The 57,671-nt window shown below is 57.7% G+C and carries 48 protein-coding genes and 3 tRNA genes (2 of these 51 cut by a window edge); 36 read left to right on the plus strand and 15 right to left on the minus strand.

Going from position 1 to position 57,671, the window contains the following annotated elements; translation table 11 throughout:
• The 4 genes from ACZ5RI_RS08515 to ACZ5RI_RS08530 all read left to right on the plus strand — a co-directional run.
• Positions 1-441: the 3' end of an ATP-binding protein gene (locus ACZ5RI_RS08515; RefSeq protein ID WP_464515575.1), read on the plus strand. 1,329 nt of this gene lie to the left of the window's left edge; only the last 441 of its 1,770 coding nucleotides appear in the window; the start codon falls outside the window, past its left edge; it ends in the stop codon at positions 439-441.
• 340 nt (positions 442-781) lie between these two features.
• Positions 782-1,174 (plus strand): hypothetical protein, encoded by a 393-nt coding sequence (locus tag ACZ5RI_RS08520; RefSeq protein ID WP_464511117.1) that lies wholly within the window; start codon positions 782-784, stop codon positions 1,172-1,174.
• A 134-nt stretch (positions 1,175-1,308) separates the two neighbouring features.
• A complete protein-coding gene (locus tag ACZ5RI_RS08525; RefSeq protein ID WP_464511121.1) occupies positions 1,309-2,037 on the plus strand; it encodes a hypothetical protein in 729 nt (242 codons plus the stop codon).
• Positions 2,038-2,270: 233 nt separating this feature from the next.
• Complete coding sequence (locus ACZ5RI_RS08530) at positions 2,271-5,174, plus strand: TonB-dependent receptor (protein WP_464511126.1); 2,904 nt, start codon at positions 2,271-2,273, stop codon at positions 5,172-5,174.
• Between the two features lie 66 nt (positions 5,175-5,240).
• On the opposite strand, the gene ACZ5RI_RS08535 is transcribed toward ACZ5RI_RS08530, so the two are convergent.
• A complete protein-coding gene (locus ACZ5RI_RS08535; protein WP_464511130.1) occupies positions 5,241-5,417 on the minus strand; it encodes a hypothetical protein in 177 nt (58 codons plus the stop codon).
• Positions 5,418-5,715: 298 nt separating this feature from the next.
• Here ACZ5RI_RS08535 and ACZ5RI_RS08540 point away from each other — a divergent pair, with 298 nt between their 5' ends.
• From ACZ5RI_RS08540 to ACZ5RI_RS08565, 6 genes are all read left to right on the plus strand, one after another.
• A complete protein-coding gene (locus ACZ5RI_RS08540; RefSeq protein WP_464511134.1) occupies positions 5,716-7,050 on the plus strand; it encodes a neutral/alkaline non-lysosomal ceramidase N-terminal domain-containing protein in 1,335 nt (444 codons plus the stop codon).
• 89 nt (positions 7,051-7,139) lie between these two features.
• The gene (locus ACZ5RI_RS08545; protein ID WP_464511139.1) at positions 7,140-7,652 is read left to right on the plus strand and encodes a GNAT family N-acetyltransferase; all 513 of its coding nucleotides are present in this window, start codon (positions 7,140-7,142) and stop codon (positions 7,650-7,652) included.
• Between the two features lie 131 nt (positions 7,653-7,783).
• Entirely contained in the window at positions 7,784-9,913 is a 2,130-nt protein-coding gene (yccS, locus tag ACZ5RI_RS08550; RefSeq protein ID WP_464511143.1) for a YccS family putative transporter, read from the plus strand.
• Between the two features lie 135 nt (positions 9,914-10,048).
• Entirely contained in the window at positions 10,049-10,897 is an 849-nt protein-coding gene (locus tag ACZ5RI_RS08555; protein ID WP_464511148.1) for a sulfotransferase domain-containing protein, read from the plus strand.
• Between the two features lie 176 nt (positions 10,898-11,073).
• The gene (locus tag ACZ5RI_RS08560) at positions 11,074-11,946 is read left to right on the plus strand and encodes a hypothetical protein (RefSeq protein ID WP_464511153.1); all 873 of its coding nucleotides are present in this window, start codon (positions 11,074-11,076) and stop codon (positions 11,944-11,946) included.
• A 184-nt stretch (positions 11,947-12,130) separates the two neighbouring features.
• The gene (locus ACZ5RI_RS08565) at positions 12,131-12,982 is read left to right on the plus strand and encodes a hypothetical protein (RefSeq protein WP_464511155.1); all 852 of its coding nucleotides are present in this window, start codon (positions 12,131-12,133) and stop codon (positions 12,980-12,982) included.
• A 16-nt stretch (positions 12,983-12,998) separates the two neighbouring features.
• On the opposite strand, the gene rlmB is transcribed toward ACZ5RI_RS08565, so the two are convergent.
• Positions 12,999-13,835, minus strand: a complete 837-nt coding sequence (rlmB, locus tag ACZ5RI_RS08570) for a 23S rRNA (guanosine(2251)-2'-O)-methyltransferase RlmB (protein WP_464511159.1) — start codon at positions 13,833-13,835, stop codon at positions 12,999-13,001.
• A gap of 233 nt (positions 13,836-14,068) precedes the next feature.
• Between rlmB and ACZ5RI_RS08575 the strand changes: the two genes are divergently transcribed.
• From ACZ5RI_RS08575 to rpoC, 12 genes are all read left to right on the plus strand, one after another.
• Positions 14,069-14,153: transfer RNA gene (locus ACZ5RI_RS08575), tRNA-Tyr, on the plus strand.
• Positions 14,154-14,263: 110 nt separating this feature from the next.
• Positions 14,264-14,337 (plus strand) — tRNA-Gly (locus ACZ5RI_RS08580).
• 136 nt (positions 14,338-14,473) lie between these two features.
• Entirely contained in the window at positions 14,474-15,664 is a 1,191-nt protein-coding gene (tuf, locus tag ACZ5RI_RS08585; protein WP_464511164.1) for an elongation factor Tu, read from the plus strand.
• 49 nt (positions 15,665-15,713) lie between these two features.
• Positions 15,714-15,789 (plus strand) — tRNA-Trp (locus tag ACZ5RI_RS08590).
• A gap of 21 nt (positions 15,790-15,810) precedes the next feature.
• Positions 15,811-16,068: a preprotein translocase subunit SecE gene (gene secE / locus ACZ5RI_RS08595; protein ID WP_464511168.1), complete on the plus strand. Its 258-nt coding sequence runs from the start codon at positions 15,811-15,813 to the stop codon at positions 16,066-16,068.
• Positions 16,069-16,072: 4 nt separating this feature from the next.
• On the plus strand, positions 16,073-16,618 hold the full coding sequence (gene nusG / locus ACZ5RI_RS08600; RefSeq protein ID WP_464511172.1) for a transcription termination/antitermination protein NusG: 546 nt from the start codon (positions 16,073-16,075) through the stop codon (positions 16,616-16,618).
• Between the two features lie 93 nt (positions 16,619-16,711).
• Positions 16,712-17,140 (plus strand): 50S ribosomal protein L11, encoded by a 429-nt coding sequence (gene rplK, locus ACZ5RI_RS08605; protein ID WP_464511178.1) that lies wholly within the window; start codon positions 16,712-16,714, stop codon positions 17,138-17,140.
• 5 nt (positions 17,141-17,145) lie between these two features.
• A complete protein-coding gene (gene rplA / locus ACZ5RI_RS08610; RefSeq protein ID WP_464511182.1) occupies positions 17,146-17,856 on the plus strand; it encodes a 50S ribosomal protein L1 in 711 nt (236 codons plus the stop codon).
• A gap of 287 nt (positions 17,857-18,143) precedes the next feature.
• Positions 18,144-18,659: a 50S ribosomal protein L10 gene (gene rplJ, locus ACZ5RI_RS08615; protein WP_464511186.1), complete on the plus strand. Its 516-nt coding sequence runs from the start codon at positions 18,144-18,146 to the stop codon at positions 18,657-18,659.
• 57 nt (positions 18,660-18,716) lie between these two features.
• The gene (rplL, locus tag ACZ5RI_RS08620; protein ID WP_464511189.1) at positions 18,717-19,088 is read left to right on the plus strand and encodes a 50S ribosomal protein L7/L12; all 372 of its coding nucleotides are present in this window, start codon (positions 18,717-18,719) and stop codon (positions 19,086-19,088) included.
• 218 nt (positions 19,089-19,306) lie between these two features.
• Complete coding sequence (gene rpoB / locus ACZ5RI_RS08625; protein WP_464511193.1) at positions 19,307-23,389, plus strand: DNA-directed RNA polymerase subunit beta; 4,083 nt, start codon at positions 19,307-19,309, stop codon at positions 23,387-23,389.
• 128 nt (positions 23,390-23,517) lie between these two features.
• A complete protein-coding gene (gene rpoC / locus ACZ5RI_RS08630; protein WP_464511198.1) occupies positions 23,518-27,747 on the plus strand; it encodes a DNA-directed RNA polymerase subunit beta' in 4,230 nt (1,409 codons plus the stop codon).
• A gap of 78 nt (positions 27,748-27,825) precedes the next feature.
• Here rpoC and xth read toward each other — a convergent pair whose 3' ends face one another.
• On the minus strand, positions 27,826-28,608 hold the full coding sequence (gene xth, locus ACZ5RI_RS08635) for an exodeoxyribonuclease III (protein WP_464511204.1): 783 nt from the start codon (positions 28,606-28,608) through the stop codon (positions 27,826-27,828).
• A 149-nt stretch (positions 28,609-28,757) separates the two neighbouring features.
• Between xth and ACZ5RI_RS08640 the strand changes: the two genes are divergently transcribed.
• From ACZ5RI_RS08640 to ACZ5RI_RS08685, 10 genes are all read left to right on the plus strand, one after another.
• Positions 28,758-28,994 carry a hypothetical protein gene (locus tag ACZ5RI_RS08640; RefSeq protein WP_464511210.1) on the plus strand — a complete coding sequence of 79 codons (237 nt, stop codon included), beginning with the start codon at positions 28,758-28,760 and terminating at the stop codon, positions 28,992-28,994.
• Positions 28,987-30,222 (plus strand): deoxyguanosinetriphosphate triphosphohydrolase, encoded by a 1,236-nt coding sequence (locus tag ACZ5RI_RS08645; RefSeq protein ID WP_464511213.1) that lies wholly within the window; start codon positions 28,987-28,989, stop codon positions 30,220-30,222. The genes ACZ5RI_RS08640 and ACZ5RI_RS08645 overlap by 8 nt, the downstream gene beginning before the upstream one ends.
• An 80-nt stretch (positions 30,223-30,302) precedes the next feature.
• Complete coding sequence (locus ACZ5RI_RS08650; RefSeq protein WP_464511216.1) at positions 30,303-31,250, plus strand: SPOR domain-containing protein; 948 nt, start codon at positions 30,303-30,305, stop codon at positions 31,248-31,250.
• A gap of 13 nt (positions 31,251-31,263) precedes the next feature.
• On the plus strand, positions 31,264-32,295 hold the full coding sequence (gene nagZ, locus ACZ5RI_RS08655) for a beta-N-acetylhexosaminidase (protein WP_464511223.1): 1,032 nt from the start codon (positions 31,264-31,266) through the stop codon (positions 32,293-32,295).
• On the plus strand, positions 32,292-33,101 hold the full coding sequence (locus ACZ5RI_RS08660; RefSeq protein ID WP_464511228.1) for a segregation and condensation protein A: 810 nt from the start codon (positions 32,292-32,294) through the stop codon (positions 33,099-33,101). Before nagZ ends, ACZ5RI_RS08660 begins: the two co-directional genes overlap by 4 nt.
• Positions 33,098-33,922: an SMC-Scp complex subunit ScpB gene (gene scpB, locus ACZ5RI_RS08665; protein ID WP_464511231.1), complete on the plus strand. Its 825-nt coding sequence runs from the start codon at positions 33,098-33,100 to the stop codon at positions 33,920-33,922. Before ACZ5RI_RS08660 ends, scpB begins: the two co-directional genes overlap by 4 nt.
• 77 nt (positions 33,923-33,999) lie before the next feature.
• Complete coding sequence (locus tag ACZ5RI_RS08670; protein WP_464511234.1) at positions 34,000-34,521, plus strand: DUF6491 family protein; 522 nt, start codon at positions 34,000-34,002, stop codon at positions 34,519-34,521.
• A gap of 260 nt (positions 34,522-34,781) precedes the next feature.
• Complete coding sequence (locus ACZ5RI_RS08675) at positions 34,782-36,137, plus strand: MFS transporter (RefSeq protein ID WP_464511240.1); 1,356 nt, start codon at positions 34,782-34,784, stop codon at positions 36,135-36,137.
• Positions 36,138-36,277: 140 nt separating this feature from the next.
• Positions 36,278-38,470 carry a glycoside hydrolase family 52 protein gene (locus ACZ5RI_RS08680; RefSeq protein ID WP_464511245.1) on the plus strand — a complete coding sequence of 731 codons (2,193 nt, stop codon included), beginning with the start codon at positions 36,278-36,280 and terminating at the stop codon, positions 38,468-38,470.
• A gap of 98 nt (positions 38,471-38,568) precedes the next feature.
• Positions 38,569-39,684: an endo-1,4-beta-xylanase gene (locus ACZ5RI_RS08685; RefSeq protein WP_464511249.1), complete on the plus strand. Its 1,116-nt coding sequence runs from the start codon at positions 38,569-38,571 to the stop codon at positions 39,682-39,684.
• Between the two features lie 70 nt (positions 39,685-39,754).
• Here the strand turns inward: ACZ5RI_RS08685 and rnd are convergent, their stop codons facing one another.
• The 3 genes from rnd to ACZ5RI_RS08700 form a co-directional block, all read right to left on the minus strand.
• Positions 39,755-40,915, minus strand: a complete 1,161-nt coding sequence (gene rnd / locus ACZ5RI_RS08690) for a ribonuclease D (RefSeq protein WP_464511252.1) — start codon at positions 40,913-40,915, stop codon at positions 39,755-39,757.
• A gap of 132 nt (positions 40,916-41,047) precedes the next feature.
• Positions 41,048-41,872, minus strand: a complete 825-nt coding sequence (locus ACZ5RI_RS08695) for an endonuclease/exonuclease/phosphatase family protein (protein ID WP_464511255.1) — start codon at positions 41,870-41,872, stop codon at positions 41,048-41,050.
• 77 nt (positions 41,873-41,949) lie between these two features.
• The gene (locus ACZ5RI_RS08700) at positions 41,950-43,785 is read right to left on the minus strand and encodes an alkaline phosphatase family protein (RefSeq protein ID WP_464511258.1); all 1,836 of its coding nucleotides are present in this window, start codon (positions 43,783-43,785) and stop codon (positions 41,950-41,952) included.
• A 145-nt stretch (positions 43,786-43,930) separates the two neighbouring features.
• Here ACZ5RI_RS08700 and aspS point away from each other — a divergent pair, with 145 nt between their 5' ends.
• Both aspS and ACZ5RI_RS08710 read left to right on the plus strand, forming a co-directional pair.
• On the plus strand, positions 43,931-45,736 hold the full coding sequence (aspS, locus tag ACZ5RI_RS08705; protein ID WP_464511261.1) for an aspartate--tRNA ligase: 1,806 nt from the start codon (positions 43,931-43,933) through the stop codon (positions 45,734-45,736).
• On the plus strand, positions 45,733-46,149 hold the full coding sequence (locus ACZ5RI_RS08710) for a hypothetical protein (protein ID WP_464511265.1): 417 nt from the start codon (positions 45,733-45,735) through the stop codon (positions 46,147-46,149). Before aspS ends, ACZ5RI_RS08710 begins: the two co-directional genes overlap by 4 nt.
• Here the strand turns inward: ACZ5RI_RS08710 and ACZ5RI_RS08715 are convergent.
• The 7 genes from ACZ5RI_RS08715 to ACZ5RI_RS08745 all read right to left on the minus strand — a co-directional run bounded on the left by ACZ5RI_RS08715 (position 46,146) and on the right by ACZ5RI_RS08745 (position 53,972).
• Positions 46,146-46,931 carry a sulfate/molybdate ABC transporter ATP-binding protein gene (locus tag ACZ5RI_RS08715; RefSeq protein ID WP_464511269.1) on the minus strand — a complete coding sequence of 262 codons (786 nt, stop codon included), beginning with the start codon at positions 46,929-46,931 and terminating at the stop codon, positions 46,146-46,148. The genes ACZ5RI_RS08710 and ACZ5RI_RS08715 overlap by 4 nt on opposite strands.
• Positions 46,897-47,745, minus strand: a complete 849-nt coding sequence (cysW, locus tag ACZ5RI_RS08720; protein WP_464511273.1) for a sulfate ABC transporter permease subunit CysW — start codon at positions 47,743-47,745, stop codon at positions 46,897-46,899. Before cysW ends, ACZ5RI_RS08715 begins: the two co-directional genes overlap by 35 nt.
• Positions 47,742-48,584: a sulfate ABC transporter permease subunit CysT gene (gene cysT, locus ACZ5RI_RS08725; protein ID WP_464511276.1), complete on the minus strand. Its 843-nt coding sequence runs from the start codon at positions 48,582-48,584 to the stop codon at positions 47,742-47,744. The genes cysW and cysT overlap by 4 nt, the downstream gene beginning before the upstream one ends.
• Entirely contained in the window at positions 48,581-49,531 is a 951-nt protein-coding gene (locus tag ACZ5RI_RS08730; protein ID WP_464515576.1) for a sulfate ABC transporter substrate-binding protein, read from the minus strand. Before ACZ5RI_RS08730 ends, cysT begins: the two co-directional genes overlap by 4 nt.
• Before the next feature lie 184 nt (positions 49,532-49,715).
• Positions 49,716-51,344: a porin gene (locus ACZ5RI_RS08735; RefSeq protein ID WP_464511280.1), complete on the minus strand. Its 1,629-nt coding sequence runs from the start codon at positions 51,342-51,344 to the stop codon at positions 49,716-49,718.
• A gap of 448 nt (positions 51,345-51,792) precedes the next feature.
• Positions 51,793-53,403: an OprO/OprP family phosphate-selective porin gene (locus ACZ5RI_RS08740; protein WP_464511285.1), complete on the minus strand. Its 1,611-nt coding sequence runs from the start codon at positions 53,401-53,403 to the stop codon at positions 51,793-51,795.
• A gap of 119 nt (positions 53,404-53,522) precedes the next feature.
• On the minus strand, positions 53,523-53,972 hold the full coding sequence (locus ACZ5RI_RS08745) for an RrF2 family transcriptional regulator (protein WP_464511289.1): 450 nt from the start codon (positions 53,970-53,972) through the stop codon (positions 53,523-53,525).
• A 186-nt stretch (positions 53,973-54,158) separates the two neighbouring features.
• Here ACZ5RI_RS08745 and ACZ5RI_RS08750 point away from each other — a divergent pair, with 186 nt between their 5' ends.
• Complete coding sequence (locus tag ACZ5RI_RS08750; RefSeq protein WP_464511294.1) at positions 54,159-54,755, plus strand: ATP-dependent Clp protease proteolytic subunit; 597 nt, start codon at positions 54,159-54,161, stop codon at positions 54,753-54,755.
• A 90-nt stretch (positions 54,756-54,845) separates the two neighbouring features.
• Here ACZ5RI_RS08750 and ACZ5RI_RS08755 read toward each other — a convergent pair whose 3' ends face one another.
• Both ACZ5RI_RS08755 and ACZ5RI_RS08760 read right to left on the minus strand, forming a co-directional pair.
• Positions 54,846-56,303: a sensor histidine kinase gene (locus ACZ5RI_RS08755; protein ID WP_464511298.1), complete on the minus strand. Its 1,458-nt coding sequence runs from the start codon at positions 56,301-56,303 to the stop codon at positions 54,846-54,848.
• On the minus strand, positions 56,300-57,025 hold the full coding sequence (locus ACZ5RI_RS08760) for a response regulator (RefSeq protein WP_464511303.1): 726 nt from the start codon (positions 57,023-57,025) through the stop codon (positions 56,300-56,302). The genes ACZ5RI_RS08755 and ACZ5RI_RS08760 overlap by 4 nt, the downstream gene beginning before the upstream one ends.
• A 324-nt stretch (positions 57,026-57,349) precedes the next feature.
• Here ACZ5RI_RS08760 and ACZ5RI_RS08765 point away from each other — a divergent pair, with 324 nt between their 5' ends.
• On the plus strand, positions 57,350-57,671 hold the 5' portion of the coding sequence (locus ACZ5RI_RS08765) for a cold-shock protein (RefSeq protein ID WP_464511307.1). Its footprint extends 251 nt past the window's final position; only the first 322 of its 573 coding nucleotides appear in the window; the start codon lies at positions 57,350-57,352; its stop codon lies off the right edge, out of view.

Here is a 57,671-nt window from a genome sequence, read left to right on the forward strand (position 1 = left end):
ATCGGTATGCGCTGTAATTTCGTCATCGCCCATGATGGCGAAAGCGGTCTTGCGGCGATTCATGATGCGAATGATGCGGGTGGCCAGATTGATCTTATCCTGCTTGACCTCAACATGCCGGGCATGAGCGGCTTCGAGATGCTTGAGGAAATGGGCAAGGATGAAGCCCTGCGGCGGATCCCCGTGGTGATCTGCAGCAACTCTGATTACGAAAGAGACCGGCGGCACGCCCTCTCGCTCGGGGTGCTTGGCTATCTGTCGAAACCGGCCAGTTTTGCGCACTTAAAACCAATACTGGAAACCATTCCTTCGCTGAAATTGCATCTGGACGAAAAGAACGTTCCGGTGCTGATGCGGGCTTCCAGCCCGGACCCTGTGCCTGATGTGGACCCAAAGCTCTATAACCCGGCACGGGGATACGAGGGCGGTCTCTTCCAATAAAGCCAACATCCCTTCGGCGATGTGTTCGTGTCGGCTCCGATGTGTGGCGCTGATGCGCTTGCACTGGGCGGTGGCGCTGTGACGGGGCAACTCGAAATAGCTCTGCCAGGAGCATTGGTGTTAAGCCGAGCCGGGCAGGCCTATGAGGTGGGTGCTGCAGTATCGATGGTGGGGGCTATTATTCAGTCAGTCGCTTCGGGAAGTTCAGAGAAGCTCACCTTGGATTTGGCGAACGATGCTGTCTCTAGGGCTTTTGGTTTGCATGGAATTTCTGGCGGAATGCTTTCTGATGCGTTAGGAGCTTTAGAAGGCGTAAAACAGGCATGTGGTGGGTACGCGGATGAGCCAGCTTAGCGGTAAGGCAATAATACTTATGTTGGTTGGTGGTGGGCTCCTTATCGTGGGGGCTGGAATGTCATTGTTTCATCCCGCCGGGCTTTGGCGTTTCAGTTGGGTGGGGGTACTTATTGGCCTTGTGTTAATGAGAATTGCGAGGTCATCACTAAGGGGGAGGGAGGCAGCTGAAGGTTGCGCTAGGGGCGGTCATTTCAAGCGCCAAGAAATTAGAATTTTTGAATTTATTATATATTGCGTAGCCGGAGTGCTGACTGTGACAGTCATTGGTGCAGCATATATGGGGTATTTTAACGATTTGCTGACAGATGCATTCTGTGTGGCTCTGGTGGTTGCTGTATTATTTTGGTTTGCGAGGCGGCTGTTCCATATATTTTGAAGGTATGGGCCGTGTAGAACCTCATGTCCTCTCACGGACACTTCCGACCAGCCTTCGGGAGATACGGTTGGGCACTGGTCAACTATACGGCAGGTGCATCGGTAACAAGTTGTACAACGATCGGCGGTAAGACCGTGGCATATAATGCTATCGGCAACATTACGTCGAAATCTGATGTGGGTGCGTATATTTATCCGTCGGTTGGTGCCGCCCGTCCTCACGCCCTTACGTCGATTGCAGGAACGGTCAACGGTGTGGTGAATCCGTCATATTCCTATGATGCTAACGGAAACCATACGGGCGGTGGCGGACGGACAGTCAGCTACACTGCATTCAACATGGTCGATACAATTACATCGGGTTCGACCAGCGTTGCGATTAGTTACGATTCCGAACACGCCAGGATCCGGCAGGTACTAACCGTGGGGTCATCCGTGGCCACCACGACATATCTTAATGATCCGTCCACGGGTGCGATGAGCGAGAAACAGGTTTCCGGCGGTACCACGGTGTGGCGTGACTACATTCTGGTTGAAGGTAAGATGATAGCCGTAAAGTTCAGCGGTGGGGTTGCTGCGGTACGGTATTTTACAATGGACCATCTCGGCTCTGTATCTGTGGTTACGGATGAAAATGGTGCGGTGATCGAGCGTGATGCTTATGACGCATGGGGCAAACGTCGTGAAGTGGCGACCGGCAGCCGCCCGCATGCGCTGGCGTCGGTAACGGGTACGGTGAACGGCACCGTGAACCCGTCCTACAGCTATGACGCCAACGGAAACATGACATCGGGTGCGGGCCGGGATCATTTTCAGTCAGTGTCATTGTGCCAGATCCGCAACAGGGCGGTATTTATTATATAATATTATTTACTTATGAGTGTATTTGATTGATTGTGAATCAATGGTGGTGTTTTGCCCGCCACTACACTGCATTAAGTCTCTACATAATGATTAAAAATGGTTGGGGTGGTTCATTCAATCCAATGCTGTTTCCCCGCGGGGTGATTTTCCCGCGTGCGTATCTGTGTCCGTAAAAGTGTGCCCGTTGGATTGACCACTCTTGCGCAAAACAAACAGAAAACGAGGGAATGCACATGGTTGCGAAGCAAGGGTTCAGGAAATTCCTGCTTGGTTCTTCTTTGCTGGCAGGCAGCGCGTCGTTTTTAATTTTTGCCGCGGCGAATGCTCAGGATAGTGAGGCGTTTGAAACTGTTGTTGTGACGGGCTATCGCGCAAGCCTTGAAAAGGCACTGGAATTAAAGCGTGAATCCGTCGGGGTGCGGGATTCGATTGTTGCTGAAGATATCGGCAAATATCCGGCCTCTAATATTGCGGAATCTCTGGCCCGTGTTCCCGGTGTAGCGCTGTCACGCGATGGTGGCACCGACGAGGGTAAAACACTGACCGTCCGCGGACTGGATGCGAGCTATACCATTGTTACCATCAACGGTAATCCGGTTCATATGGAAACCGGCACCAGTGTGGGTGGCAACAGCCGGTCGGTTGATCTGGATGCGCTGGGGGCGGATTTATTCAGCCGGGTGGACTTTTACAAATCCCCGCAAGCCAATCTGGACGAAGGCGGCATCGGCGGTGTGATTGACATGCGCACGCCGCATCCCTTCGATTTTGATGGCTTCAAGGCCAATTACTCGGTTGGCTATTCGATGAATACCAACCGCGACAAAGCCATGCCGAACGGGACCGTTCAGGTCAGTGATATATGGGGATCGTTTGGCGCACTGTTTGCCATGACGTTCAAGGAAAGCGCCTATGAAATCATGGGCAATGATACCTCGGGCTGGGGGCAGGCGTGTAACGAAGAGGGTACCAGCTCTAACAGCATTCATTGGAACTTTGGCGCTGGTACATCATACAGCTGCGGAACCAGCAACTACACCGGATCAGGTTCAACGGTATACAATGGTTCGTATTCCATTGCCCAAATCAATCAGGCTTTTGTGCCGCGCTGGGAACGCAATTCCCTGACCCTGGATGATCGCACGCGCTACAGTGGGTTACTTTCCCTGCAATATAAGTATCGCGATGATCTGGATGTCACGCTGGATGTCATCGGATCGCTGCTGAGCGATAAGCGTGATAATTATATGCTGGGTGTCTATTTCCGCAGCACGTCAGACATTGTGCCGGTTAACGTCAACATTGATAGCAATAATAATCTGTATGGCACCTTTGCCAATGTCGACTGGCAAAGTGGCAGTACCTGGGTAGATACCAAAGACAAATTCCTAAGCGGTACGTTCAACACAAAATACCAGCCGATTGGGCATCTCACCCTGAATGCCAACGCATCGATGAGCGTTTCAAATGGTTTTTATTCCAGTAACGCCATCGCGTTCTATATCTACAATCAGACGACAACCTATGATCCGACGGCCAGTTATAAATTTCCCAGCCTGTATGCCACGACGGATTTTACCAACGTTTCGGCCTATTCCAGCCCGAATTTCAGTGCCAGCTACTGGAAGGAGGGAGATCGCGTTGTTACCGGAAAATTCGACGGCGAGTATGATTTTGAATCGGGCCTTGGCTTTATCGGTCACGTTGATCTGAAATCCGGTATCAGCTGGGTTTCTACCCAGAAAACCAATGACTATAAAACCAACGCCAGTGCGGTCAGCAGTGCAACACTCCGAAATGGAGAAACGCTGGCCAGCATGTCGATCAGCGACTATGCCGTCGATCATATTCCGGTGAGCAATTTTCTGGATGGTGTGCGCCATGGCATGCGACCAACCCAGTGGGTCAGCGTGCCGCGCTCCTTCTATAAATATGTTGGTTTCAACAAAATACTTGATGGTGTGACCAGCAATTTCAGCAGTCTGTTCAATGTGACCGAGGCGGTTGAAAGTGCATTTTTGCAGGCCGATACCGATGGAACGATTGCCGGACAGGTGCTGAAACTCAGTGTTGGCCTGCGTTACGCCAAGACCCGGTTGTGGGGATATAATTATGCCACCAGCAAGAATTCCAGCGGCACGACGGTCTATACCAAAACCAGTCTGAATGGCAGTTATGATGATTATCTGCCGACCGTCGCACTAACCTATAATATCACCGATGATCTGCTGCTGCGCGCCGCGTATGGCAAAACCATCACCCGCCCTGGGCTCAGTTATATCGCACAGAGCACAACGGTCAGCAGCCGTTATAACGCAGCGGCCTCTTCGGGGAATCCGAACCTCAAGCCATTAAAGGCTGATAATTTCGATATGAATGTCGAATGGTATTTCAGTTCGGAATCCATGCTGTCGGTTGGCGTTTTCTATAAAGACCTGAAAAATCTGATTTCGTCCAAGACGGATACAGTCACCTTCAGTTCGCTGAATTTGCCCAATTCGGTGCTCGATTCCAGCACCTTTGGCTATACCGCAGGGTATATCGATCCCGAGATGCCGATGCAGCTGACCTCATACACCAACCTCAATCCGCTCAATGTCAAAGGTGTCGAGGTCTATTATCAGCAACCCTTTACCTTCCTGCCCGCGCCGTTCGATGGTTTGGGGGCGCAGGTGGGCTTCACCTATAATTCCGGGGCGCAGAGCGGTACCGGCACCGGCTTTACGGCAAACGATGATGCTGTTTACAAGGCGCAACTGGTCGGCATGTCGACCTATACCTACAGCGCCACGGCCTATTACGAGAAGGACGCTTACAGTATCCGTTTTTCGTATAATTTCAGGTCGAAATCACCACAAAGTACATCGAATTATTACAACACCAACCTGCGTCAGTGGCAGCAGGCGCGTGGTACGCTGGATATGTCGCTTGCCTACAGGATCAACGACTATCTCGATCTCAGGTTCGACGGCAGCAATATCCTGAATTCGGATTCGTATTCTTTCCTGGATGACGGTACCGCAGGCAGCTCCCAGATCGGAAGCCGTTACAGTGGTGCGGGCGAGGGCGTTTCGCACAATAATGGCGAGAACGTCTATGGCTCGACCTTCATGCTATCGCTGCGTGGTCGTCTGTAGCCATAGTCGGGCCAGATCTTTGAAATAAAAAGGGCGCCGGTGTGGCGCCCTTTTTGCGTGGCGATGTTATCTTTCCCGATAAACCGGGATGTGCGGTGAGACCCAGTGCGGGCTTTCGTCCCATTCATCCAGCATCATGTTGTCGGTCTGCCAATCCTCGTCGACTTTGTCGGTAACGTGATAGCCAAGCTTTTTCGAGAATGTCGCAAGGGCTTCCGAGCGCGAAGCTGCGATGCAGTTCATCGTTTGGATGTCCGGGCTGTATACGAGAAGTGCGTAGCAGGACATGTTTACCTCCCATGAATTTTATATTCTGGGTTGTTATTTTACAGCAGTTTTGCGCGTACTGGCAGGCAAATTTTGTTCGGATACGGCCACGTTGCAATATTTTGATAAGGCTTCGGCATCGTTTGGGGATGGAGATCACTTAATATTCAATAGAATAATGTGCCGGTGTGGCGGTAATAATGAGAAATATTTAGACGTTTCTTATGGAAATATGTGGTTTCTTGAAATCCACGCTATAGAGGATGATGCGATAATGCAGGCAATACGTCTCGCCCGAACCTTCCTGATTACCCTGCTTCTCTTTAGTGGTGCTGCGAATGCTGCCGGATTTACTGCTGGTGCCGGTCAGGCGGATATTCAAATTCCTCAGGGGCTGTATGCCCTGGGCGAATTTGTCGGCCAGCATGATCCGCTGGCAACGCGGGTTGTGCTGTTTGACGATGGGCATCAGCGGGCCGCCATCGTCGTTGTTGATCTGACGTCGCTGTCCGGTGACACCATCGCCAGCATCAAGACGATCCTGCAGAAAACCGACGGGGTTTTACCCGACAATGTGATCGTCTGCGCCAGCCATACCTTTTCCGCGCCCCATGTGTTCCCGCCCGAACACACCCCGCCAAATCTCCGTCCCGTGGCCGCGTCACTGGAAGCGGCGATCGAGGCGGCGGTTCTTACTGCGGCCAGACAGGCTGCCAGCCTGCAGCCGGCCACGTTTGGCTTTGGTCAGGGGATCAGCCGGCTTGGCGTAAACCGGGATGTTCTGACGCCCCATGGCTGGTGGCTGGGGGCGAACGATGCGGGCTATGCCGACCCGACGCTGGCGGTGCTGCGGCTCAATCGGCATGATGGCACGCCACTGGCGATTTTGATGAACATGGCAGTGCAGCCCTCGATCATGGATCAGTCCCAGCTGGCGGCTGGGGGGCGGCTGGTTTCCTCCGATCTGGCCGGGGCCATGGTGCGCTATGTCGAGGGTCGGTATCCCGGCACGGTGTCGTCGTTTCTGATCGGCGCAGCGGGCGATCAGTCGCCCTATCTGCAGGCCAATCGCCACGTCACCAATCCGGATGGCAGCGTGACGCGGGTGGATGCCCACGAGGCAGGCTTTCTGCTGACAGATCTGTTCGGTGCACGGGCCGGTGGCGAGGTGGTTCGGGTGGCCCAGGATATCCATGCCACACAAAAACCGGCTATCACGGTCTGGCGTAAAACGGTCGAGGTCACCTCGCAATCCTTCACGCCTGAGAACGCCCCCAAAGGGCCGGTGACGTCTTACAGCTATCGCGCTGGCGACAAGGTCAATGTTCCGGTGGTGATGATGCGGATCGGCGATACCGTGCTGGTTGGTTTGCAAGCCGAACTGGCCGCCAGTGTCGGGGCGCAAATCCGGGCTGGCTCGCCCTTTGCCCATACCGTTGTGTTGACGATGGTCGATGGCGCCGCCAAATATATGCCCGCTGCCGACAGCTATGATCGCTTCACTTACGAGGCGCGCAGCTCGTTCTATGCCCGCGGTTCGGCTGAGATCGTGTCCGCTGGTATCGTGGATTTTCTTAAACAGATGCACGGCGCCGCCGCACAGCCGTGATTGCGGCGGGTTCCTGTGCCATAAGCCCTGTGCCATAAGCCCTGCGGCCTGTGCTATGCTGGTGCTGCCAAGTTGACGGAAAATATCTGATGGTTTGGACCCCGATGCGGGCGCAGGATATCGCCGCCGCCTATGACCTGTCGAAAGAGATCCATCCGGGCTTTCCCGAAGATCTGGCGGTGCTGACCGAAAAGTTCCATCTCTACCCGCGGGGCTGCTTTTTCTGCCGTGTGGCGGGGCAGGCGGTGGGCTATGCCGTCAGCCATCCCTGGGATGGGCACCATTTACCGGCGCTGAACCGCAAGCTGGGCACGCTGCCCCAATCCGGGACGCAGTATTACATCCACGATATCGCCTTGCTGGCGGGGGTGCGCCGAGGTGGCCATGGTGCGGAGATCGTCGCCCTTATCAAGCGCCACGCGGCGGCTCAGGGCTGTACGCAGCTCAATCTGGTGGCGGTGAACGGATCGGTGCCGTTCTGGCAGCGCCACGGCTTCAGCATCTGCCCGCCGGGGACTTTCGGGGAAAAGCTGATGAGTTATGGTGCCGACGCCCGCTTTATGGAATGTCGCGATCTGGCTGCGTCATCGGGTGGGGGCTGAGCATACAATCCGGTCTGGCCTTCCAGCGCTAATTTCTGCATTCTTATCATGGTTTTCTTCCGCTTGCGGTGGCCTGACACAATGGTTAAGGCGGGTGGCAGAGATTACCGTCGTCCCGATGGGGGAGTGCCATGCCTTATGCCGCCACACTTTCACGCCTGTTTGCGTCGGATCGCTTTGCCGATATCGCGCGGGTAACCGTCAGTATGCTGGGGGTGGCGGGGTTCTGCTTCGCCACCGGGCATATTTCGGCGATTGTCTCGCTGATGCTGGGTATTATTGCCTGCGCACTGGCTGAAACCGACGATAGCGGTATGCGTCGGCTGGTCAGTCTGGCGGTGACGCTGGTGTGTTTTGCCGGAACTTCGTTCATTGTCGAGGTGCTGGCCGATTATCCGCCGCTGTTTGCCCTCGGGCTGGTCAGCTCGACCTTTTTGCTGGTCATGCTGGGGGCTGCCAGCGTGCGCTGGGGCGCGGTGGCCACCGCCACACTGATTCTGGCGGTCTACACCATGATCGGGACCGAGCAGTTTTCGGCCCGCCATGATTTCATCTCGTTGCCGCTGTATCTGACCTGCGGGGCGGCCTGGTACGGGCTGCTATCCTATGTCTGGAGTCTGATTGCACCGCAAAACGCCGTGCGCTTTGCTCTGGCGGCGCTGTTCGACAATCTGGCCCATCAGTTTGACTGTGTCGCCGCGCTGTTTGCCCCCTATCGCGATACCGATTTCGAGGCCGCCCGGTTACGTCTGGCCAACGCTAACACCGCCGTGGTGGCGGCCATGAACGAGGCCCGCCGTACCTTGCTCGACCGGGTTGGCCGCACGCGCCGCCGCGGCGATACCGAGGAAAAGTTGCGTTTTTACTTCGTGGCGCAGGATATTCACGAACGCATTCATTCGTCACATTATCCGCACGAGGCGCTGGCCGCCGCATTTTATCACAGCGATCTGTTGTTCCGTGCCGCCCATCTTTTGCAGCTGCAAGGCACGGCCCTGCGGGCGCTGGCCGAGGCGCTGCGTCGCCGCGAAACCCTGCCTGATATGGCGGTTTCGCGCGGGGCGCTGGCGGATTTACGCGAAGCCATGCAGGCCAGTTATGGTCAGTCGTCGCGCTCCTCTCATCTGATTGATGCGGTGCGGGCCTTTGTGCGCAATATGTCGGCGCTGCAGGAGGTGCTCGATCATCCGTATGCAACGGATATCGGCGACAGCGTCCTGCAGAACCCCGACGCCACCACCCTGCGTCTGGGTATCATCCGGGTGTGGTCGAACCTGACCCCGCGGTCGGCCTATTTTCGCCATGCCGTGCGTTTGTCGCTCGGGTTACTGACCGGATACCTTTTCCTGCTGCTGGCGCATTTGCCCCATGGGTTCTGGATTCTGCTCACCACGCTTTTTGTCTGCCAGCCCAGCTATGGTGCCACACGCCGCCGCCTGCTTGAGCGGATTCTGGGTACGGTGGCTGGCATTCTGATCGGCTGGATGGCGTTACAGTTGCTGCCGGGGCGGGCGATGCAGCTGCCGCTGATTGTGCTGGCCGGGGCAGGGTTCTTTGCCTTCCGGCGGCGCGAATATATCGCCGCCACCGCAATGATTACCCTGTTCGTGGTGCTGTGTTTCGAGCAGGTCTTAAGCGGTTATGCCGTGATCTGGCCCCGGCTGTTCGACACCCTGGTCGGGGTGGGGATTGCCTTTCTGGCGCTTCGGCTGGTGCTGCCCGACTGGCACCTGCGCCGCATCAAGGATCGTATCGCCGATACGTTTGATGCCGATGCCCGTTACCTTGACGCCATTACGGCCCAGTATCGCCATGGCCGGGCCGATGACCTGCAATACCGCATCGCCCGGCGCGATGCCCACAACGCCCATGCCGCGCTCGACGGGGTAATTCACGACATGTTGCGCGAGCCGCATCATAGCCCCACCAAGGCCGACGATGCCCTGCGCGCCCTGGGGCTGACCCATCAGCTGCTATCCTGTCTGTCAGCGCTGGGGGCGCACCGCAGTGCCGGGGTGCTGGGTGCGGAAGATGGTCTGGTCCGGGACGCCTCGGCCCTGGCCGGTCAGATGGCGGCGCTAGCCGGGGGCTTTCGGCTGATCCACCTAGATGGTACGGAAAGCCTTAAAAATAACGGTTTTACCGCCCATGGCGCCACCGAATATGATGGTCTGCGCCGTATGATCGCCGGGCAGTACCACCGCATCGCCCTGCTGTGTAACGCCCTTGAGGATATGCGTCCCCGCCTGATGCAGATTTGACCGCAGGCGGAGGAAATTTGCCACGCCGTCGCCGCATCGGGGGCGGGAGGCGGAATTCCTGGCATGTATCCAAAAAAAGCGTGGCAAACGGCGATTTTTTGGCTATCGTGAAATTATCTATCAGGAGGTGAATCGATGGCAGTCGAAATCGATGAGCTGGCTTTACGCGCAGCTTTTTCCCAGCCGGACGACGATGGCACCTTCCAGGGCGAGTATGCCGCCTATCTGGCCGACATCGCCAAACGGCGCACCGTGGTGCTGCTCCCCTTTGCCCCCAAGGCGGCGGGAACATTCTTACGTACTGCGGTGATCGCCGCTACCGGCGGGCAGCTGGTGCGCGCGGTGCATGCCCAGGGCGGACGCGAGGCCCAGCTCTATCTGCCGATTTTCATCCATTATTACTACGGCGGTGTCTGTGAAGAACCGATGGTGGTTCATGTTCATATGCAGGCTCATCCCGCCAATTGCCGTTTTATCGAAGTGCTCTCGCTGAAGCCCGTGGTGATGATCCGTTCAATCACCGATATGCTGGCATCAATGTGGGACATGTTTCTGGCCGATCCTGCCATGCGGATCGAGACGGTCAATTGCATCGTGCCCGATACTTTCGCCGATTTTCCGGCGGCAGAAAAAGCCGACTTCATGTTCGATATGTTTGCCCCCTGGTATGTCAGCTATTATGCATCCTGGCTCGATTATGCCGCGACCCACAGCGATACCGTGCTGGTGACCCATTATGATGATCTGGTCGCCGATCCGGTCACGTTACTTGGGCGGATTCTGGATCATGTCGGCATGTCTAAGCCGCCGGAAGTGTGTGCGGCGGCTTTCAATGGCACCTGGGACGAACGTGGCGAACTGCGGTTCAGCCGTGGGGTCAGCGGGCGCGGTAAAGGCTATTTTTCGCCCGGGCATTTTGCCCGTCTTGAACGGATGCTGGGGCGGTATGATGTGCTCAAAAATCTGACTGCAGAACTACTCTGACGTGTTTTGCATAAGCGCTGCGTTGTAAAAAACATTTGTACTGCAGCGTTTTTTTTGTTCCACCTTGTCGCAATATTTCTCATCGCCATGGTTTGTGACCTGCAGGGCTTTAGCCTTGCGGGCAATATTGCATATGTCTGTCGTTCAGGTGGTGCGTGTGGTTGAGTAGGTGTGATATGACCCTGATAGACGATGTGGTGCAACCGGTTTCGTATAGTGCTGAAGATATACGTGTTTTATTCGATTCGCCTGATATTGATGGCCTTTATCAAGGTGAATGCGCGGAGCATCTGCGAGAAATTTCACACCGTCGCCCCACATTGATCCTGGCTTTTCCGCCCAAATCTGCCGGGTCTTTCTTACGCAATGCGGCGGTGCTTGCCGTCAATGGTGCATTGGTGCGTTCGGTGATTGCGCAGGGGGGGCGCGAAGATCAGTTCCGTTTGCAGACTTTCGTGGAATATTACAGCGGTGGTATTTGTGCCGGGCCGCTGGTGACGCATGTGCATATGCAGGCCCGTTTGGCCAACCGCCATCTGATCAATGTGTTATCCCTGAAACCAGTAGTAATGATCCGGTCGATCCCTGACATGCTGGCATCGATGTGGGACATGTTGATAAACGAGCCGGAAGAGTTGCAGCGCTGCATTGTTTGTCCGCTGCCAGAAGATTTCGCTGATTTCAGTGATGCGCATAAGGCGGATATGCTGATCGATCTGCTCGGCCCCTGGTATGTCAGCAATTATGCGTCCTGGATCAGCTATGCGGCCGATCAGCCGCAGACGGTATTGCTGCCAAAATATCGTGATTTTGTTGCCGATCCGACCGCTGTGCTGGGGCGTATTCTTCAGCATGCCGGTATGCCACGTCCCCACGAGGTTTGTCAGGCGGCGCTGGAATATTCCTGGCAGGGGCGTAAGGCGATGCGTTTCAACAAGGGTGTCAGTGGGCGGGGCAGAACCTATTTTTCCCAATTCCATTTTGATCGTCTGGCCGCCATGGTGAAGCTCTATCCCGTGCTGGCCGATTGGCAGGATGAAATTCTGTAAGCTGTCTGGCCTGCAAAAAGCGCGGGGCCTTCACACGATGAAAATATTTACGGCTTGAACAGCAAATGCTGCAGATGCTTGTCGGGATGAAGTAAAAAATTTATACATATAAACATAAAATTTTTTTACGCGTTTTCTGGCATGCGCGATGCTGGAATCATGACTGGGTGTGGGGGATGGTTCCGTGAGCATTGGCATTGATGATTTGGCAGTTCAGGCCGCCTTTTCCCAACCGGAAATGGATGGCACCTTTACGGGGCCGCTAGCGGATTATCTGCAGGAGCTGTCTCAGCGTCGCCCGGTTTTGCTGTTTGCCTTTCCGCCCAAGAGCGCCGGCACCTTCTTGTGCACCTCGGCGGTCGTGGCGTCCGGCGGCAGTCTGGTGCGTGCGGTTCATGCCCAAGGTGGGCGCGAGGCCCAGCTCTATCTGCCGGTTTTTCTCTATTATTATTATGGTGGTGTGTGCGAAGGGCCGATGGCCGTCCATGCCCATATGCTGGCCCGGCCCGGCAACTGTCATTTTATCGAAGCTTTATCGTTGAAACCGATCACCATGATCCGTTCCATTCCGGACATGCTCGCTTCGCTTTGGGACATGTTTCTCGATGTGCCGGAATCGCGCGCGGAAAATATCAGCGGGGTGGTCCCCGATGCGTTCCCGACCTTCTCCTCTGCCTGCAAGGCGGATTTTATGATCGATATGATCGGGCCTTGGTACATCAATTATTTTGCCACCTGGCTTACCTATGCGGCACAGCATCCGGCCGCGGTGCTGGTATTACATTTTTCCAGCTGGCTGGCGGATCCGCTGGGTACGCTGCAGCTTTGTCTGGAACATGCTGGGGTGCCAAAGCCAGAGGCGGTGTGCAGTGCTGCGCTGGATGGCTGCTGGAAGGAGCGTGGGGAGCTGCGCTTCAACAAGGGGGCGGCGGGCAGGGGCCGTAGCTATTTCACTACGGCCCATATCGAACGACTTGCTCATCTGATGGACAATTTTCCCATTCTGGGAAACTATCGCGCCGAGCTGCTCGCGTAAAAATGAGTTTTAACGATTAACGGCGCAGTTCGTACAGTGCGATGGCGGCCGCGTTGGAAACGTTAAGGCTTTCCATGGCCGGATTGATCGCTACAAAGGCCGAGGTGTCGCAATGCTCGCGCACCAGACGGCGGATGCCCGATCCTTCCGATCCCAGCACCAGGGCAATATCCTTGGCCGCAGCGGCTTCTTTCAGCGTTGCTTCGCCGTCGCCCGCCATGGCAATACGCAAAAAGCCCATCTCGCCCAGCTCATCCAGTGTGCGCGACAGGTTCACCACGCTGACGAACGGCACGATGTCGAGCGCCCCGGAGGCGGATTTGGCCAGTGAACCCGACTCGGGCGGGGCATTGCGATCCTGCATCACCACCGCGTCGACGCCGAATGCGGCGGCCGAACGTAAGATCGCCCCGACATTGTGCGGGTCGGTCACCTGATCCAGCAGCAGCACGACGCGGCGGCCTTCGGAAGGTTTTAACACCTCGGCAAGGGTGCGCCCGGGTAAGCGGCCGCAAGACAGCGCAAGGCCCTGATGCACGGCGCCCTGGGGCAGCGACCGGGACACGGTATCGCCATCGACAATCTCGTGTGGGACGCTGTTCAGCAGCGCGGTGCCGAGCTGTTCGGCCGCGCCGGCGGTCAGAAGAAGTTTCTTAATTTTTCTTAATTGACCGGCTAATGCAGCCCGTACCGGGTGCAGGCCATACAGCCAGAGCCCTTCGGGCGTCGGTCTGCCCGGCTTGGGCGGAGGGGAACGCATCTGCCCCCGCGGCCGCGGCGTCTGCTGCGGGGCCGGTTTGGTGGGGTTAAAGGGCGGCTTGGCACCCGTTCGGGGCGGAAATTTTTTGCTCATGCTATTTCTTACAAAGATGTTGCTGAATTAAGCAACCACACGGCTTGCATTTTTTGTCATGATGGCGTTAACCTCCGACACAGATTCCGGCAAGGGAAAGATTTTTGGTTTTTCCCTTGACAGGAATCTGTTGACGCGTCAGTAACGTTCCCCGGAACGTCCATCCCGAACCATCTCTGGGGTCGGGTGGATTTACTAGCGTCGTCAAGTGACGAAAGTTAATACTGTGGCGCGGAGGGGTGCCCGAGTGGCTAAAGGGGACGGACTGTAAATCCGTTGGCTACGCCTACGTTGGTTCGAATCCAACCCCCTCCACCATCTCCCTGGTTTGCCGGGTTGTGAGGTGGGCGCAGTAATATAGAGTAGGGCCGTATTTCCCGGCAGTGTAGCCAGCCGGGGCTTACGGAAAGATGAAGAAGTCGAATCCAGCGGGTGTAGCTCAATGGTAGAGCAGCAGCCTTCCAAGCTGAATACGAGGGTTCGATTCCCTTCACCCGCTCCAGATTTTCGCCGCTGCGAGCCTTGATATGGTCGCCCGCGGTAAGTGCCGGGTCAGTTTAGGGCGCGGTACGGATGGACGAGGACATTGGTTTGCGTTTCCGCTTTTGAAAGGGCGGGTCGAAACGATAGGGTGACACATGGCGAAGGCTAAATACGAGCGGACGAAGCCGCATTGCAACATCGGGACGATTGGTCACGTCGACCACGGCAAGACAACGCTGACGGCGGCGATCACGAAGGTGCTGGCTGAATCTGGCGGTGCGACGTTCACGGCGTACGACCAGATTGATAAGGCGCCTGAAGAAAAGGCTCGCGGCATCACGATTTCGACGGCACACGTCGAGTATGAGACGGCGAACCGTCATTATGCGCACGTTGATTGCCCCGGCCATGCTGACTATGTGAAGAACATGATCACGGGTGCGGCGCAGATGGATGGCGCGATTCTGGTTGTTTCGGCAGCTGACGGCCCGATGCCGCAGACGCGCGAACACATCCTTCTGGCCCGCCAGGTTGGCGTGCCCGCGCTGGTCGTCTTCATGAACAAGTGCGACATGGTCGATGATCCGGAGCTGCTGGATCTGGTCGAGATGGAAGTTCGTGAGCTTCTGTCGAGCTATCAGTTCCCCGGCGACGATATCCCGATCGTTCGTGGTTCGGCGCTGTGTGCTCTGGAAGACAAGAGCCCGGAACTCGGTCGTGAAGCGATCCTGAAGCTGATGGCTGAAGTTGACGCCTATATTCCGCAGCCGGATCGTCCGGTTGAGCTGCCGTTCCTGATGCCGATCGAAGACGTTTTCTCGATCTCGGGCCGTGGTACGGTTGTGACCGGTCGTGTTGAGCGTGGCGTTGTCAAGGTTGGTGAAACGGTTGAGATCGTCGGTATGAAGCCGACGTCGACGACCACGGTTACCGGCGTTGAAATGTTCCGCAAGCTGCTCGATCAGGGCCAGGCCGGTGACAACATCGGTGCGCTGTTGCGCGGTGTTGACCGTAATGGTGTCGAACGTGGTCAGGTTCTGTCGAAGCCGGGTACGGTGACCCCGCATACCCAGTTTATGGCAGAAGCCTATATCCTGACGAAAGAAGAGGGTGGCCGTCATACGCCATTCTTCACCAACTATCGTCCGCAGTTCTACTTCCGTACGACGGACGTGACGGGTATGGTGAAGTTGCCGGAAGGCACCGAGATGGTGATGCCTGGTGACAACATTACGATTGAAGTTGATCTGATCGTTCCGATTGCGATGGAAGAAAAGCTTCGCTTCGCTATCCGCGAAGGCGGCCGCACAGTTGGTGCCGGTGTCGTCGCTTCGATCATAAAGTAAAGTGTTATGACCGGGCTGCCATCCGGCGGCCCGGTTTACATTTCGGCATAGGAGTGTAGCTCAGTTGGTAGAGCGGCGGTCTCCAAAACCGTAGGCCGAGGGTTCGAATCCTTCCACTCCTGCCAGATGTTTTTTGAAAGTGCAAAATGGCCGAAACGGCGAAGAAAACGGCAAATAACGCAGGCGAGAAAGATGCACCCCAACCGGTGCGTCAGCGCGGTGGCATTGCTCGGTTTATGCAGGAAGTCGTTCGCGAATCCAAAAAGGTCACCTGGCCGACGATGAAGGAGACATGGCTGACGTCGCTCATGGTCTTCATTATGGTCGGGCTGACGGTGGTCTTTTTCTTTGCTGTCGACAGCGTGCTTGCGTTCGGTGAACGTCTTTTGATCGGCGCGGGGTGAGGCCATGAGCGAAGCTGCAACGGAAGGTAAGTGGTATATCGTCCACACCTATTCCAATTTTGAGCGTAAAGTTGCCGAAGAGATCAAGCGCCAGGCGGAAACGCAGGGGCTTGAACATCTTATTGGTGAGGTGCTGGTTCCGACGGAAGAAGTCGTTGAGCTGCGCCGTGGCCAGAAGATCAATGCCGAGCGCAAGTTCCTGCCCGGTTATGTTCTGGTGCGTGCCAATCTGACGGAAGAAGCCTATCACCTGATTAAAAGCGTGGCGAAAGTCACTGGCTTTTTAGGGCAGAACAACAAGCCGATGCCTTTGCGGCAGGGTGAAGTTGATCGCATCCTCAATCAGGTTACCGAAAGCACGGAACGGCCCAAGACGTCGGTCCGCTTCGAGGTCGGCGAGCAGGTGCGGGTGGCCGATGGTCCCTTTACCTCGTTCAACGGTACGATCGAGGAAATCGATCCTGCGCGTTCGCGGGTTAAAGTGGCGGTGTCGATTTTCGGTCGCGCCACCCCTGTCGAGCTGGAATATTCGCAGGTCGAAAAGATTTAGGCAGCTTAAGCCCGGGATGGTCCCGGATAGGCTGATACGGGAGGGGCAGCCAGCCCCGTAAGCACCGGACACCGCTAAGGAGGCGGCAAAAAAGTGGCAAAGAAAATTATCGGGTATATTAAGTTGCAGGTGCCGGCAGGCGCGGCGAATCCGTCGCCGCCGATCGGTCCGGCGCTGGGTCAGCGCGGCCTGAATATCATGGAGTTCTGCAAGGCGTTTAACGCCAAAACGCAGGACAAGGAAAAGGGCATGCCGATTCCGGTGACGATCACCGTGTTCTCGGATAAGTCCTTTACCTTTGATATGAAGACGCCGCCCGCGTCCTATTTCATCAAAAAGGCTGCGAAGCTCGAGAAGGCCTCCAAGGCCCCCGGTCGTGATTTCGCCGGTTCGGTGACCAAAGCGCAGGTGCGCGAAATCGCCGAAGCCAAGATGAATGACCTGAACGCTACCGATGTCGAAATGGCGATGCACATGATCGAAGGTTCGGCGCGTTCGATGGGCATTGAGGTCAAGGAGTAAGTCACATGGCCAAACTGTCCAAGCGTTATAAGAAAGCCCTGGAAGGCGTTGATCTGAACAAGGTCTACACCATCGAAGAGGCCGTCAAGCTGGTGAAGGCCAACGCCAACGCCAAGTTCGATGAAACCATCGAAATCGCCATCAATCTTGGCGTTGACCCGAAGTATGCAGACCAGATGGTCCGCGGCATGGTCAACCTGCCCAACGGTACTGGCCGCAGCGTGCGCGTTGCCGTGTTCGCCAAGGGGTCCAAGGCTGATGAAGCCAAGGCTGCCGGTGCGGATATCGTCGGTGCTGAAGAGCTGGCGGCGGAAGTGCAGAAGGGCGAAATCAATTTCGACCGCTGTATTGCTACCCCGGACATGATGGGCCTGGTCGGTCGTCTTGGTAAGGTGCTCGGCCCCCGTGGCATGATGCCGAACCCGAAGATTGGCACCGTGACCATGGACGTCAAGACGGCTGTCGAGAACGCCAAAGGCGGCGCGGTCGAATTCCGCGTTGAAAAGGCCGGTATCGTTCAGGCTGGCGTCGGCAAGGCGAGCTTCACGGAAGCTGCCATTGTTGAGAATATCAAGGCGCTGGTTGACGGCGTGGTCAAGGCCCGTCCGACGGGTGCCAAAGGCACCTATGTCAAGAAGGTCGCACTGACCTCGACGATGGGCCCGGGCCTGCGTGTTACGCTGGCGTCGGTTGGCGCGGCGAGCGCTGGCGCCTAAAGAGAGTTTTGGCCGGCAGCAATGCCGGCCAGGAAGCCGATCGGCGATGGGTCGGTGCCTGTCCGAGACCGCTGGAGCCCAACAAGGGGCTTAAAAGTCCAGCGCAGACGGGGCGAGAACTTTAAAGCGTTTCCCCTTAACGGGGTGCGGTTTGGGTTTGACCCCTGGGGCAGGGTGGATCGGAAGCGTTTTTTCCGGTCCGGTCACAGGGCGGAAAGGGTGGATCGTCCCATCTAATCCGAGCATATGGCTCCGTTTTGCGGCGCCATAGTAGAAGGAGAGCTTAAGTGGACAGAACCCAAAAGGCGGAAGCTGTCGAGGAGCTGAAGGGCATCTTCGTCGAATCCGGCTCCTTGGTTGTCGCCCACTATGCCGGTCTGACGGTCGCTGACCTGATGAAGCTTCGCTCCCGCATGCTTGCGGAAGGTTGCTCTTTCAAGGTGGCCAAGAACCGTCTAGCGGCGCGCGCTCTTCAAGGAACTGCCGTTGAAGGTATCACCTCGCTCTTCAAAGGCCCCACCGGCATTGCGTTCAGCAAAGACCCGGTTGCGGCTGCGAAGGTGATGGTGGAGTTTGCCAAGGACAACAAGAAGTTGGTTGTTCTGGGCGGCTCGGTTGGCGAAACGGTTCTCGATGCCGAGGGCGTAAATGCTCTGGCAACGCTGCCGTCGCTCGATCAGCTCCGTGGCAAGATTGTGGGCCTCATCCAGGCTCCGGCGACCAAGATCGCTGGCGTTCTGGCTGCTCCCGCCGGTCAAATTGCCCGGGTCATCGGCGCTTATTCCAAGAAGGACGCTGCCTAAGTCTGGCGCGACACCACAGTACAAAGTTTCAAACCCAATCCTTAAGGAACATTACAAATGGCTAATATCGAAAAGTTGATCGAAGACCTGTCGGCTCTGACGGTTCTGGAAGCTGCTGAGCTGTCGAAGGCTCTGGAAGAAAAGTGGGGCGTTTCCGCCGCTGCTCCGGTCGCCGTTGCTGCTGCGCCTGGCGCTGCTGCTGCTCCGGCTGCTGAAAAGACCGAATTCACTGTCGTTCTGGCTGCCGCCGGCGACAAGAAGATCAACGTGATTAAGGAAATCCGTGCGATCACCGGTCTGGGCCTCAAGGAAGCCAAGGACCTCGTCGAGGGTGCGCCGAAGGAAGTCAAGGTTGACGTCTCCAAGGCCGAAGCTGAGAAGATCAAGAAGCAGCTCGAAGACGCCGGTGCGAAGGTCGAGTTGAAGTAATTACGGATGGCTGCGATACTCGCAGCTATGACGGCACGATCCCGGAAGGCAGCTATGTCTTTTTACGGAACCGATTGTGCAGTGAAATACCCGGGCGGGGCGGTGGTTTCGACCACCGTCCAGTTCGGCTTACGTTTAGGCACCACTCTTTCCGCGGCGCTAGTGGGCGTTTCGGGAGGGCGGCGTTTTTTGCCCTTTAAGACATCGGGAAAGCGGCAATGACTCTATCATTCACGGAACGCAAACGGCTTCGTAAATCCTTCGGCAGAATTGCCGAGGTGGCTATAATGCCAAATCTGATCGAGGTGCAGAAAACCTCCTACGACCAGTTCCTGCAGGTCGAGAAGCCGGCCGGCGGACGTTTGGATGAAGGCTTACAGACGGTATTTTCCTCTGTGTTTCCGATCCAAGACTTCTCGGAAACCTCCCGGCTGGAATATGTTGATTACCAGTTTGAAAACCCCAAATATGACGTAGAAGAGTGCCAACAGCGCTCGATGACCTACGCGACGCCGCTCAAGGTGACGCTGCGCCTGATCGTGTTCGATGTGGATCAGGAAACCGGCGCCAAGTCGGTCAAGGACATCAAGGAGCAGGACGTCTATATGGGCGACGTGCCGCTGATGACTGACACCGGCACTTTTGTCGTCAATGGTACCGAGCGTGTCATCGTTTCTCTGATGCACCGCTCCCCTGGCGTGTTCTTTGATCACGACAAGGGTAAAACCCATTCGTCGGGCAAATTGCTGTTCGCGTCGCGTATCATTCCGTATCGCGGTTCTTGGCTCGATTTCGAATTCGATGCCAAGGATATCCTGCATGTGCGTATTGACCGGCGCCGTAAGCTGCCGATCACCACGTTGCTCTATGCCCTTGGTCTCGACCAAGAAGGCATTCTCGATTATTTCTACGCCAAAATCCCCTTCAAGCGCGTCAAGGATGGTTCCTACGTTACGCCGATCGATGCCAGCTGGATGCGCAACACCAAGGCTGGTCAGGCGTGGAAGCACCCCAAGACGGGTGAAGTGCTGGTGGAAGCCGGTGGCAAGATAACCCAGCGTTCTTTGCGCAAATGGGAAGATGACGGGCTGAAATCCGTTGCCATCGACGCTGAAGATCTGCTTGGTCGTTATTGTGCCCTCGACATGGTCAACCCGAAGACCGGTGAGATCTATGTTGAAGCCGGTGACGAGCTGACGGCTCAGTCGCTCGAATTGCTGCACGAGGCTGGTTACGACGAGATCGAAACCATCCACGTTGATGGCATCACCATCGGTGCGTATATCCGCAACACCATGGCGGCGGACAAGAACCATTCGCGCGAACAGGCCCTGATCGATATCTATCGTGTCATGCGCCCGGGCGAACCGCCGACGCTGGAAACCGCCGAAGCCTTGTTCCAGCAGCTGTTCTTTGATGCCGAACGTTATGATCTGTCCGCGGTCGGTCGCGTCAAGATGAACATGCGTTTGAACCTCGACGCTGCTGATACCGTTCGCGTCCTGCGCAAAGAAGACATCCTCGCCATTGTCAAGGCGCTGGCTGAATTGCGCGATGGCCGTGGCGAAATCGACGATATCGACAATCTGGGCAACCGTCGCGTCCGTTCGGTGGGCGAGCTGATGGAAAATCAGTTCCGCATCGGTCTCTTGCGTATGGAACGCGCCATCAAAGAGCGTATGAGCGCCGTCGACATCGATACTGTGATGCCGCACGATCTGATCAACGCCAAGCCGGTGGCCGCTGCCATTCGTGAATTCTTCGGCTCGTCGCAGCTGTCGCAGTTCATGGACCAGAACAACCCGCTGTCGGAAGTCACCCACAAGCGTCGTCTGTCGGCCCTCGGCCCGGGCGGTCTGACCCGCGAGCGTGCTGGCTTCGAAGTGCGTGACGTGCATCCGACCCACTATGGTCGTATCTGCCCGATTGAAACGCCGGAAGGTCCGAATATTGGTCTGATCAACTCGCTGGCCACGTTCGCGCGCGTCAACAAGTATGGCTTTATTGAAAGCCCGTATCGTCGGGTCGAAAATAAGCAGGTCACCGATGACGTGATCTATCTGTCGGCGATGGAAGAGGCCAAGTACACCATCGCGCAGGCAAACGCGGCGGTGGACAGCCGCGGCCGTATCACGGACGAGCTGGTCAGCTGCCGTAAGGGCGCCAACTATGTCATGACCACGCCCGACCAGGTCGAGTTCATTGACGTTAGCCCGAAACAGCTGGTGTCGGTTGCTGCCGCACTGGTGCCGTTCCTCGAAAACGACGACGCCAACCGCGCACTGATGGGCGCGAACATGCAGCGTCAGGCCGTTCCTCTGCTCAAGTCGGAAGCGCCGCTGGTCGGCACCGGCATGGAGCCGGTGGTGGCACGTGACTCCGGTTCGGCAATTTCGGCCAAGCGTTCGGGTATCGTCGATCAGGTCGACGCGATGCGTATCGTCATTCGCGCCACCGAAGAAACCGATCCGACCAAGCCGGGCATCGACATCTATCGCTTAAAGAAGTTCCAGCGTTCCAACCAGTCGACCTGTATTACACAGGCGCCGCTGGTCCGCGTCGGTGACACCGTCCGTAAGGGCGACGTGATCGCTGATGGTGCTTCGACCGAGATGGGTGATCTGGCGCTGGGTAAGAACGTGCTCGTCGCGTTCATGCCGTGGAATGGTTACAACTACGAAGACTCGATCCTGATCTCCGAGCGTATCGTCAGCGACGACGTCTTCACTTCGATCCATATCGAAGAGTTCGAGACCATGGCGCGTGACACCAAGCTCGGGCCAGAGGAAATCACGCGTGACATTCCCAATGTCGGCGAAGAAAACCTCCGGAACCTCGACGAAGCCGGCATCGTCTATATCGGTGCCGAGGTGAATGCGGGCGATATTCTGGTGGGCAAGGTGACGCCGAAGGGCGAAACCCCGATGACGCCGGAAGAAAAGCTGCTGCGCGCCATCTTCGGCGAAAAGGCCGCTGATGTGCGTGACACCTCGCTGCGCGTGCCGCCGGGGGTGACGGGTACCATCGTTGAAGTGCGCGTGTTCAACCGCCACGGCATCGAAAAGGACCAGCGCGCCCTGTCGATTGAAAAGGCTGAAGAAGAACGTTTGGCCAAGGACCGTGACGACGAACTCGCGATCCTCGAACGCAATATCTTTGCCCGTCTGCACGACATTCTGGTTGATAAGACGGCTGCCTCGGGGCCGCGCGGTCTGTCTGCTGACACCGCACTGACCGAGGAGGTTCTCGAAAACCTGCCGCGTCATCAGTGGTGGCAGATCGGCCTTTCGGATGAAAAGGCGATGGGCGAGATCGAAGCGCTGCGTAAGCAGTTCGACGAATCCAAAGCCCGTCTGGATGCCCGTTTTGCCGACAAGGTGGAAAAGCTCCGCCGTGGTGACGAACTGGCGCCGGGCGTCATGAAGATGGTCAAGGTCTTTGTCGCGGTGAAGCGTAAGCTGCAGCCGGGTGACAAGATGGCCGGTCGTCATGGCAACAAGGGTGTCGTCAGCCGCATTCTGCCGGCGGAAGATATGCCGTTTATGGAAGACGGCACGCCGATGGACATCGTGCTGAACCCGTTGGGCGTGCCTTCGCGCATGAACGTCGGGCAAATTCTCGAAACCCATCTGGGCTGGGCCTGTCGCGGGCTTGGTCACAAAGTGGGCGAGATGATCGACAAGGCCAAGAAGGACGGTCGCTTTGAACCGGTCCGCCGCGAACTCAAGACGATCTACAATAACGATGATCGCCTGAGCGAGTTCGAGGATAAGGATCTGCCTGAACTGTGCGATAACCTGCGTCGCGGCATTCCAATTGCGACCCCGGTGTTCGACGGTGCCAAGGATCGCGATATCGTCGACATGCTCAACTTGGCTGGCTGCCCCGAAAGCGGTCAGGTCACGCTGTATGACGGCCGTACCGGTGATGCCTTCAAGCGTAAGGTGACAATCGGCATCATCTACATGCTGAAGCTTCACCATTTGGTCGACGACAAGATCCATGCCCGTTCGATTGGTCCGTACAGCCTGGTTACCCAGCAGCCGCTGGGTGGTAAGGCACAGTTCGGCGGTCAACGCTTCGGTGAAATGGAAGTGTGGGCCCTTGAAGCTTACGGTGCCGCTTACACCTTGCAGGAAATCCTGACGGTGAAGTCGGACGACGTTGCTGGCCGTACCAAGGTCTATGAAGCGATCGTTCGCGGCGAAGATACCTTCGAAGCCGGCATCCCTGAAAGCTTCAACGTGCTGATCAAGGAAATGCGTTCGCTGGGTCTCAATGTCGAACTGATGAACGGTTAAGTTTTAAAAGCCGCCCCCGGTCCTGACGGGCAGGGGGCGGAACCGGATATTTTCCGCCACGCCGGATTTTAAAGGCGGGGCAAAAAGTTTCAGGGCGCATGGCGTGCGGCGCCTCGACGAGGATGAAGATGAACCAAGAGCTGATAAACGTCTTTTCGGCCGGCAAGGAAATTCCTACCTTTGACCGCATTCGGATTTCGCTTGCCAGCCCGGAGCAGATCCTGCGCTGGAGCCATGGCGAAATCAAAAAGCCAGAGACGATCAATTACCGCACCTTCAAGCCGGAACGCGACGGCTTGTTCTGTGCGCGTATTTTCGGCCCGGTAAAGGATTACGAGTGCTTGTGCGGCAAGTACAAGCGCATGAAGTACAAGGGCATCGTCTGCGAAAAGTGCGGCGTTGAAGTTACCGTGCAGAAAGTGCGCCGCGAGCGCATGGGCCATATCGAACTGGCCTCGCCGGTGGCGCATATCTGGTTCCTGAAGTCGCTTCCCAGCCGCATCGGTATGCTCCTCGACATGGCGCTCAAGGATCTTGAGCGCGTGTTGTATTTCGAAGGTTACATCGTCATTGAGCCGGGTCTGACCCCGCTCAAAATGCGTCAGCTGCTGACCGAAGACGAATATTACAGAGCGCAGGACGATTACGGCCCCGATAACTTCACGGCCCAGATCGGCGCTGAAGCCATTCAGACTCTGCTGCGTGGTCTGGATCTGCCGGTCTTACGCGAAGAAATCCGTGCCGAGCTGGCGACCTGCAACGGCGGTGAAAAGCCCAAGAAGCTCATCAAGCGGATGAAGCTGGTTGATGCTTTCCTGGAGTCGGGTAACCACCCCGAATGGATGATCATGACGGTCATCCCGGTGATCCCGCCGGAACTGCGCCCGTTGGTGCCGCTTGATGGTGGCCGTTTCGCTACCTCCGATCTCAACGATCTGTATCGCCGCGTCATCAACCGCAACAATCGCCTCAAGCGGCTGATCGAGCTGAAGGCCCCTGACATCATCGTGCGCAACGAAAAGCGCATGCTGCAGGAAGCCGTTGACGCCCTGTTTGACAATGGCCGTCGCGGTCGTGTCATCACCGGTGCCAACAAGCGCCCGCTGAAGTCGCTCGCCGACATGCTGAAAGGCAAGCAGGGCCGCTTCCGTCAGAACCTTCTGGGTAAGCGCGTTGACTATTCCGGTCGTTCGGTGATCACCGTCGGCCCGGAACTGAAGCTGCATCAGTGCGGCTTGCCGAAGAAGATGGCGCTGGAGCTGTTCAAGCCCTTTATCTATTCGCGTCTGGAAGCCAAGGGCTTCTCGCAGACCGTTAAACAGTCCAAGAAGCTGGTCGAGAAAGAAAAGCCTGAAGTTTGGGATATCCTCGAAGAGGTTATTCGCGAACATCCGGTCATGCTCAACCGCGCACCGACGCTGCATCGCTTAGGCATTCAGGCGTTCGAGCCGGTACTGATTGAAGGTAAAGCGATCCAGCTGCATCCGCTGGTTTGTACCGCCTTCAACGCCGACTTTGACGGCGACCAAATGGCTGTGCACGTGCCGCTGTCGCTGGAAGCCCAGCTTGAAGCCCGCGTGCTGATGATGTCGACCAACAACATCCTGTCGCCGGCATCGGGCAAGCCGATCATTGTGCCGACACAAGATATCGTGCTTGGTCTGTACTACATCAGTCAGGATCGTCCCGGTGAGCCGGGCGAGGGGTTGGCGTTCAACGATCTGGGCGAAATCGAACACGCCCTGTTCGCGGGTGCCATCACCATGCACACCAAGATTAAGTGCCGCTATCATACGGTGGACAAGGACTTCAAGCCGATCATCCAGCGGGTTGAAACCACCCCGGGCCGTATGATGATCGCCGAATGCCTGCCCAAGCATCCCGACATTCCGTTCTCGCTGATCAATCGTCTGATCCGTAAGCAGGAAGTCAGCTCGATCATCGACGAAGTCTATCGCCATTGCGGTCAGAAAGAGACCGTGATGTTCGCCGACGCTGTCATGGGCCTGGGCTATCGTGAAGCCTGCAAGGCTGGCATCTCGTTCGGTAAGGACGACATGGTGGTGCCCGCGACCAAGACCAAGCTGATCGAGGAAACCCGCCACAAGGTGCGCGAGTTCGAGCAGCAGTATCTCGATGGTCTGACCACGGACAAAGAAAAGTACAATGCGGTGGTCGATGCCTGGTCCAAGTGTACCGATCAGGTCGCCAACGAAATGATGAAGGAAATTTCCGAGCCGCATATTGATCCGGAAACCGGACGGCTTGAGGAAATGAACTCCATCTACATGATGAGCCATTCCGGTGCCCGCGGTTCGCCGCAGCAGATGAAGCAGCTTGCCGGTATGCGTGGCCTGATGGCCAAGCCGTCGGGCGAAATCATCGAAACGCCGATTATTTCGAACTTTAAGGAAGGCCTCACCGTTCTCGAGTACTTTAACTCGACCCATGGTGCCCGTAAGGGGTTGGCCGACACCGCCTTGAAGACCGCGAACTCGGGCTATCTGACACGCCGTCTGGTCGACGTCGCCAACGACTGCATCATCACCGAAGTCGATTGCGGTACCAAGCATGGCATGACCGTGCAGGCCGTCATCGATGGCGGTACCGTGGTGGCGTCGCTGACCGAGCGTATTCTGGGCCGTACCGCTGCCGAAGATGTCACGCATCCCGACACCGGCGAGGTCCTGGTTCCCGCGGGTGAAGAGATCACCGAAATCGCGGCTGAAAAGATCGAAGCGGCGCAGATCCAGAAGGTCTCCGTGCGTACCGTGCTGTCCTGCCAGTGCAAGGATGGCATTTGCGCCAAGTGCTATGGCCGCGATCTGGCCCGTGGCACCAAGGTCAATATCGGCGAAGCGGTCGGTGTTATTGCCGCTCAGTCGATTGGCGAGCCGGGTACCCAGCTTACCATGCGTACCTTCCATATTGGTGGTGCGGCGCAGGTTTCGGGTTCGTCCAAGGTCGAAGCCAGCTACGACGGCAAGATCAAGATCGTCAACCGCAACGTGGTCAAGAACTCCGATGGCGAGTTGGTGGCGATGGGCCGCAATATGCTGGTCGTCATCGTCGACGCCAAGGACCAGGAACGCGCCTCGTATCGCATCACATACGGCGCCCGCCTCAAGGTGGACGACGGTGTCACCGTCAAGCGCGGCGACAAGCTGGCGGAATGGAATCCGAACGCCATTCCGGTGATGACCGACATCGATGGTATCGCCAAATACGAAGACCTCGTCTCGGGTGTGACCATCAAGGAAGTGGCCGACGAAAAGACCGGTGTGACCAACCGCGTTGTCATCGACAGCCGCGGCACCGGCACCAAGGCTGCGGCCGAGCTGCGCCCCAGCCTGGTCATCGTCGACAAGTCCGGCAAGGTCATCTCGCTGCCGAACGTTGGTGCGGCGCGGTATGCCCTGCAGGCCGATGCCATTCTGTCGATCGAAGATGGTACCGAGGTTCGCGCCGGTGACGTGCTGGCTCGTATTCCGACCGAAGGCGCCAAGACGCGTGACATCACCGGCGGTCTGCCGCGTGTTGCCGAGCTGTTTGAAGCGCGCAAGCCGAAGGAATCCGCGGTTCTGGCGGAAATCGATGGCTTCGTCGAATTCGGCAAGGACTACAAGAACAAGCGCCGTATCCTGATCCGTCCCAAGGACGAAAGTCTCGAGCCGGTAGAGTTCCTGATCCCCAAGGGCAAGCACATCAGCGTGCGCGAGGGCGACTATGTCGAAAGAGGCGAGTATATCGTCGAAGGCAATCCCAGCCCGCACGATATCCTGCGCATCAAGGGTGTGCCGGAACTGGCCGCGTATCTGGTCAAGGAAATTCAGGACGTCTATCGTCTGCAGGGCGTGAAGATCAACGATAAGCATATCGAAGTGATCGTGCGCCAAATGATGCAGAAGTTCGAAATCATCGATGGTGGCGACACCACTCTGCTGGTGGGCGAACAGGTCGATCAGGTCGAACTGAAAGAAGCCAATACCAAGGCCGAGGCCGAAGGCGGCAAGCCTGCGGTTGGTCGTCCGGTTCTGCTCGGTATTACCAAGGCATCGCTGCAGACCCGTTCGGTCTTCTCGGCGGCGTCGTTCCAGGAAACCACCCGCGTGCTCACCGAAGCTTCGGTGCAGGGCAAGGTCGATACCCTGGAAGGGCTCAAGGAAAACGTCATCGTCGGTCGTCTTATCCCGGCTGGTACGGGCGGCGCCGTTGCCCGTCTGCGCCAGATCGCGATCGAACGCGACAAGGCGATCCTGGGCGAACGCGAGCAGGCCATTCTGGCTCCGGTCGGTGATGAAGAGTCGGTTCTGCCGGCCAACATCCCGTCGGCCCCGCCACAGTCTGCTGCGGAATAAAACGCCTGACAGTCAGAACAAAGGGCCGGTCTTACGACCGGCCCTTTTTCTATGCGTTTGGGGTTTGTGTGGGAAAGCTTAAACCGCCAGTTCGCACCAAACGGGTACATGGTCCGAAGGTTTATCACCGCCGCGGACCGCCTTGTCGATTTCGCAGGCGGCGAGCCGGTCCAGCGCCTGTGGCGACAGCAGCAGAAAATCGATACGGATGCCGTTATTCTTTTGCCAGGACCCGGCCTGATAATCCCAGAAACTGTATTGCCCGGCGGCCGGATTGCGGGCCCGGAACGCATCGGCCAGCCCAAGATTGTGCAGCCGGTGCAGGCCCGCGCGGCTTTCGGGGCGGAACAGGGCGTCACCAATCCAGGCGGCGGGGTCAAAACAGTCTTTTTCCTCCGGGATGATGTTGTAATCCCCGGCCAGTACCAGCGGTTCCTCCAGCGCTAACAGGGTTTTTGCGTGGTGCTGCAACCGCTGCATCCAGGACAGTTTGTAGGGGAATTTCTCGCTCTCGACCGGATTGCCATTGGGGGCATAGAGCGCGGCAACCCGGACCATGCCTGTGTCGCCTGGTATCAGCGCTTCAAGATAGCGGGCCTGTTCATCGGCCTCGTCACCGGGCAGGCCACGCCGCACATCCTCGGGCGGTCGCTTCGACAGAATAGCCACACCGTTATAGGTCTTTTGGCCGTGGGTCAGGCAGTTATAACCCAGATCCTCGAACGCCTCGCGCGGGAACGTCTCGTCGGTGGATTTGATTTCCTGCAGGCAGACAACGTCCGGGGCGGCAGCGCTGAGCCAATGTGTCAGCGGGGCCAGACGCGCTTTAACCGAATTCACATTCCAGGTGGCGATTTTCATGAAACACACCGTTTGTTGCGCCTTAACCGTTTCAGTGCGGAACGGTTTTACGCAGAGCTTCTTTATATCAGAAGATCGGGGCAAGGGGGGAATTGCAGAATTTGCTTTCCCGGATAAAAGCCCTAAGCTTAAGCCTTAAAGGAGGACGCATGTTGGTCCCGAAGATGAAACGGCAATTTCATATCCCAATGCCCCATCCGGCGGTGTTCACGGCGGCGTTCATTGCTGCCATGCTGTCGGACCCGTTATCGGCACTGGCCACGCGCTATCATTATGCGCAGGTCTGGGCCTGGGTGGTGGCGGCGCTGGTTGGTATTATCGTGGTGTATATCCTTGAACGGCTGTTCAAGCGGCTGTTTCGGCGTAAAGCGAGAACGGATGCGTGAGAACGATGTTCGCCGGTTGATGCCGGCCCCCGCCGGCCATTTGTTGGGTACGTTTTTTGTTCCGCCGCGCAATATGGCGTCTTTCGCCACGTTGCCCGATGAAAGCCGTGGCCGGCTTTATCCGGAAGACGAAAGCGCCACCCGCACCTGTTACGCCCGCGACCGTGACCGCATCATACATTCCACCGCGTTTCGTCGCCTGATGCACAAGACCCAGGTGTTTTTGCATGGCAAGGGCGACTTATTCCGTACACGGCTGACCCATTCCCTGGAGGTCGCCCAGATTGCCCGCAGCTTTGCCCGCGTACTGGCGCTGGATGAAGATCTGGCCGAGGCGATTGCGCTGGCCCATGATGTCGGCCATGCCCCGTTTGGCCACACCGGTGAAGAAGCCCTTGATGCCTGTGCCAAGGATATTGGCGGCTTCGATCATAATGCCCATGCCTTACGGCTGCTCACCAAGCTCGAACATCGCTATGCCGCGTTCGACGGGCTTAATCTGACCTGGGAAATGCTGGAAGGGCTGGTCAAACATAACGGCCCGATCACCGGGGCCAAAAAGCCCATTCCGGCACCGATTGCGCGTTTCGATGCGCTGTGGTCGCTGGAGCTGGCTTCCTGGCCGGGGCTTGAGGCGCAGGTTGCGGCGCTGGCCGACGATATTGCCTATCTCAATCATGATATCGACGATGGTATGCGCTCGGGCCTGATCAGTCTTGATGTGCTGACCGAAGCGCCGTTTGCGGGTGATGCCATGCGCGAAGTGCGCAAGCTGTACGGCGACATCGAACGCGGCCGTCTGGTCGGCGAGATGATCCGCATTCTGATGGGGCAGATGACCGCCGATCTTCTGACCGAAACCAAAAGCAATCTGGTGGCGCAGGGGCCGTGGTCGGTGGCGGATATTCGTAAGGCGGGTAAACCGCTGGCCGGTTTCTCGCCGTCGGTGGCCAAGCGGATGGCGGCCCTCAAGCGCTATCTGTTCATCCGGCTCTATCGCCACCCGCAGGTGATCGAACAGCGCGAAAGGCAAAAAATCCTCATTCGCGAGCTGTATCAGGCATATTGTCATGACCCAAATTGGTTGCCTAAAGATTGGGCGAGCCTTTGCGATAAGCCGGGGGATGCCATTACGGCGCGAATAGTCCGTGATTACATCGCTGGGATGACAGATAATTTCGCGTTACAGGAATATGACCGGCTCTTCCACAGCGAAAACACGCCCTAGGGCGTGCTCTATGTCGTCGAGCGCTAGCTTGGGTGCTAGATTAGACAGGTATCTGATTCGGATTGGTACGGGACACTGGAATGTCAGGCTCTAAACGCGATTACGATGAGCGCGACGATCTGCAGGTTTTTGAAACCGGCGATGATCAGGATTCTGAAGGCTCCAGCCTTCTGATGGCAATCGTCATTTCTTTACTGGTGCTGGCGGCGCTGGGGTGTGTGGTGTGGATCGCCTATAACAACGGCGTTGCCCATGGCCACCGCGATGTGGCGATGCAGGCGATGTCGGCGGCGAAAGATACGCCGCTGGCCACGGGGGATGCGTCTTTACCCAAGAGCCAGGCCAAGGCCGAAGGCGAGGGGGATGGAACATCTGCCCCTGCGGCCCAGCCCGCGCCGGTTCAGGCTGCGGCTGCTCCGGCCCCGATTACCCAAAGTCAACAGGTTGCTAATGCCCCGGCTGCCAAGGCTGTGCCACAGGCGACCAAGCCGCCGGCGCAACTGATGCCGCCGCGGCCCTTGTCACAGGTCACGGCCCCTGCGGCCCCGGTACAGGCCCCTGCGGCTACGACAGCGGCTAAAGCGCCGACGCGTTTGCAGCCGCCCGCGTTGCCCACCGCAAAAGCACCGGCCCAGAAGCCGGTTACGGCTAAGCCGGTGGAAGCCAAACCCGAAGCCAAGCCCGTGGCGGCGCCCAAGCCTGCCGCTGCCAAGCCCGCTGAAAAGCCTGCTGAAAAAGCTGCCGTGACTGAAAAGCCGGTGGCCAAAACGGCGGCGAAGGCGGGTAGCTATATGCTGCAGCTTGGTGCCTACAAGACCGAGGCCGAGGCGGATGCCGCCTGGAAATCCTATAAGGCCAAGCATGCTGCGGCATTGGGCGGTGCGGCCCCCGACATCCAGAAAGCCGATCTGGGTGACAAGGGTACCTGGTACCGTCTGCGCACCGGTCCGTTCGCCAGCAAGGATGCGGCGGGTGCCCAGTGCGACAAGCTCAAAGCCGATGGCGGCTCGTGCTTCCCAGCCAAGTAAATGAGGGGCTATTGTGGGTGATATTCGTACGCGGGTGATTTTTGGCTGCTCCGGTTTGCATCTGACCGAGGCGGAGCGGGCCTTCTTTTCAGATGTTCGTCCGTGGGGCTTCATCCTGTTTGCCCGCAATATTGCTGATCCGGCTCAGGTCCGGGCGCTGGTGGCCGAATTGCGCGCCACTGTCGGCGACATTTCTACCCCGGTCCTGATCGATCAGGAAGGTGGCCGGGTTGCCCGCTTAAAGCCGCCGCACTGGAAGGCGCGGCCCCCGGCGGCCAATTTCGGCGCTCTGCATGCCGTGAATCCGGAAGCTGGCCGCGAGGCGGTCTATCTCAATGCTCGCCTGATTGCGCAGGATCTGTTCGATCTCGGGATCAATGTCGATTGTCTGCCGGTGCTGGATGTGCCGGTTGAAGGGGCAGATTCCATTATTGGCGACCGTGCCTATGCCAACGATCCGGCGACCATCATCACGCTGGGGCGGGCGACCATCGACGGTCTGATCGAGGGTGGGGTGCTGCCGGTGATGAAGCATGTGCCCGGCCATGGCCGCGCCACGCTCGATTCCCATAAGGCGCTGCCACGGGTGTCGGAAACCGCCGAAGCTTTGAGCGCCAGTGATTTTGTCACCTTCCGCAGCCTGAATTACTGCCCGCTGGCGATGACCGCCCATGTTGTATACGAGGCGTTTGATCCACACCGCCCGGCGACCTTGAGCCCCAAAGTGGTGCGCGATGTCATTCGTGGCGAAATTGGCTTCGACGGCGTGCTGATGAGCGATGATCTGTCGATGGGCGCACTGGAGGGGCCGCTCCGTGCCCGCACCAAGGCGGCGCTGTTCGCCGGTTGCGATATTGTTCTGCACTGCAATGGCGATATGGCCGAAATGCAGGAAGTTGCGACCGAGCTGAAGCCGATTGAGGCGGCGACCGAGCGGCGCATCAATCACATTCGTGCCGTGCTCAAAACACCCGGTGATTTTGATCCCGCGCAGGCCGAGGCCCGGCTGAACGCCCTGATGGCCGAACAGGTGGAGGCCCCTTGAGCCAGACGCCGAACGATACGACAGAAAGCTTTTCGGAAATCGAGTTGCCGCCAGCGACACCCGACGAGTTGTTGACCGTTGCGGTCGATGGCTTCGAAGGCCCGCTCGATCTGCTGTTATCGTTGGCGCGCAATCAGAAGGTCGATCTGGCTAAGATCTCGATCCTGAAGCTGGCCGAGCAATATCTGGTCTTTATTGAATCTGCCAAGCGGATGAATCTGGAGCTGGCCGCCGACTATCTGGTGATGGCGGCGTGGCTGGCCTATCTGAAGTCGCGCCTGCTGCTGCCCCCGCCGCACGAGGTCGAGGGTGAGCCGAGCGCCAGTGAAATGGCCATGCGCCTGCGCTGGCGGCTTTTGCGGCTGGAATATATCCGCGATGTGTCGGCCCGTCTGATGGCGGGCAACCGGCTTGATCGCGATGTCTTTGCCCGTGGTGCGCCCGAACCGGTGGCGGTGGTCAAACGCGCGCTTTATGTCGACTCGCTGTACGACCTTCTGACCGCCTATGCCGGTGGTCGGGGTAAGAAATTCAAAGGCGGCAGTTATACGCTGCCCAACCCGCCGGTCATTCAGATTGAAGAAGCCCGCATCCGTCTTGAACGGATGGTGGGCAAGATTCCGGACTGGAACGGCTTCCTTAATCTGATGCCGACGGAATGGGCCGGTGGCACCCGCCGTGTGTCGGCCATCGCCAGTATGCTGCTGGCCTGTCTGGAGCTGACCCGCGACGGCCGCATGGAAATGCGTCAGCTGGGGCCGTTTGAAGAAATTTTCGTCAAGGATAGGGCGAGGGCCGCCACATGAACGAGACTGTACGACAAGACGATGTGACCGATGCTGTGGAAGCGGGCGATGCCCCCATTGTGGTTGAGACGGCAGGCGCCGATGTCACCCCTGCGGCAGATGTTGCGGCAGCCCCCGTGGCGGCGCCCCAAGGCGAGACTGTCGAAGCCGAAGAGGATGATGGCTCCGTTAACATCGAGCATCTGCGTATGGCTGAGGCACTGTTGTTTGCTGCCGGTGAACCGCTCGACGAGAAGATCCTGGCCGGGTCTTTACCCGAAGGTGCCAAGGTTCCGCGGCTGATTGCCGAACTGGAACGGATTTATGAAAAGCGCGGCGTAACCCTTGTTGGTGTCGCAGGAAAATGGCAATTCCGTACGGCGCCGGATCTGGCTTTTTTGCTGCGCAAAGAGAAGCCGGAGCAGAAGCGGTTGTCGCGTGCGGCAATCGAAACGCTGGCGATTATCGCCTATCATCAGCCGGTCACCCGCGCCGAAATCGAAGACATTCGTGGTGTGGCGCTGTCCAAGGGCACCCTCGATACCCTGATGGAAATCGGCTGGGTCAAGATTCGTGGCCGCAAGCGCACGCCGGGCCGTCCGGTGACCTATGGCACCTCGGAAGCGTTCCTGATCCAGTTCGGTCTGGAGAATATTGGCGTGTTGCCGGGCATGGAAGAACTGAAGGCGGCGGGCTTTCTGGAATCCATTCCGCCGTCGGGGTTTGATGTTCCGGCACCGAGCGAAGATCTGGCACCGGACGAAGACCCCTATGATGGTGAAGAAGAGGGGGACGAATTGGCCGAACCAATTTCGCCCGCGGATATGCCTTCCCCATTGTGAGTTTTGACTTTTCGTCGCACAATAGCGGTGGGAAAGGGCATCTTTGCATTCCGGTTTTTCCGGAAGGAGGAAGCCGCATGAAACGCATGAAAATTCTGTCCGCGTATCTTTCTGCCTCGTGTTTGCCAGCCATGGCGCTCCTGACGGCAGGGATTCTGCTGGCGGCCGGGGCAAGCTGGGCCGATCCGCCCGCCAATTCCCCCGCAAGTCCGCCGTCCGATGCGGCCGTTGTGCCAACGCCGACCCCGGCACCGCCGGTGCCCGCAACGGCCAAGCCGCATCAGATCTGTCTGGATGCTGGCAATATCGACCATCTGTCTTACCCCGATGACAAGACCATTGTGTTTCATATGCGCGGGGGCAAAGCCTGGCGCAATGATCTGAAACGCACGTGCCCGGGGCTGAAATTCGAACAGGCCATCGCCTATGAAATCCGCGGTGGCAGCATCTGCGGCAACATGCAGGTGGTCTATGTTATGCGGCGCTGGACGCCCTGCATGCTGGGTGCGTTCACAGCTATTCCGCCCAAGGATGCAGTAAAGGACGCCCCGAAGGACGTTCCCGCTGATGCGCCTAAAGATGCAGCACCAGAAAAATAGCGCTGTCTGAAGCGCCCCCGTCGGAATTACGGTCTGCATTTATAAAAGGGTCGCAGCTGCACGCTGGGGCCCTTTTTCTGATTGCGCTTTGGTAGCGCTCCCACTACTGTTAAGGGTATCGGCTTAGAAAACAATAACGGCCGATTCCGGGGCGGGAACCATCAGGCTTTGAGATCTGCGGCTCGTCCCCGTGCGTTTAAGGTCCATCGGCGTCAGGCCGGGGGCATGAAACAGGGCAGGAGATAGGGGACAAGACGCGTATGATGCAGAAACTTTCGGTGTCCGAGAAGGTCGGTTACGCCCTCGGTGATATGGCCGCGAATTTCATTTTCCAGGCCATGATTGCGTTACAGCTGGATTTTTACACCCACACCTTTGGCCTCAGCGCCGGTGAGGCGGGAACGCTGTTCCTGGTCGTCGGTCTGGGTGTGGCATGTTTTAATCCCGTCATGGGCATGATTGCCGACCGCACGGTATCGCGCTGGGGCAAGTTCCGGCCCTGGCTGTTATGGACAGCGGTGCCCTTCGGCATCATCGGTGTGCTCACCTTCACCACGCCTGACATCAGCCCGATGGCCAAGATCATCTATGCCTGGACGACTTATATCCTGCTGCGGGTGATCTATACCGTCAACAATGTGCCATACGCCTCGATGACGGCAGTGATGACCGAGGACCCGGACGAACGCACCTCGATCTCCTCCTATCGTCAGATTGCGGCCAATCTGGCCGGGTTCATCATCGCTTCGCTCGCCATTCCGATGGTGAAGTTCTTCGGCCACGGCAATGATGCGCTGGGCTATCAGCTCACCATGGGGTTGCTGTCACTGTTAAGCGTGATCTTCTTCATCATCGCCTTCCTTACCACCAGGGAACGCATCCAGCCCAATCCGGAACAGAAGAACGCGCTGGGGCAGGATCTGAAAGACCTGTTTGGCAATAAGCCCTGGGTCATCCTGTTTCTGGTCACCACCTTCTATTTCATTGCGGTGCTGATCCGCGGCAATGTCATGCTGCCCTATTTCCGGTTTGTTGTCGGCAATGTCGATCTGTATGCTTGGTTCAACGGTTTCGGTCTGGCGGCATTGCTGGTCGGGGTGGCCTGTTCGACCTTTGTCTCGGTCCGGCTTGGCAAGCGTGAGCTGTTCATCGCCTCGATGGCGCTGACCGGTCTGTTCACCATGGCGCTTTATGTGCTGCCGCCCCGGGCCAACACTCTGATTATTATCACCGAGGTGTTGCGCCAGTTCGCCTTTGGTCTGTCGGGCCCCATTCTGTGGGCGATGATGGGCGATGTGGCCGATTACGGCGAATGGAAAACCGGTCGGCGTGCTTCCGGCACGGTGACGGCGGCGGTGGTGTTCGCACTGTGGCTTGGCATTGCGCTGGGTGGGGCGATCGCTGGCTGGCTGTTCTCGTTCTATGGCTTTGCATCGGATGCCACCGTGCAATCGGCGGCGGCGCAGGGCGGCATTATGCTGACCGCCAGCTTCTATGCCGGTCTGGCCTTCCTGATCGCGGCGGGGTTCCTGTGCCTCTATCCCTTGTCGCGCGAGCGAAATCAGGAAATTGCCAACGAGCTGATCGAACGGCGCAAAAGCTTCGCCAAAGTCTGAAGCCGGGTGCGGGCGGCGGGAAAAATCCTGCCGCCCCCCCTATGCCATCATAATAAAAATCGAGGAAACCCATGTCCACTTTGCGTCCATTATCCTGCCCCATCGGTTTTAATGCCCAGCATTCACCCATGGGCGCTTTTATGAGCTTTACCTGCGGCAATCCCGGCACGCGGGGCGGCATTGGCCTGCAGATTGGTCAGCCCGCCGATCAGGAAATTTTTGTCGGCCTGATTGATGGTGACCGCTACAGCGATACACCGCTCCAAAGCCTGCCGTTTTATGTCGGTGCGGCCAGTACGGCTGCGGACGCCTTTTTGGTCGAGCAGGCGGGGCCCGCCGAACAGAATGTGCGCCCTGATGCGGTGCCGTTCGATCTGAAGGATGTCACCCGTCAGTATGGCTGGGCCACGGACCGCTGGACCGCGGGCGGGATGACATTCGCGATCTATTCGCCGTTTGGCAGTATTGCCGACCCCGATAAAGCCAGTGTGATGCAGATGCGCGCCGGTTTGCTGCCAGCCGTGGTGGCCGAGCTGACCATCGATAATTCCACCGGCACCAAGCCGAAAACCGGTATCTTCGCGCTCAATTATCCGCATCCCGGTCCGCGTATGATCACCGATGATCTGGGGCTTCAGCGCATTGGCTTTGCCTGTCGCCGGGCCGAAGGTGTGGCCGCCGAAGTCGTCGATGTCGTAAGCGGTGCCAGGGTGCAGCCCTTTGGCTTCATGCGTTGGTCGGCGACCGACGGTATCCGTGAAAAGCATAATCCGGTGCATCTGCTGGGTTCGTGCCCCGGCGTTGGTTTCGAAGTTCCGGCGGGCAAAACCTACAAGATGGTGCTGGCTATCGGTTCCTATCTGGAAGGTTTTCAGACCACCGGGCTGAACGGGCGCTATCTCTACACGCGCTATTTCACCGGTCTGGCGGATGTTTTGAGCGATGCGCTGAACCGCGCGCCCGAACTGATTGCCGAATCTGCCGCGCTGGATGCCAAACTGGCCGGGTCAAAGCTGTCGGCCGATCAGCAGTTCCTGATCGCCCATGCCACCCACAGCTATTACGGCAGCACCCAGCTTCTGGAGATTGAAGGCAAGCCGTTCTGGGTGGTGAACGAGGGTGAGTATTGCATGATGAACACCCTAGATCTGTCGGTTGATCACGTCTTCTGGGAACTGGATCGCAATCCTTGGGTGGTGCGCAATCTGCTGGATAATTTCGTCGCCAAATACAGCTATAATGACGAGGTTAAGGTCTATCAGGGCGATGCGGTCAATGGCGGGACGGACCGTCAGCTTGATCCGTCACAACCGCCGCCGCCGCCCGATGCGGCCCAGCTGGCGCGGCCCTATGACAAGGCGCCGGGCGGCGTCAGCTTCTGCCACGATATGGGGGCGCACAACAATTTCGCGCCACAGGGCCGGTCGAGCTACGAGCTGGCCAATCTGACCGGCTGCTTCAGCTATATGACGCAGGAACAGCTGTGCAACTGGGTGCTGACCGCGGGGTGTTACGAGGCCAAGACGCGCGATACGGATTGGCTTAAAGCCAATACCATGGTGGTCGATGCCTGTCTGACCAGTATGATAAACCGTGGTGGCGAGGTGGGCTTTGCCCAGTATGACAGCACCAAATGCGCGGGCGGGCAGGAAATCACCACCTATGACAGCCTGGACCATTCGCTGGCCCAGACCCGCAATAACGTCTACATGGCGGTCAAATGCTGGGCGAGCTATCGCACGCTGGCACTGTTGTTCCGCGATCTGGGCGATGCGGCCAAGCAGAAGCAGTGCGAAACCTGGGCGGAAAAGGTTGCCGCCGTGGTCGCCGATCAGGCGGTAGACGGGGTGTTGCCAGCCATCTTTGAAATGCACAATCCCGGCTATGCCTCGCGCATTCTGCCCGCGGTGGAGGGGTGCGCCTATCCGCTCTATTATGCCGAAACCGGTTATGCCGGGGTGGCGGCCGATCAGATCTATGCCTCGGCTGCCGAGAAGCGGATGTACGATGCCCTTAAAGTGCACACCGAAAAACTGCTAACCGATCCGCAGCGGCGCAATCTGTTTGCCGATGGCGGGATCAAGCTTTCCTCGACCAGCAACAATTCGTGGATGAGCAAGATCTCGATCTTCCTGCATGTGACGCGCAAGGTGTTCGGGCTTGATGCCGATCCCGCCGTGGCCGCCGTGTTGCAGAAGGCCGATGCCGCCCATGTCGGTTGGCAGGTGGTGGGCAGTGCCTATTGGGCCTGTTGCGACCAGATCGTGTCGGGCGAGGGCAAGGCCAGCCGCTACTATCCACGCATCATTACCAGTGCCCTCTGGCTGGGATGATGGTATTTCTGGTGTCCCACCACGGCTATGGTCAGGCCTGCGGTGGGTGCCGGGTGGGGGGCGTGATGCAGCCCTTGAAGTTTAAAGTGAGACAGATCATGCGGGTAAAAGCCTTACTGTTGCCGGTGCTGTTCGTGTCGGCGTTTTCCATCTGTGCCGCGGCGGCAGCCCCGGCCACGCTGAGCGGGGCGTATGGGGCAAGCTTCCACGTTGGCGCAGCGCTCAACGCCGATATTTTTTCCGGGAAAGACGGGCAGAGCAGCGCCATCGTCGTGCGTGAGTTCAACACCATCTCACCCGAGAACGCGCTGAAATGGGCGAGCCTTCATTCCACGCCGAACCAGTATGATTTCACCGCCGCTGATAAATATGTCGATTTCGGTGTGGCCCATCACATGTACACCGTTGGCCATGTGCTGGTGTGGCATCAGCAGACGCCGGACTGGGTGTTTCAGGATGCAGGCAAGCCGGTGTCGCGCGACGTGCTGCTCAAGCGTCTGCACGATCACATCTTCACCGTGGTCGGTCGCTATAAGGGCAGGATCAAATCCTGGGATGTGGTCAACGAAGCGCTGAATGATGATGGCAGTTTGCGCGCGTCGCCCTGGCTGAAAATTATCGGCGAGGAGTATATCACCATCGCGTTTCAGTATGCCCACGAAGCTGATCCGTCGGCCGAGCTGACCTATAACGACTATACGCTGGAAATTCCGGCCAAACGGGCTGGGGCGCTGGCGCTGATCAAAAAGCTCAAAGCCGCCGGGGTGCCGGTCACCACCGTCGGGATGCAGAGCCACGATACCTTAAGCTGGCCGTCCGCTGCCGATACCGACGCTGCCATCACCGATTTTGGCAAACTGGGTGTGAAGGTGGCGATCACCGAGCTGGATGTCGATGTGCTGCCGCGTGATCCATCCTTACGCGGGGCCGACATTACCGTGAAAATGGCGCAAAGTCCGGCGCTGAACCCCTATGCGGGCGGCCTCACCGATCTGGCAGAGCAGCAACTGGCCAGCCGTTATGCCGAGCTGTTCGCCATCTATTACCGTCACCGGGATGTGGTGAACCGGGTGACCTTCTGGGGCGTCACCGATGGTGGAAGCTGGCTCAATGACTGGCCGATCCATGGCCGCACCAATTACCCGCTGTTGTTCAACCGCAATGGTTCCGCCAAGCCTGCCTATGATGCGGTCATGGCGGTACCAAAGCCATAAGAAATACGCATAAAACAAAAACGGCGAGGGGGACCCCGCCGTTTTTTGTTGTGCCGTTTGGTAGTGGGTTTTAGTCCTCGCTAAGTGGCACCAGTGCGGCCTTGCCGTTCTTGATTGCGATAGCCAGCTTGCCGCTGCGCAAGGCAACCGCATCTTTGCCATAGAGTTCGGCGCGCCAGCCACTCAGCACGGCAAGGCCATCGTCTTCTTCGGCTGCCAGCGTTTCGATATCGTCGGTCGAGGCGATCAGGCGCGGGGCAACCCCGGCTTCCTCGGCTTTTAGCCGCAGTAACGCCTTGAGCAGATCGACGGTCGCTGCCGGGGTTTCATGATGGCGCTTCGGCTTGGTATCGGCCGCATCAAACACCATCGGCGGGGCATTGCGGCTTTCTTCCAGTGCTTCCAGCAGTGTCTTGCCCATGCGTGAGGCGGCAAAGCCCTTAGGCACGGCCCGGATCTGTTCGAGCATCTCGGCATTCGCCGGGGGATTGGCGGCGATCTCCAGCAGCACTTCGTCCTTCAGCACGCGGCCACGCGGGGTGTCACGGGTCTGGGCCTCACGCTCGCGCCAGGCGGCAACCACCGCCAGGGTGGTGAGGAAGCGTTTGCTGGTCGTGCGCGGCTTTAGCCGCCTCCAGGCCGTGGCCGGGTCCAGCACATAGAGCTTTTCATCCTGCAGGGCGCGGATTTCTTCGGCCACCCAGGCGTCACGACCGGTTTCGTTCAGTTCGGTGGTGAGCTTTTCATAGATCACGCGCAGATGGGTGACATCAGCCAGGGCATATTCGAGCTGGCGCTTGCTTAAAGGGCGGCGCGACCAGTCGGTAAAGCGGGCCGATTTGTCGAGCTGCACCCCGACCAGCTTGCGGGCGAGCGTTTCATAGGACGCCGCCTCGCCAAAGCCGCACACCATCGCCGCGATCTGGGAATCGAACAGCGGATGGGGGATGGCGTGGCCAAGGTTCCAGAAAATCTCGATATCCTGCCGACCGGCATGCAACACCTTGACGATGTTGGGGATGGTCAGGATTTCAAAAAATGGCGTAAGATCAATGCCTTCCGCCAGGGGGTCGACTATCGCCTCTATCCCCGGGGCTGCAATCTGCAGCAGGCAGAGCTTAGGCCAATAGGTCGAATCCCGCATGAACTCGGTATCGAGTGCGACAAAGGGGGCTGTTTTGAGTTCCGCCGTCAGCTCAGCCAGGGCTGCCGTGGTTTCAATGATGCGCATAGTAACAAGGCATAGCCGGATTCGGGCCGGGCCGCAAAATATGCAGCCCCGGGAGGCGATGCGCCGCATGCCGAATTTTTACTGCCGTGTGCGCGAGATGTTTTTGTCTCGCGCACAGGTTTTGGCATGGTCTCAGATGATAAATGTTGCGCAAAGCCCCAAATGGTCAGAAAGGTAAAGCGTGTTGCCTTGTGCCTGATTGTTGGCCGGAACCATGGCGATTGATTTTACAGTTTTGGCAAGGTCTGGTGCTGACCAGATATAGTCAACACGCTCCGACAGGGCTGGCGTCGCCCATGTGTAGTTAAGCCCGTTCGGGTCGAGCTTCGCCTGAATATCGACGAACCCCTTAGCGTTGAACAGATCAAAACATGCGTCGGATGGTGTAGCATTCAAATCGCCCACCAGAACAAACATCGATCCGCCCGTCTTTGTGACGATGAGTTCTAAAATTTGATCAGATGCTTCTATACGTGCAGTATCATCCAGTGGATAATGCGTATTAAGAACCGTAATCTTGGCATTTCCCTGTGTTTTGATGTCGGCGTACTGGACTATCCGGGTGTTGCCATCGGTGCCGTGGGGAATGCTGACAGAGCCTTCGTTACTCAGCGGCAGGGTTGAGAGAATGGACAGGCTTTCCCATATTTTACCTTCCGTGTATGTGCATTCAAGTGCGGTAAAGCTATTCCAAACCAAGCCCTTTTGATTGGCATTCAACAGGGTGATGATTTGCGCGCCCATATCCGCAGGAGTATCCGGGGCGGCAATAGAATGATTGCTCCAGTACTGGGGCGCATAGGTATTGAAGGCGTTGTTCACATTATACCGGTTTTCGGTCAAGCAAACGACGCTGGCCCCACTGTTTTGGATTGCTTGCGCGATATAACCAAGCCGGTCCAGCCAGCCAGGGTGGTCGTCGTAATTGGCAAGATTAAGCGTTATTAGTTTGAGCATTTTTCCCTCCACAAATTTTAGGTTGTACATACTATAACATACAACCAATAAGTGCAATTTGTGGAGGGAGAAAATCCTTATTCAGCGGGCAGGCCAACAACACGGCCGGGTACACCGCCGACATCCAGATAATGGGTGTTGCCCACCACCTGGGTCTTAACCACGGTTTGCAGGCCGTCGGCGGTTTTGGGCGAGGCGATGGTGCGCATCTCGACCTTAACCGGCTTGCCATCCTTGAGGGCTTCTTCCATCACCCGGCCGGTCAGGGTGCCGGGGCCATTCAGGCTGATGCCGAGCAGTTTGGCGGCGGTTGGTGCAACGTCCATATTCCCAACCGGTGAAGATACTTGCGCACCGGTCTTAAAGTCCGGCCCGATGGCCGCCATGAAGTTGCGGGTGTCGGCCCGGCTGAAGCTGCCATGGTTGCCGTGGCCGGTGGCCAGCGACGTATCAGACAGTTCTACGGCGCACAAAAGTTCACCCAGCGTACAGCCCTTGGCAACAAAACTGCGCAGAGCGAGAATAATCGTTGGCTGCGGAACCTTAGACGAGCCAATCATGTTGATCTGGCTCATCGGTACGGCCCCGGCGAAATCCCCCGGCTTGCCGTCGATAACGGCATCGTTAACGAACAGACCGCCGGTATAGGGTGCTGTCGCCAGCTTTGCGATCAGCTTGCTGGCGATGGCCCGGCGGTTCGGCCCTTCGGGGACATAGATGAATTCGGTATTGCCGTTGGAAACCAGAATGGCTTCCGGCTTTTCGGCACTGTCGCCAATCAGGGCATAACCGGTGGGGTGTTCGCCGCTGGCCAGATCGACTTCGGCATTGGCGCGCATCGGGTCGAAGATTTTGCGGCCGAGCCAATCGGCGACATCAAGGGCCAGAAAACCCGAGGGCAGGGTGCTGTTCGGAATTTCGCCATCTGCCGTGGGAATGCCTTTGCCGATGGTTGAAAAGCCATGGTCCGCCACCACAATAACGTCGGTATTGCCGTCGAGGCCCTGGAATTTCAGTGCATCAAGAATGGCTTTTAAGTCTCTGTCAGCGTTATAGATTGCGGAACGGTCATTGGTCGAATTGATGCCGGGAACCAGCTTGCCTTCGCTGTCGGCGGCGGCGTGCTGGGTGGCATCAGGGTCGCGCGACCAGTACAGCATGGCGAACGGCTTGCCGCTTTGCTTGAGGCGCGGGATCAGCACCTGGGTGACGGCATTTTGCTGATAGGCCTGCTGGGCCAGGTTGGGGGCAGATGTATCGGCCGGGGCGGCAAGGCCGGTCGCGGCTTTGATCTCGGCGGCGAGCGGTCCGCCGATGGTCGGGCTGAATTCGCTCTTGTTGGTCGATTCATCGATGAAAATGCCCACCGGGCCCTCAACGCTGTCGTTCTTGCTGTCGAGTGCGGGCAGATACTGAATGGCCAGCGGACCCTTCTTGCCAACCAGAACGGTGTTGATACCGGCCTGGCGCGCTGCTTGAAGAAGTGTCGTTTGTGCGATGTAATCATTAGAGAAATGTGATTTTATATCGCGCAAAATGCAGTTGTCTTCGACAAAGGCCAGCGGAGCGCCCTCGGCACATTTCACCGGGAAGCCCGTGTAAAAACTGTTGGCATAGTTGCCGGTATCGCCCGGCATGTGGCCAGTGGCAATTACCGCGGCGTTGACCGTGGTCAACGTCGGATAGGCCGAATGGCTCGACGTGAAATCGACCCCCTCGCGGCGAATCTTTAAAAAGGTCGGTCCGGTCTCCGGGGTGACGCTGTCATAGCGCAGTCCGTCGGCGACAAAGATAACGACATTACGCCCACTTACCGGTGCAGCCGCAGCGCTGTTCGCGCCTGCCGCGACCAATCCGGCCAGACCGCCTGCCAAACCAAAGCAAAAGCACCGGCTTAAAAGCCAATGTTTCATGACAATACCCCTTTCAGACTCGTTGCGGGCAGTCTATGCAGCGTTTGTGACACTTGTAACAAGCATTAAACCCTTGACCAGATGGCCGGAAAAGGCCCACATACCCGCCATTTCTGCGTGAAGATTAAGGAAGTAAGGAACAGCCATGCACGCCTATCGCACACATACTTGCGGCCAGCTTCGCCCCAGTGACGTCGGAACCACTGTCCGGCTGTCGGGGTGGGTTCACAGAAGGCGCGATCATGGCGGGTTGGTGTTCATCGATTTACGCGATCATTACGGCCTGACCCAGTGCGTGATCGAGCCGGATTCGAAGGCTTTTGCCGAAGTCGACAAGGTGCGCTCGGAATGGGTCGTCACGCTGACTGGTAAGGTCGTGGCCCGTGATGCCGAAGCGGTCAATCCCGATCTGCCCACCGGTGGGATCGAACTGCGCATTGAAGCCATTTCGGTCGAATCCCGCGCGGCCGAGCTGCCGCTGCCGGTGTTTGGTGATCTCGACTACCCGGAAGATACCCGGCTGAAATATCGCTTCCTCGATTTGCGCCGTGAACGGCTGCACAAGAACATCCTGCTGCGGTCGAAGGTCATCACCTCGATCCGCCAGCGCATGGTGGCGCAGGGCTTCACCGAATATCAGACCCCGATCCTGACAGCTTCCTCGCCGGAAGGCGCGCGCGACTTTCTGGTGCCTTCGCGCATTCACCCCGGCAAGTTCTATGCCCTGCCGCAGGCCCCGCAGCAGTTCAAGCAGCTTCTGATGGTGGCGGGCTTTGACCGCTATTTCCAGATTGCGCCCTGCTTCCGCGATGAAGACGCCCGTGCTGACCGCAGCCCCGGCGAATTCTATCAGCTTGATGTCGAGATGAGCTTCGTCACGCAGGACGATGTCTTTGCCGCCATCGAGCCGGTGCTGGCCGGTGTGTTCGAGGAATTTGCCGACGGCCGTACCGTGTCCAAGGCCCCCTTCGTGCGCATCCCCTACGATGAATCGATGCTCAAATATGGCGTCGACAAGCCGGATTTGCGCAACCCGATCGAAATCGTCGATGTGTCGGATATTTTCGACCGTGACGATGTCGCCTTCAAGGCGTTCAAGAACAAAACCGTGCGCGCCATTCCGGCCCCCGGTGCGGCAGGCAATCCGCGTTCCTTCTTCGACAAGATCAACGAGTGGGCCCGTGCCGAACTGGGCACCCCCGGCCTTGGCTATATTGTGTTCGAGGATGTCGGCGGCGTGCTCACCGGCAAAGGACCGATTGCCAAGTTCCTGCCCACTGAGGCGCAGGCGGAACTGGCGGCCCGTGCCAAGGTTGGCCCCGGCGATGCCGTGTTCTTCTCGGCCGATACCAAGGCGCTGCGTGCGGCCGGTGTGGCCGGTCAGGCCCGTATCCGTTTGGGCCGCGAACTGAACCTGATCGACGAGAAGCGCTTTGAATTCTGCTGGATCGTTGATTTCCCGATGTATGAGTGGGACGAGGACGAGAAGAAGATCATCTTCTCGCATAACCCCTTCTCGATGCCGCAGTTCGATCGTGAGAAGTTCCTGACCCTGGATGCCAACGACCGCGACACCTTGCTGGGCATCAAGGCGTTCCAGTATGACATCGTTTGCAATGGTATCGAGCTGTCTTCGGGTGCTATCCGTAACCATGATCCGGAAGTCATGCTCAAGGCCTTCGAGATCTCCGGTTACAAGCGCGAGGAGACCGAGGAAAAGTTCGCTGGCATGCTGAACGCCTTCCGTTATGGCGCGCCGCCGCATGGTGGCACCGCGCCGGGCATCGACCGCATCGTCATGCTGCTGGCCGGTGTCGATAACTTACGCGATGTCATCGTGTTCCCGATGAATCAGAAGGCGCAGGATCTGATGATGAATGCGCCGGCCGAAGCCTCGCTCAAGCAGCTGCGCGAACTGCATATCCGCGTCGTGCTGCCGGAAAATAAGTGAGCCCCCGGCGGCTGTATGTTTTATGGGGGGCGCTGCTCGTTGCGGGCTGCGCCTCTTCTTCCGAGCCGGTCAGTTTAAGCGACGGGCTGCATGCGCTGGTCGGTCAGAAGACTGACGCGGCGGTAACCCGGCTGGGCGCGCCGCCAAGCATCCATCACACCAAAGACGGCACCCAGTATGTCTGGACCGCCCGGGCGCCTTCCTCGGCACCGGGTGGCAAGCATGCGGCGGCCAACAATGCCCGTGGGGCGGAAGTTGCGGCGGCGCTGCGCTCCACCCCCAACGCGGTCACACCGCCACAGCCCTGCACCATCACCATGTCGGCAGACAAAAGCGACAAAATCCGTTCGTTCCGTATTTCGGGCGACGGTCATTGCGAATATTTTGAACAGGCTTTTGCGGGCAAGCCCTAAAGCGGCGGGGCCGCTTCGAGAAAATCGGCGACGAATTTGGTCTTCGGGGCAGATTTTAGCGCGTCCGGTGTACCGAACTGCTCGATCACGCCCTTGTTCATCACCGCGACCAGATCGGCGACGCTGAAGGCTTCGTCCTGATCGTGGGTGACGAACACCGTGGTCAGACCCAGCCGGGCGTGCAGGGCTTTAAGCCAGACGCGCAGCTCTTTGCGCACCTTGGCATCGAGCGCACCAAAGGGTTCGTCGAGCAGCAGCAGCTTCGGCTCGATCGCCAGCGCCCGGGCCAGCGCCACACGCTGGCACTGACCGCCGGAAAGCTGTGACGGATAGCGCCCGCCCAAACCTTCCAGTTGCACCAGCTCCAGCAATTGCTCGACCCGTAACCGAATATCGGCTTTGGTGGGGCGGGTGCGGCGCGGGCGGATTTTGAGTCCAAAGGCGATGTTGGCCGCCACCGTCATGTGGCGGAACAGGGCATAGTTCTGAAACACGAAACCGGTGCGCCGGGCGCGCGATGGCAGGCTTAACAGATCGGCCCCGTCAAACTGCACCGTGCCGGAGGCGGGTACTTCCAGCCCGCCCAAAATCCGCAGCAGGGTGGTTTTGCCCGATCCCGATGGTCCCAGCAGCGCGATAAAGGCCCCGGCAGGCGCGGTGAAGCTGGCACCGTTCAGCGCCGGATAGGTGCCGAAATCTTTGACCAGGGACTGCACAATCAACGACACAGGGCAAAACTCCTTAAAATCAATGGCGGTGGGCGGCGGCCAGTTCGTCGGCATAACGCCATTCCATCAGTCCCTTCAGCACCAGCGTCACCAGCGCCAGCAGCGCCAGCAGGCCGGCGACCGCAAAAGCCCCCACCATCTGATAATCATTGTACAGCACTTCGACCTGCAGCGGCATGGTGTTGGTCAGGCCGCGGATATGGCCACTGATCACCGACACCGCGCCGAATTCGCCCATGGCACGGGCGTTACACAACAGCACGCCATAGAGCAGCCCCCATTTGATATTGGGCAGCGTGACGTTCCAGATGGTTTGCCAGCCGGTGGCCCCCAGTGACAGCGCCGCTTCCTCTTCGGTGCGGCCCTGATCCTGCATCAGGGGGATCAGCTCGCGCGCGACAAAGGGCACGGTGACGAACAGAGTGGCCAGAATAATGCCGGGCAGGGCAAAGACGATCTTGATATCCCAGTCGCGTAACGTTTCACCGAGCCAGCCCTGCAGCCCGAAGATCAGCACATAGACCATGCCGGACACCACCGGCGAAATGGCGTAAGGCAGATCGATCAGCGCGGTCAGCAGACTTTTGCCACGAAAGTCGAATTTGGCAATCGCCCACGCCGCCGCCACCCCGAACAGGGCGTTCAGCGGTACGCTGATGACGGCGGCGATCAGGCTGATGCGGATGGCCGAAAGTGTGTCGGTCGTGATGATGGCATCCCAGGCCAGCCGCCAGCCAGCCGCCAACGCCTCGCTAAAGACCAGGATCAGCGGCAGCAGCAGGAACAGGGCAACGAAGCCAACCGCAATGGCGATCAGTAGCAGCCGCAAGGCCGGGGCTTCATCATGCGGGCCGGTGATGGGCTTCATTGGCGCCTCGCGGCAGCAAAGTGCAGCAGGTTCAGCACCACGGCGATCAGGAACGAGGCTGTCACCATGATGACGCCGATGGCGGCGGCCCCTTCGTAATCATACTGTTCCAGTTTGGTGACGATCAGCAGTGGGGCGATTTCCGAAACCGCCGGAATATTACCGGCAATGAAAATGACCGAGCCATATTCGCCCACCGCCCGGGCGAAGGCGAGCGCCGCACCGGTCAGAAGCGCTGGCGTCAGGGCGGGCAGCACGACATGCCACAGGGTTTGCCAGCGGCTGGCCCCCAAGGTGGCGGCGGCATCCTCGGCATCCTGATTAAGTTCGGCAATAACCGGCTGCAGGGTGCGCACGACAAAGGGCAGGCCAACAAAGGTTAGCGCCACAATCACCCCCAGCGGGGTATAGGAGACTTTCAGGCCCAGCCGCATCAGCGGTTCACCGAGCCAGCCATGCGGGGCATAGAGCGCGGACAGGGCAATGCCCGCCACCGCGGTGGGCAGTGCGAAAGGCAGGTCCACCAGCGCATCAATAAAGCGCCGTCCGGTGAAGCGATAGCGGGTCAGTACCCAGGCCAGGATCAGGCCGAAAAACGCATTGATCAGCGCGGCGATCAGCGCCCCGCCAAACGATAGCCGTAACGCCGCCTGCACCCGGGTATCGCTCAAGATTTCCCAAAAACCGCTAAAGCCAAGCGAGAGCGGACGCAGGAACAGCGCCATCAGCGGGATCAGTATCAACGCCGAGATGTAGAACAGCGTAAAGCCAAGCGTCAGGCCAAAGCCGGGCAGAATACTGCCGGTGTCACGCCGTTTGAAGAGCTGCGCAATTTTCATCTGCCGGGCTTATAGATTTGGTCGAAGATACCGCCATCGGCGAAATGTACTGCATTGGCTTTCTGCCAGCCGCCGAAGACGCCATCGACTGTATAGAGTTTAGCAATTTTGGGAAAGGTGGCGGCGTGGGCTGCCAGCACCTTGGCATCCCGCGGGCGATAGAAGTTGCGGGCCTCGATTTCCTGCGCTGCCGGGCTGTACAAAAAGCGCAGATAGGCTTCGGCCACTTTACGGCTGCCGTGGCGGTCGACATTTTTGTCGAGCAGGGCCACCGGCGGTTCCGCCAGAATGGAGCTGGGCGGATAGACGATTTCGAACTTGTCGCCGCCATGCTCTTTCAGCGCCAGATGGGCCTCGTTCTCCCAGGTCAGCTGCACATCACCTAAGCCCCGCTGGACAAAGGTGACGGTGGCCCCGCGGGCGCCGGTGTCGAGCACCGGCACATGCTGGTAAAGTTGAGCGACGAAGTCGCGGGCCTTTTGCGCATTACCCCCAGCGCGGTTCAGGCCATAGGCCCAGGCCGCCAGATAGGCCCAGCGTGCGCCCCCAGAGGTTTTCGGGTTCGGGGTCACCACCTGTACGCCCGGTTTGATCAGGTCGCCCCAGTTGCGGATATGCTTGGGGTTACCCTTGCGCACCAGAAAGACGTAAGTGGAAGTGTAGGGCGTGCTGTTGGCGGGCAGACGCTTCTGCCAGTCCGTCGGCAGCAGGCGGGCCCGGGTGGCAATGGCATCGATATCATAGGCCAGCGCCAGCGTTACGACATCGGCATCCAACCCCTCGATCACCGAACGGGCCTGCGCGCCCGATCCGCCATGAGACTGGTTGATCACCACAGTCTGGCCGGTTTGGGCTTTCCAGTCTTTGGCAAAGGCGGCGTCGATGTCGCGGTATAACTCGCGTGTCGGATCATAGCTGACATTGAGCAGGCGGATATCCCCGGCCATACTGGGGGCCACAACCAAAAGTAACAAGGCGATAAACTGGGCGATCCGGTGCATGGCGATTCCTCATGTCAGACACGTAAAATTAAACTCTACATTCTCTACAAGGTCAATATAGTTACCAAAAGCAAAAACGGCCGCTGCATTGCTGCGGCGACCGTTTGATAGGATGTCAGACGTGCGATGTTCAGAACTGGATCGACGAACGCAGCGCCACAGCCTGAAGACTCTGTCCGATCTGGTGGGTAGACGGGCTGCCCGAGGTTGATGTGCTGCTGAGACGGTTCACATCAATCCACATATAGTCGAGCATGAAGTGGATGGCATTGTTCGGGTACCAGTTGATGCCCAGCGTGACGTTCTTCTGCTCGCCGCCACGCACGGCGTTGACGAGGCTGTAGGTTTTTGTTCCCGCCGCTGTCCAGCCGGTGATGATGCTGGTCGGATCATCGGCATTGTCGTTGAGGTTGGTATCGCTGTAACGGGCCGCGATTTCCCAGGCGCCCCAATCGCCTTTCGACAGCGAGAACGGATGCGCCGGTCGCGGCAGAACAAAGGTGCCATTGCCCGGATTATAGGTCTTGCTTTCGCCGGTAATGATCCAGCTGCCCTGGACGTACCAGGCGCTGAACTGATTGTTCTTGTTGGCTTTGATATACTCGGTCGAGGAGGTCGCGGCGTCGCTGTAAACCGTATACGGAGTAGCGGCGCGGTTGACCTGCATGAAGTTATAGGCGCCCTGCAGATAGAAGTTCTGATAGTTGCCGGCGATTTCACCGCTTAAGGCGGTAAAGTGTTTTGCCCCCATTGCGCCAGTTGAAATCAGCTTGGTGCCGTTGTCATCAACCGATAATTCCGGTGTTGCCGCCAGGGTAAGCGAATGCATGGCTGTGGTGGTGCTGGTGGTGCCAGCCGCGAGTGAATCCGCCATTGTGAAGACATGCATCAGGCCCCCGCCAACCAGCAGGTGGGCATTGCGCACGTCGTCGTCAATCGCCATATACGAAGCGCGACCAACAATAGCGCTTTGCTGGTCATAGGTTCCGGTTTCAGCGATCTTCTTGGCAGTATAGGCCAGTGCGCCGAAGAAACGGCTGCCGGAATAGATGGCACCGATACCGAGACGGCCTTCCGAACCGGCAATACCGCGGATCAGATCGGTCGGGGTGTTGCGTTCCAGGAACATCAGGTCATTGCCGGTAAGCTGATCCTCAACGCTATAGGCCTGGTTCCAGGCGCCAACGCGAATGGCGAGGGGGCCCAACCCATCATACTGCAAATAGGACATGAGAATTTTGCCGGGGGTTTCGGTATTCGGCGAACCAAAGTCGTAGAGGAAGTTGTACGACCAATCACCAAACACCTTACCATACAGGCTCAATTGCGCCCGGCGGATGTTGCCGCCACTGGACAGATCCGTTCCGGTGCTGGTGCCCTTTTTGTTTTGCATGTAGTAGGCAAAGTCAGCCTGTGCACCAGCATGAATGTTGGCGGTAAACTGACCATCGGCGGTCGCAAAAGAAGGGCGGCCATCTTTTAAAGAGGCGATGACGTCAGAGCCCTGTTTCTTTTTTTCCTGAGCCAGGCGCTGTTCCGTGGCTTCATATTGCTTCTTGGCCTCGGCGTATTTTTCCGAGTTATGTTTCAATTCGGCAATTTCGGCCTGTAGCGAAGCAAGTTGCTGCTGCAAAGCCTCGATTTTGGCGTCAGTTGCCGAAGTTTGGTTAGTTTTATCCGCGCTTGCGGCACAGGCCGGTATGGTGGCCAGTGGGATAGCAAGAATTGCGGCAGCTAAGTTTATTTTAGGTAGCGCCATGGAATGGCTCCATTGTTTACAGATGCGTTTTTTTTGAGAGGGCGTTGGATGCGTGCATGAAACGTTCACGCGAAACCCAAAAAATATCAGCGCATTCTCGGCGTGACATTTTACGAAAAGCTCTGAACTAGTGATTAAAATCGCTGAAAATGCTGCATTTATGGTAAACGCATGCATAGAAGGCGCGATTTAAACGAGAGCTGGGCGGCTTATGAATAACAATTGTCGCAAGTCTGCGACAGGGTATAGCACGACCAAATTGGTACTCTCGTTGAGAGCTTTTCGGTTTCGGAACGGTTTGTGCAGCAATCCTTTTTTGTGTGATGGTCTTTGTACTGAATTTCAGCATACACAGTGTAATGCGAACAAGGACCGCGACGGGGTGTCGCAGTCCTTGTTTCGTAATCTGTACGTAATGAACAGGTAATTGCTACGTAACCTGACCGGATCAGAACGCAACCTGTGCGCGGAGCGCAACGGCCTGCAAGTCCTGACCGATCTGTTTGGTCGACAGAGATGCAGTTGTTGCTGTCCCACTCGCCAAACGATCAACGTCGATCCACATATAATCAAGCTGGAAGCGGATGGTGTTGTTGGGATACCAGTTCAGGCCCAGCGTGATGTTCTTCTGCTCACCACCACGCACGGCATTGATAAACGAATAGGTCTTAACGCCAGCGGAGGTCCAGCCCGTGATCAGGCTCGCCGGGTCATCCTCATGGGCATTCAGATCGGTATCGCTGAAGCGGGCCGCAATTTCCCACGCCCCGATATCACCCGATTTAATCGAGAAGGGGTGGGCCGGTTTCGGTAACCCGAACGAGCCAGTCGCCGGTACATATTGCTTGCTTTCACCGGTGATCACCCAGCTGGCCTGCACATACCAGGCGCTGAATTTATCGCTTTCCGGGCGCGCGCTGACCGTTGAGGACGAGGATGCAGATTTATATACGGTGTAGTTTGTGGCTGCGCGGGCAACCTGCATATAGTTGTAGGAGCCTTGCAGGTAGAAGTTCTGATAGTTGCCGGCAACTTCGCCGCTGAGCGCGGTGAAGTGACCCGCATTCAGCGCACCCGTTGAAATCAGCTTGGCCGAATTGTCATCAACCGAAAGTTCCGGGATGTCAGACAGGGTCAGCGTGTGGGTACCTACCGTGTTGGTTGCTGCCAGATCCGGCAGTTTCATGACATGGGTGAAGCCACCACCAACCAGCAGGTGGGCGTCGCTTTCCTTGTCATTGATGACCAGATAGGACGCACGGCCGACCAGTGCGCTCTGTTCATCATACTGCGATGTTTCGGCAATCTTGCTGGCGGAGTAGGCCAGCGAGCCGAAGAATTCGTCACCCGCGTAAATCGCCGCGATGGCCAAGCGGCCTTCCGAGCCAGCAACGTTACGGATGATATTGGTTGGCGAGCTGCGTTCCAGGAACATTAGCTGCGAGGACGAGGTCTGGTCTTCCACATTATAAGCCGGTGCAAAGGCGCCGATGCGAACCGAGAAGGGGGCCAGCCCGTCATACTGTAAATAGGAATACAGGATTTTGCCGGGGGTTTCTGTGCCCGCGCCGCCAAAATCATAGAGGAAGTTATAGGACCAGTCGCCGAACACCTTGCCCTGAATACCAAGCTGGGCACGACGGATATTGGCACCACTGGAAAGGTCCGGACCGTTGCTGAGGCTGCGGGCTTCCTTGCCCTGCATATAATAGGCATAGTCAGCTTGGCCATTGGCATAAATCGACGCGGTAAACTGACCATCGGCCGAGGTGAAGGTGGGCCGACCGTTGGTCAGCGTAACCTTGGCTGCACCCGACTGGGCTTTCTTGCTGTCCTCTGCCTGCTTGGCGAGTTCGTCATTCTTCTTTTTGACGTCAGCAATCTGGGCTTCGTTGCTCTTCTTGATGTCTGCAATCTGGGACTGCAACGTTTCAAGCTGCTGCTGCAGGGCTTGAATTTTGGCTTCGGTTGCAACGGGTTTGTCCGCAGCATGGGCCGATATAGCGATGATGGGGAGGGAAAGGGCTGCTGCCGCGAGCTTTCGCGTTGCATTTGCCATATTTTTTATCTCCACGATGTCCATAGGACTATATTGAAAGTTGTAACTTTAAATAAAGGTTATCATCTAGGTTACATTTCAAAAAATAGGAATTGTGGTGTTTGTGTTGTATTAATGCGTCATTTGTTGCGTGTATGTGTCTTTTTTGCACGCTTTTCAAACGTGACGGCTTGTAGAATGGTACTATTTTCCAGTATTTCAGCCGTAGAATCCCGGACTTCAAGCAGGAATTTGCGAATCGCACAGGCGGTTTCGTCGTCGCAATCGTCACATTTGCGGTAGGCGGTGCGCGACGCGCAGGGGCTGAGCGCCAGCGGTCCGTCGATAATCCGCATCACTTCGGCAAAGGATATATCCTCGGGCGCACGGCCCATGGTGTAACCGCCATATTTGCCGCGATGGCTGTGCACCAGGCCGCGTTTTTTTAATTCCAGTAAAATCTGTTCAAGAAATTTGCGCGGCACATTCGCCTCGGCGGCGATGTCGGCAATCATCATCGGTTCACTGTTGTCACGCGTCGCCAGAACGAACAGCGCATGTAGAGCATAGCGGGCTTTTTGAGACAGCATGGTCAAAACCGATATTTCCGATTGGGTTTATCGGGATATTGCCCGTAAAAATCAAGCACCCGGCTTTCGGCTGTCTGGCATCCGGCTGGCGGATGTGCCATCTTTCACGCCGATACATTTGGTTTGCTGGTTGGGGGCCGGAACGGCCCGGCAATCGGCTTGGCCTTGACGGAATCTGGAGTTGCCATGCCCCGCCTTGAAGACGAAGAAGAAAAGAAAGAGAAAAAGAGCGACGAACCGCAGGGTTCGCCCGTCCAACAGGCGCTGTTTAAATCGCGCACAGTCCTGATCTTCGGCGAAGTCGACATGAAAATGGCCGAGCGGGTGTGCGCCCAGCTGATGGCCTTTGCCACCGAAGGCGAGGGGGATATCCGTATCCTGCTCAACTCTCCGGGCGGCCATGTCGAATCCGGCGACACCATCCACGACATGATTCGCTTTGTCGGACCCAAGGTGAAGATCATCGGCACCGGCTGGGTGGCCAGCGCCGGGGCGCATATCTTCTTAGGGGCGGAAAAGGAAAACCGTTTTTGTCTGTCCAACACCCGCTTCCTGCTGCATCAGCCGCTGGGTGGGGTGCAGGGCCAGGCTTCGGATATTTCGATCGAGGCCGAGGAAATCATTAAAATGCGCGAACGGCTTAACCGCATCATCGCGCGGGAAACCGGCCAGACGTTCGAAAAGGTCGTTGCCGATACCGAGCGTAATTTCTGGATGGGCGCTGATGAGGCGGTCAAATACGGTCTGGTCAATCGTGTAATCACGAGCTTGGGCGATCTCTGATCGACGGAAATTCTGAGTTAAAGAAAAGCCCTTGCCGTAACCGGTAAGGGCTTTTTTTATTTGTCGTACGGGGGTGGCAGCCCCGGGTTTCTAGACTTCGGTGCGTGGCAACTGAATGCGGGCACTGAGGCCACTTTTGCCGTCATCGCGTTCGGCCAGCACGATTTTGCCGCCATGGCCTTGGGCAATCGAGCGCACCAGCGTCAGGCCAAGCCCGACACCGCCGGTCGCGGTATTGCGCGATGCTTCGAGCCGGACAAAGGGCTCAAACACCCGTTCCCTGTCTTCGGGTGGAATGCCGGGGCCTTCGTCCTCGACCCGGATTTCGATCACTTGGGCGCTGCCCAGGACCGAAACATCGGCTTTCTTGCCATAGGCGACGGCGTTTTCGATCAGATTGCGTACGGCGCGGCGCATTTCGTTGGGCCGACAACGCATTGGTGCCGGGGGGCCACCTTGCCAGCGTACTGGCAGGTCAAGATCGTCCATATCGGCGCAAAGGCTTTCGACCAGCGCGCTGACATCCATCTGGCGCGGCGTTTCCCCGCCGGTGCCGCGGGCTGCCGACAGCACCGCTTCGGTCAATGCCTGCAATTCGTCCAGGTTCTTGGCCAGCCGCCCGGCCAGTTCTTCATCCTCGACGAATTCAATATTGATGCGCATGGCGGTGATGGGTGTACGCAAATCATGCCCGACGGCTGACAGCAGATGGCGCTGGCTTTCCAACGTGCGCTTGACCTGATCGTTCATGGCGTTAAAGGCCGCTGCCGCGCGGCGTACATCCTGTGGGCCCTGTTCAGGAACATGGGCCGCTTCGCCGCCATGGGCCGCGTTCGATGCCGCCGTCGCCAGTTTGGCCAGCGGGCGTGTCACGCGCTGGGCGATATAGGCCGCCGCCAGCGAGGCAATCAGAATGGTGACAATGGCCGCCAGCAGTAACTGGGGGGGCAGGAAAAAGGCTGAGGGGCGAAAGAAGTGGGCCACCAGCTGGGTATCGGGCGACATCGGGATGATAATATAGAGCATCCTGCCCATGGATTCTGGCATTGGAATATGTGGATCGCCCGGATGCAGACCGGGAGGGGGGGCACCGGAATTCTCGGCCGGGCGTGGGGCGTGGGGCGGGCCCATGCCGTCCGGTGGCTGCAGAAGTGGAATCGGCGGCTTAAAATAGACCGCGGCGGAAGACGCCATACCCTCCGGCAATATGGACCGTAAATGCTGAGAGAGTTTTTGCTCGTCTTTAGACATGACCTGCGAGGGGATGTGGCCTTTGTGAACGCCAAGACCGCCCCAGAAATTGCCTGAAAACGCCCGCACAGCCGTGTCCCGCACATCCGGCGGGGTCTTGCTGAGCAACATGGCGGTTGACGCCGCCCGATCAATAAAGCGTTCCTGTTCCGCCGCTTCGTTATCGCGCTGATGGCCCAGACTGAACCAGATCACCACCACCACGTTGGAGATGATAACCGCCAGCACGGTGACAACGACCAGCTGGGTGCCCAGCGTGCGGGGCCAGAACCGTAAGGGGCTGCTAAGCCGTTTCATTCCGTAACCGGGTCCATCGCAAAGATATACCCACCGCCCCAGACGGTTTTGATGTAACGCGGATTTTTGGGGTCCGGCTCAATCTTCTTGCGCAGGCGGCTGACATGATTGTCGATCGAGCGGTCAAACAGGTCGGCATCACGCCCCTTGGTCAAATCCAGCAGCTGATTCCGGGTCAGCGCAATCTTGGGCCGTTCAATCAGGGCCGCCAGCAGGCGAAATTCACCACTCGACAGTGGGATCGCCACACCATCATCGCCGATCAACTCGCGCTGGCCGGTATCCAGGGTCCAGTCGCCAAAACGGACACGGGACGCCGACGGCGGTTTCTGCCGCGGGGGCAGGGCCTGGGTCCGGCGCAGCACCGCAGCAATGCGGGCAATCAGCTCGCGCGGGCTGAAGGGTTTGGCGATATAATCATCCGCCCCCATTTCCAGGCCGACAATGCGGTCGACTTCCTCACCGCGGGCGGTGAGCAGAATCACCGGGGTTTGTGTGCTCTCGTGTATCGAGCGGCACAGGCTGAGGCCATCTTCCCCCGGCATCATGATGTCGAGTACGGCCAAATCGATTCCTGAGCTTTTCAGAATCTTACGGGCGCTGGCGGCGTCCGGCGCCGTGGTGGCGCGATAGCCGTGCTCGCGTAAGTAGCGCGCCAGAGGTTCGCGAATATCACGGGCGTCTTCGACCACCAGAATGTGGGGTTTATTATCGTCTTTCATTGTGCCGTCACCTTTGTTCGTACTGTGCGGTGTTTGACGGCCTGTAGCAAACGCAAAGCTTGTCAAAGTGTGTCAGAAACCGGGTTTGACGGGCTTAGTTGTAATAATATGGGATGATGTCAGTTGGGTGAAAGCAAGGCTTCTTTGAACAGATTTCGTAGCAAAACGAAACTGTTACGGAATAAACTAAAATGATAATACGCAATAAAAATGATAAAAAAGCTGTCTAGTGGGTACTGCATTCTTACTTCACTTATGGTTGTATTCGTGTTAACATAATTTGCAACATCAGGTATTCAGTAGCCATTCGAGGGTGTGATGGATATGAGTCTCTCCGTTTCTGAAACGGCAAACACGGCGCCGTTGGCGCCGGCAGCCCATGCGGCGGCACAGGATAATGCAGCGCAGGAAATTACCGGGCAGGTTAAATGGTTCGATATTTCCAAGGGCTATGGCTTTATAAAACCGGCAAGCGGCGTGGAAGGGGATGTTTTGCTCCACCAGACATGTATCCGCCAATCCGGCTTTAAGACCGCGTATGAAGGTGCGCGTGTGGTGTGTGAAGCGGTGCAGGGGCCCAAGGGGCTGCAGGCACGTCGACTGATCTCGCTCGACAATTCCACGGCCGAGCTTATGCACCAGCCCA

Source organism: Micropepsis pineolensis (genome assembly GCF_055392125.1).

What these genes read in the sequence shown, in the direction of transcription:
- ACZ5RI_RS08520 (WP_464511117.1), top strand. Translation starts at nt 782, where the DNA reads ATGAGCCAGCTTAGCGGTAAGGCAATAATACTTATGTTGGTTGGTGGT.
- ACZ5RI_RS08530 (WP_464511126.1), top strand. Translation starts at nt 2,271, where the DNA reads ATGGTTGCGAAGCAAGGGTTCAGGAAATTCCTGCTTGGTTCTTCTTTG.
- ACZ5RI_RS08535 (WP_464511130.1), bottom strand. Translation starts at nt 5,417, where the DNA reads ATGAACTGCATCGCAGCTTCGCGCTCGGAAGCCCTTGCGACATTCTCG.
- ACZ5RI_RS08540 (WP_464511134.1), top strand. Translation starts at nt 5,716, where the DNA reads ATGCAGGCAATACGTCTCGCCCGAACCTTCCTGATTACCCTGCTTCTC.
- ACZ5RI_RS08545 (WP_464511139.1), top strand. Translation starts at nt 7,140, where the DNA reads ATGGTTTGGACCCCGATGCGGGCGCAGGATATCGCCGCCGCCTATGAC.
- yccS (WP_464511143.1), top strand. Translation starts at nt 7,784, where the DNA reads ATGCCTTATGCCGCCACACTTTCACGCCTGTTTGCGTCGGATCGCTTT.
- ACZ5RI_RS08555 (WP_464511148.1), top strand. Translation starts at nt 10,049, where the DNA reads ATGGCAGTCGAAATCGATGAGCTGGCTTTACGCGCAGCTTTTTCCCAG.
- ACZ5RI_RS08560 (WP_464511153.1), top strand. Translation starts at nt 11,074, where the DNA reads ATGACCCTGATAGACGATGTGGTGCAACCGGTTTCGTATAGTGCTGAA.
- rlmB (WP_464511159.1), bottom strand. Translation starts at nt 13,835, where the DNA reads ATGAGCAAAAAATTTCCGCCCCGAACGGGTGCCAAGCCGCCCTTTAAC.
- tuf (WP_464511164.1), top strand. Translation starts at nt 14,474, where the DNA reads ATGGCGAAGGCTAAATACGAGCGGACGAAGCCGCATTGCAACATCGGG.
- secE (WP_464511168.1), top strand. Translation starts at nt 15,811, where the DNA reads ATGGCCGAAACGGCGAAGAAAACGGCAAATAACGCAGGCGAGAAAGAT.
- nusG (WP_464511172.1), top strand. Translation starts at nt 16,073, where the DNA reads ATGAGCGAAGCTGCAACGGAAGGTAAGTGGTATATCGTCCACACCTAT.
- rplA (WP_464511182.1), top strand. Translation starts at nt 17,146, where the DNA reads ATGGCCAAACTGTCCAAGCGTTATAAGAAAGCCCTGGAAGGCGTTGAT.
- rplL (WP_464511189.1), top strand. Translation starts at nt 18,717, where the DNA reads ATGGCTAATATCGAAAAGTTGATCGAAGACCTGTCGGCTCTGACGGTT.
- rpoB (WP_464511193.1), top strand. Translation starts at nt 19,307, where the DNA reads ATGACTCTATCATTCACGGAACGCAAACGGCTTCGTAAATCCTTCGGC.
- rpoC (WP_464511198.1), top strand. Translation starts at nt 23,518, where the DNA reads ATGAACCAAGAGCTGATAAACGTCTTTTCGGCCGGCAAGGAAATTCCT.
- xth (WP_464511204.1), bottom strand. Translation starts at nt 28,608, where the DNA reads ATGAAAATCGCCACCTGGAATGTGAATTCGGTTAAAGCGCGTCTGGCC.
- ACZ5RI_RS08640 (WP_464511210.1), top strand. Translation starts at nt 28,758, where the DNA reads ATGTTGGTCCCGAAGATGAAACGGCAATTTCATATCCCAATGCCCCAT.
- ACZ5RI_RS08645 (WP_464511213.1), top strand. Translation starts at nt 28,987, where the DNA reads ATGCGTGAGAACGATGTTCGCCGGTTGATGCCGGCCCCCGCCGGCCAT.
- ACZ5RI_RS08650 (WP_464511216.1), top strand. Translation starts at nt 30,303, where the DNA reads ATGTCAGGCTCTAAACGCGATTACGATGAGCGCGACGATCTGCAGGTT.
- scpB (WP_464511231.1), top strand. Translation starts at nt 33,098, where the DNA reads ATGAACGAGACTGTACGACAAGACGATGTGACCGATGCTGTGGAAGCG.
- ACZ5RI_RS08670 (WP_464511234.1), top strand. Translation starts at nt 34,000, where the DNA reads ATGAAACGCATGAAAATTCTGTCCGCGTATCTTTCTGCCTCGTGTTTG.
- ACZ5RI_RS08675 (WP_464511240.1), top strand. Translation starts at nt 34,782, where the DNA reads ATGATGCAGAAACTTTCGGTGTCCGAGAAGGTCGGTTACGCCCTCGGT.
- ACZ5RI_RS08680 (WP_464511245.1), top strand. Translation starts at nt 36,278, where the DNA reads ATGAGCTTTACCTGCGGCAATCCCGGCACGCGGGGCGGCATTGGCCTG.
- ACZ5RI_RS08685 (WP_464511249.1), top strand. Translation starts at nt 38,569, where the DNA reads ATGCGGGTAAAAGCCTTACTGTTGCCGGTGCTGTTCGTGTCGGCGTTT.
- rnd (WP_464511252.1), bottom strand. Translation starts at nt 40,915, where the DNA reads ATGCGCATCATTGAAACCACGGCAGCCCTGGCTGAGCTGACGGCGGAA.
- ACZ5RI_RS08695 (WP_464511255.1), bottom strand. Translation starts at nt 41,872, where the DNA reads ATGCTCAAACTAATAACGCTTAATCTTGCCAATTACGACGACCACCCT.
- ACZ5RI_RS08700 (WP_464511258.1), bottom strand. Translation starts at nt 43,785, where the DNA reads ATGAAACATTGGCTTTTAAGCCGGTGCTTTTGCTTTGGTTTGGCAGGC.
- aspS (WP_464511261.1), top strand. Translation starts at nt 43,931, where the DNA reads ATGCACGCCTATCGCACACATACTTGCGGCCAGCTTCGCCCCAGTGAC.
- ACZ5RI_RS08715 (WP_464511269.1), bottom strand. Translation starts at nt 46,931, where the DNA reads ATGCCGACGAACTGGCCGCCGCCCACCGCCATTGATTTTAAGGAGTTT.
- cysW (WP_464511273.1), bottom strand. Translation starts at nt 47,745, where the DNA reads ATGAAGCCCATCACCGGCCCGCATGATGAAGCCCCGGCCTTGCGGCTG.
- cysT (WP_464511276.1), bottom strand. Translation starts at nt 48,584, where the DNA reads ATGAAAATTGCGCAGCTCTTCAAACGGCGTGACACCGGCAGTATTCTG.
- ACZ5RI_RS08730 (WP_464515576.1), bottom strand. Translation starts at nt 49,531, where the DNA reads ATGGCCGGGGATATCCGCCTGCTCAATGTCAGCTATGATCCGACACGC.
- ACZ5RI_RS08735 (WP_464511280.1), bottom strand. Translation starts at nt 51,344, where the DNA reads ATGGCGCTACCTAAAATAAACTTAGCTGCCGCAATTCTTGCTATCCCA.
- ACZ5RI_RS08740 (WP_464511285.1), bottom strand. Translation starts at nt 53,403, where the DNA reads ATGGCAAATGCAACGCGAAAGCTCGCGGCAGCAGCCCTTTCCCTCCCC.
- ACZ5RI_RS08745 (WP_464511289.1), bottom strand. Translation starts at nt 53,972, where the DNA reads ATGCTGTCTCAAAAAGCCCGCTATGCTCTACATGCGCTGTTCGTTCTG.
- ACZ5RI_RS08750 (WP_464511294.1), top strand. Translation starts at nt 54,159, where the DNA reads ATGCCCCGCCTTGAAGACGAAGAAGAAAAGAAAGAGAAAAAGAGCGAC.
- ACZ5RI_RS08755 (WP_464511298.1), bottom strand. Translation starts at nt 56,303, where the DNA reads ATGAAACGGCTTAGCAGCCCCTTACGGTTCTGGCCCCGCACGCTGGGC.
- ACZ5RI_RS08760 (WP_464511303.1), bottom strand. Translation starts at nt 57,025, where the DNA reads ATGAAAGACGATAATAAACCCCACATTCTGGTGGTCGAAGACGCCCGT.